Below are 56839 nucleotides of genomic sequence, written 5' to 3'. Positions count from 1 at the left end.
GGCTGGTGTTCATCACCCTGCCGTTCTGGACCAGTTACCTATTGCGGGTTTTCGCTTGGAAGGTGGTGTTGGGGTATGAAGGCGTAATCAATTCCGGATTGATGTCGCTGGGTCTGATCGAGGCACCGCTTGAATTCCTGCTTTACAGCCAGTCGGCGGTGGTCATCACGCTGGCCCACGCTTGGGCGGCGTTTGCCATCCTGCCGCTTTATGTTTCTCTGGAGAAGATCGACAAGTCGCTGCTCGAGGCCGCGACTGATCTGGGCGATGGACCGGTGGCCCGCTTTATGCGCATAACCTTGCCACTCTCGCTGCCAGGTGTGATCTCGGCCAGCCTGCTGATTTTCATTCCCACTACGGGCGATTACATCACGCCGGCGCTGCTCGGTGGGCCCGATGGCGCGATGATCGGCAACCTGATCCAGAAGCAGTTCGGCCCAATCAATAACTGGCCGATGGGGGCCACGCTTGCGATTGTCCTGATGCTCTGCATCGCAGTCGTCAGCGGGATATTCATCCTGCTGACCATGTTGGTCAGAAGGAGGATTTCCTGATGTCCGGTCGCGGATTCAACAAACCCAGTCGCTCGCTGCGGCTGTACTCTCTCATCTTCCTGTTTGTGCTCTATGTACCGGTGCTCTTCCTGCCGCTCTTCAGCTTCAACGACTCGATCTACGTCAAGTTTCCGCTGACTGGTTTTACCTTTGAGTGGTACGGCGAGTTGTTCGAGCGCGAGCCGGTTTGGAACGCACTGATGAACAGCCTGAAGGTGGGTATCAGTGTCTCCGTACTGTCAACTGTGATGGGAATTTTCGCCGCAAAGGCGATCACCCGCTACCGGTTCCCGGGCCGCGGACCGGCGGTTGGCTTCATCATGCTGCCGCTTGTCGTGCCGCTGATCATCTTCGGTGTCGCGCTTCTGGTCCTGTTCAGCCGAATGGGCGTGTCGCTTTCGCTCTATACTGTGGCCATGGGGCATCTGATCGTCTGCCTGCCGTTTTCGGTGGCCACGCTGATCCCACGGTTCGAAGGTTTCGACAAATCCGTCGAAGAGGCCTCTTCCGATCTGGGAGAAAACGCCTTCTGGACGTTCTGGCGCGTCACGCTGCCGATGGTCTTTCCAGGCGTGGTGGCCAGCCTGATCCTGACATTCACGGTGTCATTCGACGAATTCATCATGGCGTTCTTCCTGAGCGGATCCGAACCAACGCTGCCAATGTACATCTGGGGCCAGCTTCGGTTTCCCAAGGAGTTTCCGTCCATCCTGGCGCTCTCCTCTATCATCATCGCCGTGTCGTTCCTGCTGATTTTCATCAGCCAGTGGATCAACCGCGGTGCCCATGTAACTTCAGTGAAAGGCGATTGACGCAATGACGCAAAACGCGTTCATCTCTGTTCGAAACATCGACAAGCACTTCGGAGCTTTTCAGGCGGTTAACGGAGCGTCGATAGATATCGGGCACGGAGAATTCTTTTCGCTTCTGGGCCCATCGGGCTGTGGCAAGACAACGCTTTTGCGCATGCTTGCGGGGTTCGAGGCCCCGTCGTCAGGCGAAATTCTGATCGATGGTCAACCGATGACGGACGTGCCTCCGAACCTGCGCCCGGTCAACATGGTGTTCCAGAACTACGCAATCTTCCCGCATCTCAGCGTGCGCGACAACATCGCCTATGGCTTGCGCAAGCAGAAGTTGTCGCGAGAAAAGCGCTACGAAATGGTCGACGAGATGCTCGACCTGATCAAGCTGCCAGGATACGGTGAGCGGCGCTCGCACGAATTGTCCGGCGGTCAGCGCCAGCGCATCGCGCTGGCCCGCGCGCTGATCCTGAGGCCCAAGGTGCTGTTGCTGGATGAACCCCTTGGTGCCCTGGACAAGCAATTGCGCGAACAGATGCAACTGGAATTGCGCGCCCTGCAACAGACCGTGGGCATCACCTTTGTCTTTGTGACCCACGACCAGGAAGAGGCCCTGACCCTGTCGGATCGGATCGCGGTGATGTCGGGGGGGCACGTTCTTCAGATCGACACGCCCCGCGGGCTGTATGAGGCACCCAACAGCCGCAAGGTCGCATCCTTCATCGGCACGATGAATTTCTTCGATGCGCAGGTACTGGGGGCAGAGGGGGGCCACTTCGTGGTCGAGACGCAGGGCTTGGGCAAGTTGCGCGTGCCCTCGGCGGGGCGGAACCTTGCGCCCGGTGACAAGGTCGAAGTTGCCATACGGCCCGAAAAACTCACGCTGAGCGATCACAAACCCGATCAGTCCGACGGTGCCGTCTCAGGTGAATTGGAAAATGCGGCCTATCTGGGGGAGCGGAGCCATTATTTCGTGCGCCTGCCGGGCGTCGAACAGCCTGTCGCAGTGTCGGCTCAAAACAGCGAGGGGGCAACATCGCAGGTAAATGCGAACACGCACACATGGCTCAACTGGAGCGAGAGCGCCATTGTCTTGATCGGGAAGGAATAGACAATGTCTGCTGCAATCGTGAAAAATCAAGGAGACGGTGTCGGACGGACGGCCTCCAAGGAATTCCGTCGACATCAGCTGATCATGGGCGCGATCGTCTCGATCAGCAAATTCGGGTTGTCCGGCACTACGGTCACGACCATCACCTCGGCGGCGGATCTGTCGGTTGGACTGGTGAATTTCCACTTTGGAAGCAAGCAGAAACTGCTTGAAGAAACGCTGAGGTTTCTGGCGGGCGAACACCGCGAGCAGTGGCGCGAAAGCGTGCGCAATAGCGGCATGGCCCCCGCCGAAAAGCTGTTGGCGATCGTGGATGCGCATTTCGTACCGCATATCTGTAACCGCGACAAGCTGACCGTCTGGTTCGGGTTTTACGGAGAGGCGGGGTACCGGGCGCATTATCGCGACATCATGTCCGAGATCGATGCGGAACGGTGGGACGTGTCGGCCGATCTGTGCCGCCAGATCGTCGAGGAAGGCGGATACGAGAACATCGACCCCGAACACGTCGCGGAATCGCTGGAAGGGTTCTACGATGGCTTCTGGCTGAACATCCTGATCTATCCCGAAGATTTCTCGCGCCAAGACGCCAAGAACCGGATCCGGACCTACCTGGCCACGACATTCCCCCGTCACAGTTCTGAATTCCGAACCGTCGCTCAGGAGGACTGATTTTGCCCCGCGATTCCCGTTACGATATCCTCTTTGAGCCGGTTCAGATTGGCCCGGTCACGGCCCCGAACCGCTTTTATCAAGTGCCCCATTGCAACGGCATGGGCCATCAATACCCCTCCAGCATGGCAGAGATGCGGGGCGTCAAGGCCGAAGGCGGCTGGGGCGTGGTTAACACCGAAGAATGCGAGATCAGCCACACGTCCGAGCTGAGCGGTGTGATCGAGAGCCGGCTTTGGGACGATTCTGACATTCCGGTGCTGGCCAAGATGGTTGACAAGATTCATGCCCACGGCGCGCTGGCAGGAATAGAGCCTGCACATCTGGGGGCCGGTGCGGCCAACCTCTACAGCCGCGAAATTCCGATGGGTCCCTCGGCCCGGCCCATCGATCTGATGGAGCCCGTTCACGCCCGCGCCATGGACAAGGCCGACATCAAAGCCTTCCGCAAGATGCATGTGGATGCGGCATTGCGGTCGAAAAAGGCCGGGTTCGACATCGTCTACCTCTATGCCGGTCACGACATGACCACGCTGATGCATTTCCTGTCGCATACCCGCAACGACCGGACCGACGAATATGGCGGCAACCTGGAAAACCGGGTGCGCCTGCTGCGTGAGGTGCTTGAAGACACCAAAGAGGCCGTGGGCGATACCTGCGCCGTGGCCATTCGGCTGGCGGTGGACGAACTCAAGGGCGAGACCGACGGCATTTCCGCCCGCGGGCAGGGGCGCGAGATCATCGAGATGCTGGCCGAACTGCCTGACCTCTGGGATGTGAATGTCAGTGGCTGGGATAACGACAGCGCGCCGTCGCGGTTCAGCGAAGAGGGCTTCCAGAACGACTATATCCGCTTTGTCAAAAGCGTGACCTCCAAACCAGTCGTGGGCGTCGGTCGATTTACCTCGCCCGACACGATGGTCAGCATGATCAAGGGCGGACTGATGGACCTGATTGGCGCGGCCCGCCCCTCGATCGCGGATCCGTTTCTGCCGAAGAAGATCGAGGAAGGCCGCCCCGAGGACATCCGCGAGTGCATCGGGTGCAACATGTGCGTGACGGGCGATTTTCTGTGCGCGCCGATGCGCTGTACGCAAAATCCGACCATGGGCGAGGAATGGCGCAGGGGCTGGCATCCTGAACGCATCGCCCCCAAAAGCGCCGACGAAAGCGTTCTGATCGTGGGCGCCGGCCCTGCCGGGCTGGAAGCGGCACGCGCGCTTGGCCAGCGCGGTTATGAGGTGACATTGGCCGAAGCGGGCAACAAGGTCGGAGGGCGTGTTGCGATTGAAAGCGAACTGCCGGGGCTGTCGCAATGGAAACGGGTGGCCGATTACCGCGAGTATCAGATCAGCCAGATGGCGAATGTGAACCTGTATCTCAACAGCACCTTGAGCGCCGCCGAGGTGCTGGAATTCCAAGCCGATCACGTGGCCATCGCCACCGGTTCTAGATGGGCGCCCAACGGCATCGGGCGCACCAACCGGCTGGCCATTCAGGCCGATCCCGGCGCGCATGTCCTGACACCCGACGATATCTGCGCCGGAACATCCGCCAAGGGTGCGGTCGTCATCTTTGACGACGATTATTATTACATGGGCGGGCTGATGGCCGAAAAGCTGCGGCTGGACGGGTACGAGGTGACCTATGTCACTCCGGCCGCAGACGTGTCGCACTGGACCCATAACACCATGGAGCAGAGGCGCATCCAGACACGCCTCATGGAACTTGGGGTCACGATCGTGCCCTTGCACAATCTCGTTCAGATTAACGCGGACAGCGTCGAACTGGCCTGTGTATACACAGACCGGCGGCAGACCCTCGGCTGTGGTACGCTGGTTCCGGTCACGATGCGCGATCCAATTTCCCGGCTCCACCGGGATCTTGTTACCGCCCTGGGAAGAGTGGAGGGGGCGGGGCCCCGGTCTGTCTCCCTGATCGGAGATTGCCTCGCCCCCGGCACAATCGCGGCGGCGGTCTACGGCGGCCACCGCTTTGCGCGCGAACTGGGAGAGCCGCCCGCCAAAGGCGTGCCCTTCCGTCGCGAATTGCCCCTACTGGCGACAGATTGAGAGGCCCGATGGCATGTAACCCGCGATACGATGTCCTGTTCGAACCGGTCAAAATCGGCCCGGTTACCGCGCGCAACCGATTCTACCAGGTGCCGCATTGCAATGGCATGGGGCGCGGCTATCCCTCCAGCATGGCCGAGATGCGCCGCGTCAAGGCCGAGGGCGGCTGGGCCGTCGTCTGTACCGAAGAGGTGGAGATTCACCCGTCGGGCGACCATTCGCCCTGGGCGGGGGGGCGGCTGTGGGATGATCACGACATCCCCATTCTGGCCCGCATGTGCGATGGCATTCACGAGTTCGATAGTCTCGCCGGGATAGAGCTGAACCATGCCGGGCGGATGTCGGCCAACCGCTATAGCCGTCAGGCGCCGCTGGCACCTTCACCTATCCCGGTTTCGGCGCACGACCCGGTTCAGGCCCGCGCGATGGACAAATCCGATATCCGCGCCCTGCGCGCTTGGCATCGCGCCGCCGCCTTGCGGGCCAAGCGGGCGGGTTTCGACCTTGTCTACCTATATGCAGGGCACCACTTGTCGACGATCTCGCATTTCCTGTCGCGGCGGCACAACCACCGCAGCGATGAATACGGCGGCAGCCTGGAAAATCGTGTGCGCCTGTTCCGCGAAGTGCTTGAGGACACGATCGACGCCGTGGGCGATACCTGCGCCGTTGCCGTGCGCTTTGCCGTCGACGAGCTGTTGGGCCCCAAGGGCATCACCCGCGATGGTGAGGGCCGCGACGTGATCGAGATGCTTGCCGAATTGCCCGACCTCTGGGATGTGAACATCAGCGGCTGGGAAAATGACAGCGCGACTTCGCGGTTCAAGGCCGAAGGATTCCAGAACGATTACATATCATTCGTCAAAAGTGTGACGACCAAACCGGTGGTGGGCGTAGGGCGGTTCACCTCGCCCGACACGATGGTGTCGCTGGTCAGGAACGGCATTGTGGATTTCATCGGTGCGGCGCGCCCCTCGATTGCCGATCCGTTCCTGCCGAGAAAGATCGAGGAGGGACGCCCCGAGGAAATCCGTGAATGCATCGGCTGCAATGTCTGTGTGTCGGGCGACCAGCATTTCGTGCCGATCCGTTGCACACAAAACCCCACGATGGGCGAAGAATGGCGCCGCGGCTGGCACCCGGACCGCATTGCGCCCAAGGTTGGGGACGACAGCGTTCTTATTGTTGGGGCCGGACCGGCAGGGCTCGAGGCCGCGCGGGCGCTTGGTCAAAGGGGGTATCGGGTGACGATCGCCGATGCCGCGGACCGCGCGGGCGGGCGGGTGGCGCGGGAATCGCGCCTGCCGGGGCTGTCGGAATGGGGCAGGGTGGCTGACCATCGCCTTTATACCATAGGCCAGATGGCCAATGTGGATCTGTTTCTCAACAGCGAGATGACGGCAGCAACCATCCGCGAATTTGGGGCCGATCACGCAGTGCTGGCCACCGGCAGCGTCTGGGTGAACGATGGCCGCGGGCGGGCCAATCCAGAAGGCGTAGCCGGATTGGAAAATGCGCATATCCTGACACCCGATGACTTCATGTCGGGTGCCGAACCGGAGGGCCCTGTCGTCGTGTTTGACGACGATCATTACTACATGGGTGGGCTGATCGCCGAACAGATGCGCCAGGCCGGGCACGCGGTTACACTGGTGACCCCGGCGAACGATGTGTCATCCTGGACGGTGGACACGCTGGAACAACACGCGATCCAGTCGCGCCTGATGAAACTGGGCGTGGCAATTGTGACGGCGCACGATCTGGCCGGGATCGGCGACGGAGCCGCGACGCTTACTTGCGTCTATTCGGGACAGCCCCGCGAGGTGGCCTGTCGTACACTGATCCCGGTGACCATGCGCCTGCCGCGCGATCAGCTTGCGCAGGATTTGCGCGTGATGGACACGCCGCCGCCCTTCACCGTGATCGGCGACGCCTGGGCACCCGGAACCATCGCGGCGGCCGTACACGCGGGCCACCTGTTTGCCCGCGATTTCGGCGCGCCGCCCGGTGACGGCGTGCCCTTCCGGCGTGAATTGATCGAACTGGGGCAGTGGCCCGCAACCTGAGGAACGGCACATGGCACGGGATGCAAGATACGACATACTTTTCGAACCGGTGAAGATCGGTCCCGTGACGGCCAGGAACCGGTTCTATCAGGTGCCCCATTGCACTGGCATGGGCTGGCGGCATCCGCGCATGCTCGCAGAGATGCGAGGCGTCAAGGCCGAGGGTGGCTGGGGCGTGGTCTGCACCGAGTACAACTCGATCCACCCCTCGTCCGACGATCTGCCCCACGTTTCGGCGTCGCTGTGGAATGACAGTGACATCCGCGCCCACAGGCTGATGACCGACAAGGTACATGAACACGGCGGCCTTGCCGGGGCCGAACTGTGGTACGGTGGCGCACGCACCGCGAACATGTTCACCCGCGAAGTGTCTATGGATCTGCACTCGGTTCCGAATACGGCGGGCAATCCTTATCAGACGCGGGCGATGGACAAGGCCGATATTCGCGCGCTGCGCCACTGGCACCGGAAGGCTGCCCTTCGGGCCCGCGATGCCGGCTTTGACATCGTCTATGTCTATGCCACCCATACCTATCTGTTGGCCAATTTCCTTGATCCGCGGATCAACACCCGCAGCGATGAATACGGCGGCAGCCTGGAGAACCGCACCCGGCTGGTGCGCGAGTTGATCGAGGAAACCAAAGAGGCCGTGGGCGATCGCTGCGCCGTCGCCGCGCGCTTTGCTGCGGACGAGACGATCGGAGAGGACGGGGTGCCAATTCACGGTGAACGTCGTGACATGTTCGCGATGATGGCCGAGATGCCGGACCTGTGGGACATCAACATTGCGGATTATTCGCTTGAGATGGGTAATGCCCGTCATACTGCCGAGGGAGCGCTTGAGCCGTACATGGCTTTCGTCAAGAGCCTGACCTCGAAGCCGGTCGTGACGGTGGGACGCTTTACTTCTCCCGATACAATGGTCAGCCAGGTAAAGCGCGGCATCACCGATCTGATTGGGGCTGCCCGTCCCTCGATCGCCGATCCTTTCCTGCCCAGGAAGATAGAGGAAGGCAGGCCCGAGGACATCCGCGAATGCATCGGGTGCAACATCTGCTATTCGGGCGACAGCCTCGGCATCCCGATCCGCTGCACGCAGAACCCGACGATGGGCGAGGAATGGCGTAGGGGCTGGCACCCCGAGATTGTCCCGACCGCCAAGGCGCCGGGTAAGGTCCTGGTGGTGGGCGCGGGGCCTGCCGGGCTTGAGGCGGCGCGGGTTCTGGGCAAGCGCGGCTATCAGGTCATGTTGGCCGAGGGAACGCGCGCCTTGGGCGGGCGAGTTACGCGAGAGGCGACGCTGCCAGGCCTCAGCGAATATGCCCGCGTGCGCGATTACCGGGTGCAGGCGCTTGAGGCGCTGCCCAATGTCGAGATCTTCCGCGAAAGCCGGATGACGGCGGGCGATATTTTCGACCTGGGGGTCGATCACGTGGCCATCGCGACGGGCGCACGCTGGCGGCGCGACCGGTTCGATGGCGAAGTGTTCCGCCCTGTCTCCACGACGCAGGGGGAGGCCCGTCTGTTTACCGTGGATGACATCACGGATGGCTGGGCGCCCGAGGGGCCGACGCTGGTTTACGACGAGGACGGCTATTACCTTGCCGGCGTGATCGCCGAAAAGCTTCGCGCCACCGGGCAAGAGGTCATCTATTGCACACCGCGCGACGTGGTGTCGGACTGGGCGGGCAAGACCTCGGAACGTTGGCGGGTCCGCACCAACCTGATGCGGTTGGGGATCGGCATCGAACTCGCTAAGAGTTTGGCTTCGTTTAATGGCAGTGCGGCCGAGCTTGTCTGCGTCTATTCTGGTGCAGAAACAAAGATGGCAGTTCAAAACGTGGTTATGGTTACCGCGCGAGCCCCTGACGACGGGCTGTATCAGGACATCCTTGACAGGGTTGACGGCGATGTTGGCGCGCTGCCTTTCACACTGCGACGCATCGGCGATTGCGAGGCCCCGGCGATTGTTGCGGCTGCCGTCTATGCCGGCCATCGCTACGGACGCGACATAGACGCACCGCCTGATGCCGATGAGCGATTGATCCATGACCGTGTCGATGTGGGGGCAATGTGATGACAGTTGCCAATGCCAGATATCTCGAGATGCTGACACTCTATTATGAGGAGGAAATCGAGGGCGCAGGCTGGTTCAATGCCATGGCCGAGGGGATGCCCGACGCCGACAAGGCGGCCAAGATGCGGCTTCTGGCCGATGTCGAAAGCTATGCCGCACGCGCGGTCGAACCCCTGCTGACGAAATACGGCCTGACCCCGCGCGATCAAGGTGCGCTTATTGCTGAAGGTGTAGCGCAAGGAAAGGCCGACGCCCGAAAGGGCTGGGACGCGTTGATCCGCGAGATGCATGAAACCTTCCCCTGCTACATGGTCGATTTCGCCCGGCTCGAGGCATTTGCCCCTCACCAGGATCTGCCGGAGTTGAAGGTGCTGACAGCCCACGAGATCGCGGCTATCGATTTCGTAGACCGCGAGATTGCGGGGCAACCGGACAGCACAGAACCGCTCACGCATTATCTGGAAACGGGTGGCGTGACATGAGATGGGCGATGATTTCCGCAGTGGTGATCCTTGCGGCCGGTATGGGCGCATACGGCATGTTACGGACACCTGCCGATGCGGCGGATGCCGTCACGGCCGGTGAAATGGGCTGTTCCAGTTGCGATGCCCGCCACGCAGCGATGCAACGCCTGCAACCCCGGAACGCTGGCTTGCCTGAAGAGGAGAGCGATTGATGATTCACCTGCACTCCATCTTCGACCTCGCGCCAACAGAGGACATCGCGCGGTTTTGCGCCGATCACGACGCATTCGTGGCCGACATGCAGGCGGCGGGATTGGTCGAAGGCGCCGCCCCGCTTGCCCGGCGTGTCGACAACACGCCGATGGATACCGACACGCTCCGCCGACAAAGATGGCTGTCGGTCCTGCATTTCCGCGACCGCGCGCAGATGGATCGCGCCTACGCTCACATAGCAAGGCAAGACAGCCCGGGTCCGGCCAATCACCGATCCATGTACGCAAGAATCGTAAACGGCGTTTTCCAATGCTGGGATTTCAACGACGTCGACTGACCGCTTACCAAGGAAACAGCCATGCCAAACACTGCCAAAATCATTCGGTTCGACCCCAATGGTCCCGCCAATACCGGCCTTGAGGAATGGGACGCGATGGACCCCGCCACGCTGGTTGCGGGCGAGCCGGTCCAGCGGGGTCACATCTATCACGAGGACGCGGGCGCAGGCTATCTCGCCGGAGTGTGGGACTGTACGGCCTTCACGGAACCGATGCAGCCCTATGGGGTCGATGAATACATGTTCCTTCTCGAAGGCACGCTGGTGATGGGGATGCCCGACGGAACGGATGTCACGATCACGGCGGGGCAGGGGTTTGTCATACCCAAGGGGCTGACCTGCCAGTGGAAACAGGAGGGTTATCTGCGCAAGTTCTTCATAATTCTGGACCCCAAGTTACCAGACCACGCCGATAATCCGTCGCGGCACCGGATCACGGTACCGGAGCTGATGATCGCAGGGCAGGGCGGGCAGCCGGTTGAAGCGTCCCGGGTGGATTTCGTCAACGCCTCTGGATCGATGCAGGTCGGACTGCGCGACTGTGCCGCCTGCGACTTCGCCGCGCTGCCGGTCACGCAGAACCTGCTGTTACAGGTCATCGAGGGCGAATTGACCCTGACCGGCACGGAGGATTTACAAACGTTCAAGAAGGGCGAGGCAGCCTATGTCGTGGCCGGGGGAACCCTCCGCTGGCAGACCACCGATGGAACCCGGCTCTTGCAGGCCAGCTATGCGGGATGACAGCCTGTGGCCGATGCAGATCTGCATCTAATCAAAACATATCACCATCACAAAGGGGGCAAAGATGGTGGACAACACTTATAATAATACACGTCAAACTTGCTTGAACATATCTAGGGCGAGGAGTTTCTGTCTTCCGACGGCCCGAAAGAGGTGGATCGGATGCTGGTTGGCGTCACGGCGGAAGAAAAATGCATCCTAAATATCGGCTGTGGTGCGGCTGGGATCGCCTCGCTTCTGGCAAGCCGGTGCCGCGCAGGTGATCGGCATCGATATTGAGGACCATGTCCGCCAAGAGGCCTGGCGCAGGGCCGAGGCCGATGGCGTGGCCCAGGGGATGCAGATCGTCAAGGTGAACCCGGGCCCGTTTCCGTTTCCCCAAAACAGCTTGGAGATCGTCTTTTCCAAAGACGCCATCATCCATGTCCCCGACAAAACCACATTGGCCGTCGAGGTAATTCGCGTGCTGCGCCGGGGGGATGTTTCGCGACCTCGAACTGGCTGATTGCCCACGATGGGAAGCCGTCGCCAGAGATGATGGCATATATCGAAGCCGAAGACTTGGATTTCGCCATGTTTTCGCCCAACAGCTATACCCCAGAGATTGAAAGCGCTGGGGTCGAGGATGTCTGGCTGACCAATTGCAACCCATGGTACCGGGTCGAGGCAGCGAAGGAACGCGACTGGCTTACCGGCCCAGAACGCCCCGCGCTTGAGGCTCGCCATGGCACGGATACCATCGCCGAAATGGCCGAGATATGGCAGCAACTGGTGGGTTTGCTGAATTCGCGCGAGCATTGCCCGCAACATATCCGGGCGTACAAAACGGTGTAGCTCAGCAGTCAGCCGCACTCAGGTAAAGGCGGTTTCGACCTCTTTCAACGCGTCCTCCATAATGTCGAACATCTGGTCGATTTCGGCGGGGGTTATGATCAGAGGCGGGGAAAACACGCACATGTTGATGAGCGGGCGGACGATGAGACCGCGCTTTTCACAGGCGGCATCCAGCATGGCACCCATGTTGCGCTGAGTTTCCAAAGGGGTCTTCCGACCGGCGTCCAGCAGGCCCTCGACACAGCCCAGCAAGCCCATGCCCCGCACATCCCCGATGATCGGAGACTTGCCCAGTTGCGCCAACCGGTCCTGAAACTGCGGTGCGACCGCGAGCACATGATTCAGGACGCCTTCGGACTCGAAAATCTCGATGTTCTTCAGCGCCGCTGCGCAGCACACGGGATGCGCGGAATAGGTGTACCCGTTCGGGAACAGAACCTCGTGATCCGGGCCGGTCATCCGTTCCATCACCCGGTCCGAAATGATGCAGGCACCCAGCGGCAGGTAGCCAGAGGTAAGGCCCTTTGCACAGGTGATGATGTCCGGCTCGATCCCGAACACCTCCTCGGAGGCGAACCAGTGGCCCAGACGACCAAAGCCAGTCACGACTTCATCAGAGATGTACAGGATATCGTGCTTGCGGCAAATCTCGAGCGTGCGGCGGTGATAGCCCTCGGGTGGGATCACCACGCCCCCCGAACACAGGATGGGTTCAGCAATGAAAGCGCCGATACGGTGGGCCCCTACCTCGGCAATTGCGGTTTCCAGATCACCGACCTTGGCGTCGCACCATTGCGCCATCGTCATGCCGTCGGGGCGGATGTAGGGGTTCACATCGGGCAGGAAATGCACCAGCCGCTCTTCGAAATCGAAACAGCTCTTGTCGCGCTCCTTGCCGGTGACACTGGCCGCCAGATAGGTGGACCCGTGATACCCCTTTTCCCGCGCCAGGATGATCTTCTTGTCCGGACGGCCAAGGCGATTGTTGAGGAAATGCATCGTGCGCAACGCGGTGTCGACGGCTGTGGAACCACCGGTCGTGAACATCACGTTGTTCAGCCCCGCAGGGGCAAGGGACGCAATCTTTTCCGAAAGACTCGCGGCGGGCGAAGACGTCGTTGTCCACGGCGAGGCGTAAGGCAGTTCCATGACCTGTTCGGCGATCGCCTGGGCCATGTCCTGCCTGCCATAGCCGATCTGCACGGCCCACATGCCTGCAGGCCCGTCGATCAATCGGCGCCCGTCTGCATCGTTCAGGTAGATCCCCTCACCGTGGGAGACCATGTAGCGGTCGGATTGTCGCCAGTTTAAAAGGTCTTCCCACGGATGCAGATGGTGGACCTTGTCGACTTCGGCCTCGTGGGCGAGGTGCCGATTGTGCCCTGCGGCAGGCCTAGTTTCCATGATTGTCAGTCCTTGCGAACGGGGTCGAGTCCTCGGCTTCTGAATAAACGACGACGATACAACCCTTTTCGGTGTAAGAGGTATGTTCGGTTCCCGGGGCCAGCCAAACAACGTCACCTGTGCGGTAGGCCGTGCCGTCGTTGTCGGACAATTCGCCGTCAACGACTAGGAATTCCTCAGCTCCGCCGTGGCGGTGTGGGGTGGAATGCGATCCCGGGCCCACCCAGTAAATGTAGAAACCGATATCACGTTTGACTTGGGGATTGAGCTGGATAAAAGATGTTCCGGTTTCGCCGGGATAGGGCGTGAACGCGGCCTCGTCGCGGATATTCACGACTGATCTCTCTTGTGTCTGAATGGGTTTCATCGCGGCTTCCACCTTGCATCGTTGCGGGGCCGGACGGCAATTCCGCCGGTGCTGGGGATGATCTTAGCTGATGACTGAATGACTATTCAATATAATTTTCTGTTCATCAATTGAATGTTCATTCAAAGAATGGGTTGATTTTCGAGTTGAGTCAAGTTGTTGATTGTCACTGAGATCTGACCCGGCATTGTCACCGAGACTTGACCCACCCAGTTATTATGTTCTGTGCGTCATGATGGCGTCAATGTTGTTGTCTCCTTCCTCTTCTTTTTCGCAATCTCAGAACTGGCCTTGAACCGATAGCTGTCATTGCCGGTCTCCAGAATGTGGCAACGATGGGTGAGGCGATCGAGCAGCGCGGTGGTCATTTTCGCATCGCCGAACACGCTGGCCCATTCGCTGAAGCTCAAGTTGGTGGTGATGATGACGCTGGTGCGCTCGTAGAGCTTGCTGAGCAGATGGAACAGCAGCGCTCCGCCTGAGGCACTGAACGGCAGGTATCCGAGCTCATCGAGGATCACGAGGTCGGTTTTGACCAGCGTCTCGGCAATCTTTCCAGCCTTTCCCTGTGCTTTTTCCTGCTCCAGCGCATTGACCAGTTCGACCGTCGAGAAGAAACGAACGCGTTTGCGGTGATGCTCGATTGTCTGGATTCCAAGGGCGGTGGCAACATGGGATTTCCCTGTTCCAGGGCCACCGATCAGGACCACGTTCTCGGCGGCGTCCATGAACTCGCAACGATGAAGTTGGCGCACGAGAGCTTCACGGACTTCGCTGGCGGCGAAGTCGAATCCGGAGACGTCTTTGTAGGCCGGGAAACGCGCGGCCTTCATGTGATAGGCAATGGAGCGCACCTCGCGTTCGGCCATTTCGGCCTTGAGCAGCTGGGACAACATCGGCACCGCGGCCTCGAACGCAGGGCACCTTGTTCCATCAGGTCATGCACGGCCTGCGCCATGCCCGGCATTTTTAGGCTGCGCAGCATGATGACAATGGCGGCTCCGGCGGGATCATGACGCATGGCGCGTTCCTTCCTCGCTGCGCAGCCCATCATACCGCGCGACATTGGCCTCGGGTTCCTTGCTCAAGGAGAGGGCTGCAGGCGGGCTCACGTCGGGCTGGTCGGTCGGTGTGCCATCCACCAGCCTGTGAAGCAGGTTCAACACATGCGTCTTGGTTGGCACGCCCGCCTCCAGCGCCATTTCCACGGCGCAAAGCACGGCCTGTTCATCGTGATGCAGGACCAGGGACAGGACCTCGACCACCTCGCGATCGCCGCCGGGCTTGCGCAGCATCTGATCTTGCAACTGGCAGAATGCCTCCGGCATGTCGACAAACGGGGCGCCGTTACGAAGTGCGCCCGGCTTGCGCTGTACCACAGCAAGGTAATGTCGCCAGTCATAGATGACGCGGCCAGGTTGCCGGTGCGACCGTTCAATGATGCGTTCATGTGTGCAGACCACGTGCCCTTCGGCTACGATCACCAATCGTTCGGGGTAAACGTGCAGGCTGATGGGGCGGTTCGCGAAGCTTGCTGGGAGAGTGTCTGATTTTCTGGGTATCTGTGATCTGGTCCATGCTTCCTGAGAGGAGCAAGGACGATGACAATTTCCAAGGAACTGCTGGCTGGCGCAGAGCTGAAAGGCAGGATCTCTGCGACCAAGACAGGATCTCGCCGAAGCTTGAGCCTGTCCGGCCCCCTGAAACGGGCCACACTATTTCCCCGGTCATCGCGGCCGCGTTGTGCCTCGAACCATTGCGATGCCGTCGCGAGGGGATATCCACCCCATCAAGTCTCAGTGTCAATCAACAACCTGAGGCCCGCAAAAGGCTTGCAGGCGTACCTGATCGGGCAATTCGCCGTATTTCTCGACGAACCATTTTTTCATCAGCGTCACGTTGGAAAACCCGCAGGCGACCGCGATTTCATTCATCGCTAAGGCAGTTTGCTGCATCAAGCAGCGGGCCCGGTCCAGCCGCAGGTCGCGGTAGACCCTGAGCGGGGTCTGACGCAATAGGTCGCGAAAGCCGCGTTCCAGTTTGCGCGGGCTGACATCGAGGATCTCAGCGATCTGGCTAACGGTCAGCGTATCCTCCAGATGATCGAGCATGATCTGCAATACGTCGCTGATCACGCTGTCGCCCTGCGCCATGCGCTTGTAGCGCCAATACTCACCGGTGATGGTTTCCGTCTCTGGGTCACTTAGGCCGAGATAGCGTAACAGAGTGGTGCGGGTAAACTCGCCATCGCGGGCCCCGACGAGTTCGACCATCATGCGGATCGCGGCGACGGGACTGATCGCGCTGCTGACCGCCTTGTGGTGGCAGGTAGCGGTTTCGGCCAGATCCACGGAGGGGCAGGTTTCCTCGATTCCGGCGCTAAAATTAGGGTGGACCGACAGTTGCTTGGCCCCCGTCACACCAGCGGCCAGGGGCACAAACACGGCGGACCCCACAAGGCAGAGTCGCGCGGCGTTGCGGATGCTGCTACGCAGGTCGCGCAGATGCGCGTCATCGGGCCGCCAGGCGGTTTCAATGCCCCCGACCAGCACCAGTGTTTGATCGGGGGTGCAGGTGAACCCGCTGGCAAGAGCGTTGGCCCCGCGCAGGTGGGTCCAGCGATAGCTGTCCAGCCCCAGCAGGCGGTTGGCCGAGCGCAGAACGTCGATGCAGGCCTCGGCGGCGAAAGCCATACTGGGATCCTGGCTGAGAAAAACGAAATCTCCTGACAGGCTGCGTTTCATCTGAAAAGGTCCGGGCGCGGCGGGACGGTCAGCGTCAAGGTTTTCAAGAAACATCCGCTTTCTTCCTTTGCTCTTTAACGCAAATAGCCCTGAATTCCGTTTGCTGCTTATGTTTGGTTAACATTTGTCAGCGACACCTCAACCGCGTGCAGGAAGGATTTGGCCGAGGAACTCGCCGACAGGAGCAGGTAGTCATCCTCCCCTGTGCGCAGGATCAAGACGCCCAGGTGTTCCATCACCGTGCGAGCGGCGTGATCCACGGCAAAGACCTGCCTGTGCAGGTCGATCGGGCAAATCCGCTCCAGCGCGCGCCGTGTATTCGGGCCCGACAGGGCCAGTGCCACCCAGACATCGGTCTGATCGGTGGTATAGACCGCGCCGTTCAGCCGGTCCGCCACAACGTGCTCGGCATCAGGCGTCGCATGGGTGAAAAGCGCGAAGGCCAGATCCGCGGACAGCCGGACAAGGCGCGTGCCGTCATCGGCGACAACGGACCGGCCAATCTCGGGCAGTCCCGCACCATAGGCAGCCCTGATCGCCATGAGCGCGGCATCCTCACCGCCCAGCGGCAGGGCCAGCGACACCAGCGCCAGATCGGCTGGTGCCCAGAGTCGCACGCCCGCAATTTCCATCTCCGCGCCCGCCAGCGGCGGCTCTGCCTGCAAGGTATACTCAGCCACGCAACCGCTCCCCGTCCGGGTCGATGAAATGCGCCGAGACCACCTCGACCTCCATCTCCCTGCCATGCACCGGGCTGACCGCGCGCAGGATTTCCCCCATCCGCGCGTCGCCCCGCTTGAGAAAGCCCAGCCCGATGGAATGCTCGAGGCTCGGCGAATAGGCGACTGAGGACATCCAGCCCTGATCGTTCTCCATCGTCGCCGCGTCCCCCTGCCCGATGAAATGCGACCCGGAGATCAGGCCGGTCGCGCGGTCCACGGGCCGGAGCCCCACCAGCTTCACCGCATCGTCGCGCAGCATCTCGGGCCGTTGCGACAGCACGTTGCCGATGCAATCCTTCTTGCGGCTGACCATCCGCCCCATCCCGAGGTTATGGGCCGTGGTCTGACCATTGAGCTCATTGCCCGCCGCATGCCCCTTCTCGATGCGCATCACGCCCAGCGCCTCGGTGCCATAGGGCACGGCGTCGAACTCGCGCCCCGCCTCCATCAGCACGCCCATCATCGCGTTGCCAAACCGCGCGGGGACCGCGACCTCATAGGCCAATTCCCCGGAAAAGGAGATCCGGAACAGCCGCGCGGGCATCCCGCCGCAGACCGTGACCTCACCGCACCCCATGAAGGGAAACGCCTCGTTCGAGAGGTCATGTTCGGTATCCACCACCTTGCGCAACAGCTTGCGCGCATTCGGCCCGGCGACGGCAAATTGCGCCCAGCCATCGGTGGTGGAAATCAGATGCACATCCAGATCGGGCCACAGGCATTGCCGCGCGAATTCCAGCCGCCGGAACACCGTGACGGCATTGGCGGTGGTGGTGGTCATCACGTAGTGATTCTCACCCATCCGCGCGGTGGTGCCATCGTCATAGGCGATCCCGTCCTCGCGCAGCATCAGACCATAGCGAACCTTGCCCACCGCCAGCGTGGCGAACCCGTTGCAATAGACCCGGTTCAGGAACTCCCCCGCGTCGCGCCCCTGAATGTCGATCTTGCCCAGCGTGGTCACGTCGCAGATCCCCACCGACCCACGCGTCATCAGCACCTCGCGATCAACCGAATCGCGCCACCCCTGCTCACCGTCGCGCGCGAACCATTGCGCGCGCAGCCAGTTGCCCACCTCGACGAAGGTCGCGCCATGCGCCTCGGCCCAGCGGTGCGACGGCGTTAGGCGATAGGGCCGAAACGCGCGGCCCCGCGCACGGCCCGCCAGCGCGCCGATGGGCACCGGCGTATAGGGCGGGCGAAAAATCGTTGTTCCGGTCTCGGGGATGGTCCGGCCGGTGCATTCTGCCATGATCGCAAGCGCGGGGATATTTGCCGTCTTACCCTGATCGGTGGCCATGCCTAGCGTGGTGTAGCGCTTGAGATGCTCGACCGCGCGAAAGCCCTCCTGATGTGCCTGCTTCACGTCCTTGACGGTCACGTCGTTCTGCAAGTCGAGCCAGGCGCGCGCCCGGCTTTGGGGCACATGCCACACCGGCGCACAGTCGCGCGGCTCGTCCTCGGCGCGGGGCAGATCGCTCTTGTCAGCATAGCCCAGAGTCTCGGCCACCGCGCACCCCTCGCGCAATGCCGCTGCCAGCGTCATCGCCCCGTTGGCCGCGCCCGCCACTACCATGCCGGGCGGCAGTTCGCGCCCGGGCACGAAGGCCGCCAGATCGTCGCGCCATTCGGGCCGCCCTCGCTGATGGCAGGTCAGGTGCAAATTGGGGTTCCAGCCGCCCGACACGGCGAGGCAATCGGCGTCGATCATCTGCCCGTCGGTGAGCGTGATCTGCCGCAGCCCCTTGCGCCCGCGCGTGTCCATCACCGCAGCCCCCCGGACATGCCGCGCACCGGGCACATCGCAGACGGCGGGCGCGTCGCGCGTGTCGATCACGGCGGGCACCTCGATCCCCTTGGCCACCAGATCGGCGGCGGTGCGCCAGCCGTCGTCATTATTGGTAAAGACCGCCACGCGCCGCCCCGGTGCCACGCCCCAGCGATTGGCATAGGCGCGCACCGCGCCTGCCAGCATCACGCCGGGCCGGTCGTTGTTGCCAAAGGCCACGGGGCGTTCGGTCGCGCCCGCCGCCAGCACCGCGTGCCGCGCATAGACGCGCCACAGCACCTGCCGGGGCTTGCCGCCGCTTGTCGCCAGATGATCGGTGCAGCGTTCCAGCACGCCGTAAACACCGTGATCGTAGGCCCCGTAGACCGTGCTGCGCGGCATCAGGCGCACGTTCGCCATCGCCGCCAGTTCGGCCACGACACCGACGGCCCAATCGGAACCGGGCTTCCCGTCCACCTCCAGCGTCTCGGCGTTGAGCCGCCCGCCCATGACGAAATCCTCGTCCGCGAGGATCACCCGGGCACCCGCGCGCGCCGCCGTGCGCGCCGCCATGAGCCCGGCAGGTCCGGCGCCGATCACCAGCAGATCGCAATGCAGGTAGCCCTTGTCGTAGCGGTCCGGGTCCTCCTCCATCGACAACCGCCCCAGACCGGCAGAGGCGCGGATCGCAGGCTCGTAGAGCTTTTCCCAAAAGGCGCGCGGCCACATGAAGGTCTTGTAATAGAACCCCGCCGACAGGAACGGCGACAGCAGGTCCGTCACCGCCATCAGGTCGAACTCGAGCGAGCCGCGATGGTTCTGGCTGCGCGCCTCCAGCCCGTCGAACAATTCGGTCACCGTGGCGCGGGTGTTGGGCTCTTGCGTGGCCCCCTTGCGCAATTCCACCAGCGCATTGGGCTCTTCCGACCCGGCGGTAAAGATGCCGCGCGGGCGGTGATACTTGAACGATCGCCCCACCAGCCGCTGCCCGTTGGCCAATAGCGCCGAGGCCAGCGTGTCGCCCGGATGGCCCTGCATCGCCTTGCCGTTGAAGGTAAACGTGATCTCTGTCGCGGGGTCGATCAGCCCGCCCTTGATACGGTTGACCTGGCTCATCGGCTGCGCCCCCGTGCGCGGGCCACGTCGCGGGCCAGTTCGACCTGTGTGATCTCGTGGCTCACCGTGTCACGCGTCACCACCAGCCAGGACCGGTCGCCCTGCTCGTGATACCATAGTTCCTGATGCGCGCCCGCCGGATTGTCGCGCAGATAGCCATAGGCGTGAAATGCCTCGGCAGCCTCCGCCGCCTGCCAGTCGGGCCGGTCGATCAGGGCGGCATCGCCCAGGTAGACGAACTCGGCGGCGTCGCGCGGGCCCAGAAGCGGGTGATTGATGATCATGGAGTCGCCTCCGTAGCGTGCGGGGTCATTTGGATATTTTTGGCAAGATGAAGCATGGCGCGCGCCCTCAATGCAGGTTGGGCTGGTTGCCCATGCCCTTTTCGTCGATCAGATGCCCGCGCGCGAAGCGGTCGAGGCGCATTTCCGTGGCCACCGGGTGCGGCGCGTCCTTGGCCAGCAGGTGCGCGTAGCACAGGCCGCTCGCCGGGGTCGCCTTGAAGCCGCCGTAACACCAGCCGCCGTTGAAATAGAGACCGTCGATATGGGTGCGGTCGATGAAGGGAGAGCCGTCCATCGACATGTCCATGATCCCGCCCCAGCTGCGCAACAGCCGCGCGCGCCCGATCATCGGCATGATCGCCATGCCACCTTCGGCCACGTCCTCGACCACCGGCAGGTTGCCGCGCTGCGCGTAGGAATTGTAGCCGTCGATATCGCCGCCAAAGACCAGCCCGCCCTTGTCCGACTGGCTGACATAAAAGTGCCCGGCCCCGAAGGTGATGACGCCCGGCAGCACCGGCTTCAGCCCCTCGGTGACGAAGGCCTGCAGAACGTGGGATTCAATGGGCAGGCGCATCCCCGCCAAGGCCATCACCCGGCCGGAGGAGCCCGCGACGCAGACCGCCACCTTGCGCGCGCGGATGGCCCCGCGTGTCGTCTCGACGCCCCGACATTTGCCGTTTTCGATGTCGAACCCGGTGACCTCGCAATTCTGGATGATGTCGACGCCGCGCGAACCGGCACCGCGCGCATAGCCCCAGGCCACCGCGTCATGCCGCACCGTGCCGCCGCGCCGCTGGAAAAGCCCGCCCTTGATCGGGAAGCGGGCATTGTCGAAATCGAGAAACGGCAGTTCGGCGCGCAGCTGATCGGCATCGGCCAGTTCCGCATCGGCGCCTGCCAGAAACATCGCGTTGGCACGGCGCACGAAGGCATCGCGCTGCGCGTCCGAATGAAACAGGTTCAGGATCGAGCGTTGGCTGACCATCGCGTTGTAATTGAAATCCTGCTCCAGCCCCTCCCACAGCTTGAGCGACATCTCGTAGAACGGCTCGTTCCCCGGCAGCATGTAGTTGGAGCGGATGATCGTGGTGTTGCGTCCAACATTGCCCGACCCGATCCAGCCCTTTTCCAGCACCGCGATATTGCGCAGGCCGAATTCCTTGGCGAGATAATAGGCCGTGGCAAGACCATGCCCGCCGCCACCGATGATGACGATATCATACTCGGGTTTCGGGTCGGGGTCGCGCCAGACGGGTGTCCAACCCTTGTTGCCGGTCAGTCCCTCGCGGAGGATCTTGAAGGCGGAATAGCGCATCGGCTCTGTCCTGTGGCTCACTCTGGTGCGATCATGGCCGATCTTTGGGGGCTATACTTGCCTTGTACAGTCATTTAAATGACAAATATGGACAAACCATCCAGACAAGCCCCCGACCCGCATCGAATCGGCATCCTGCCAATCCCCGGATTCGCGCTGATGTCGCACGCCGCCACGGTCGAGCCGCTGCGCGCCGCCAACCTGCTGGCCGGGCGCACGCTCTACGAGGTGATCCATATCGCCCCGACCTGCGACCCGGTGTGCAGTTCCGGCGCAGCGCAGGTCATGCCCGAGGCTGGGCTCGCTGACGATCTGCATCTCGATCATCTCTTTCTCGTGGCGGGGGGCGATCCGGCGACCTATCCGGCGCGCGCCCTGACCCCGTGGCTGTCGCGTCAGGCGCGGGCGGGCATGGTGCTGGGTGGTGTCTCGGGCGGGCCGATCATCCTGGCGCGCGCCGGGCTGATGGGTGGCAGGCGGATGACCGTGCATTGGGAATATGCCGCCGCCCTGGCCGAGGTCGCGCCGGACCTGCGCATCGAACGCACGCTCTATGTCATCGACCGCGACCGGATGACCTGCGCGGGCGGCACCGCGCCGATGGACATGATGCACGCGCTGATCGCTGCGCATCACGGTCGCGCCTTCGCCCGCGAGGTCAGCGACTGGTTCATGCATACCGAGATCCGTCCGCCGACCGGCCCGCAACGCTCCGGCTTGGTGGAGCGTGTCGGCACGCAAAGCGCGGCGATCCTCGACGCAGTCGAGGCGATGGAAGGCAATATCGCCGATCCGCTCAGCCTGCCGCATTTGGCGCAGATTGCCCGGCTCTCCCCGCGACAACTCAACCGGTTGTTCCGGCAGCATCTGGGCCAGACCACCCATGGCTATTACCGCCGCCTGCGGCTCGACAAGGCGCGCAACCTGTTGCGCAATTCGGCGTTCTCGCTGACCGAGGTCGCGCTCGCCACCGGCTTTGCCAGTTCCTCGCATTTCTCGCGCGCCTACCGCGCGGAATACGGCCAGCCGCCGTCGAAGTATCGCTAAGCCGCGCAGCGCGATAGGTGTTGCCAGTCGTGTGCAAGAGTACCTAGACCGCCGCAAGGAATATCGTAGCAAACCGGTTCAGCACCACCGTCTTGATGACGTCCCAAACAAGATTTTCTATTTCTGATCCGTCATGTCTCGCTGGTGATCTTGCTTGCGTGCGTGGTCCCACCGAGCGCGGCGGATGCGTGCCCCCTTGTAGGCGTCCATAAGCGCGATGGCGTGGATCATGAAGCCGCCAGCATAGCGCCCGAGAAAACTGTGCTCGGGTGTCGTCAGATTGTAGCTCACCCAAGCGAGGGACAAGGCGGTGAACGCGAACATGAGCCCGCGATGCGCCTCGCCGTTCAAGACCTGCCCCATGCCTGTCAGGATGCTGGAAACGGCCAGAACCAGACGGGGATCGTATGGCGGGCGATCGAATTGGGTGGGGTGGTCTGTCATTCTGTGTCCTCAAGGCTCCGGGCGATGCGGTGCCCCAGATCAAGCAGATCCTCAGCCATCACGCGCGGGAGTTCCGTGCAGTTGAAAAAGGGCAGGCGGGTGAGAAGGTAATGACCGCGCTGACCTTCGTCCATCCGATAGACAAGGCGCAGACCCTTGGGGCTGAGAAATATCTCCTTGCCGCGGCTATCCCCGGTGAACTGCGCCAGGTGGGGGGCGAGGGCCGGGATCACCCGTGCCCTGGCCTCGGCCGGGTCGTCGCAGCGCAGCACTGCCTCTTGCGGCCAGTTCGGTGGGGTGGAAACGCGTTCGGGCATGCGGCCATGCGCGGAGTAATATTCGGAATTGTCGGGGCGCATCATCATGTCAAAATGCGAGCGAAGCCGCAGCGGGCGGTGGATTGTTACCAGAAGCCACAGAACCGGCAATTTGCGTAGCTGGATCGTGTCGGCAAGGGCGCGCAATTCCGTGCGATATCCCTCTCGGGTGCCGCGCAACACCGGGTAGTCGCCGCGTGTGGTCATGATTTCGGGAGTTTCGAAGGCATAGCGTGCCACGTCGAAAAAGCCGTCTCGCCGCGCACAGGCCTCGCTGTGGTCGCGGCGATAGAGCCAGCCAAGCGCGGCGGTGCCGGCCACCGCCAGTGCCACCGCCGCGCCCGTTGTCATATGATCGTGACCGGCGGATGCGGGTGTCTGAGCACGTCATCCACCACCGACCCGGTCAGCAACCGCCCGAAGGCGGTGTGCCCGGTCGACCCCATCACGATGTGATCAAAGCCCTGCTCGGTGGCATAGCCAAGAATCGCTTCGGCAATGTCGCGGCCAGCGATGGTGGCGCTGGTGACATTTGCAATCCCGCCTTTCTGAGCTGCGGTCATGGCATCTGACAGCTCCTTGGCGATCAGGGCCTCACCGGCATCAAACAGCCGCGTATCCCAAAACGGGCTATCCGCCGCAGTCGTTGGTGTCACCGTTGTCACGGTGACAAATCGCAGGTCACAGCCGATCTTTGCCGCGAGGGCGACCGCGAAGTCCACGGCGCGCACCGCAGCCTTCGATCCGTCTATGGCACAGAGAATTCTGTCCATCATGATCCGATCCTCCTGATCAATAGCCAACCGGCTTGGGCCAGTTCATGGTGAACTGATCCGCGCGGCGGACATATTTGTAACGATGCTTTACGAACCATATCGACACCACGACGTAGAAGGCCATCATCGCCAGAAGCTGGAGGCCAAAGCCGAGATAGGTCGCGAAGAACGTGGTGATGCACAGGATCATCAGCACGATCGCCGGCATCGGGTGGAACGGATGCACGTAGCCCCGCTTGATCGACCCCAGCGGCCATTTGCGTCGGAACAGGATCATGTTGATCGGCATGAAAGTATACCCCAACAGCCCCGACAGGATCGAGAAGGTGATCACCTGATCCAGAAGCCCGGTAAAGGCGAAGGACACCGCGATCGGGATGAGGAAGATGATCGACCGGAAGGGGGTGCGGTAGCGCGGATGCACTGCCCCGAACCATTGCGGCATATACCGGTCGCGCCCCATCGAGAACCAGGCCCGGCTGGCATCGTTGATGCAGCCATTCGCCGAGGCGGTGGCGGCAAAGAGGGTGCCGACGAAGAGGAAGACCTGCAATACGGTCGACCCGGTCATGCGCGCGGCATCATAAAGCGGCACCGTCGCCTGGCCAAGGTATTCCCACGGGATAAGACCGGTGCAGACATACCATGTCAGCGTCGCCGCGATCAGAAGGGTAATGATCCCCGTCATCGTGCCAAGCGGCAGCGAGCGTGACGGCGAGCGCACCTCTTCTGCGGCCTGACACGTTCCTTCGATCCCGAGGTAATACCAGATCCCGAACTGGAACGATGCGATGACGCCGATCCAGCCATAGGGCAGGTCCGTCAACAGCTCGGAATGTTTCAGGATCGCGCCCGGGTTCCACGGCTGCACCCCGACGAACAGGATCACGATCGAGACGAACGCCGCTGCCGTGATGATGAAGTTGAGCGACAGGGTCATGAACACGCCACGATAATTCAGAAAGGCGAGAAACGAGATCACCAGCACCACGAAGGGTTTCGGATCAAGCGCGTCATAGCCCGTCTGCTCGGCGAGGATCATCAGAAGGTCGCCCACGATCAGCGCGTCGGCGGCCTCGAGCATGGTATAGGCCATCACGAGGTAAAGGCCCACATTGAACGCCATGAGCGGACCCATGATGTGCTTGGCCTGGGCGTACTGCCCGCCCGCCGCCGCGACCGTCGATGTCACCTCCGAATCGATCATGGCGACACAGGTATACAGAAGGCCGATGACCCAGCAGGCGATCAGCGCGCCATAGGCGCCGCCCTTGCCCACGGAAAAGTTCCAGCCCATGAACTCGCCCACAAGGACGATCCCCACGCCGAGCGCCCAGACATGCGCCGGGCCAAGCACGCGCAAGAGGCCGATCCGCTCCTGACCGCTCCCTGCACCGGTTTGACTTGCGGTTTGATCGCTCATGACCGGTCCTCCGCATTTCCGTTCACTGCGCCATGTTCCAGCAATTCGTCCACGCCCTCCTTGGAGGACAGAAGCGTCTCTTCATCGAATTCCCGATTGACGCGGACCGCGTCGGCGACAATCCACAAAAGCATCGCGGCGGAGAGGCCCCAGGCGATGTATTCCAGTAATATCCACATTGTGTCGTTCTCCAGCCCTTAGGTGTCAAATCTCTCGCGGATCACCTCGCGCAGCTCCTTGTCGGAGACTTTCACGAGAAACACGAAATATCCCAGAATGATCACCGCCGTGATGATCAGCATCAGCGGGTCGATGGAGTAATCGAACCGTTGCGTGATCATCTCCGCAGCTGTTTCGGGGGTGTACCCTAACTTTTCCCATTGGGCCTGCATGGTTTCGTTCTGACCGAGGGTTTCCCAGTTTACGGTCTCGGGCATCACGTTGGTGCTGTTTGCACCGGTCAGGCCAAAAATCAGTGGGATGAACAGAACGAAGTAAACGAGCGCGAGAAGAAAAACCGCATCGAAGAACTGTCCGATGCCGCTTTGTTTCGGGGGGTCATAGCGTTTGCTCATCTCTCACCCCTTCCCGTGCTTCGCGGCCTGCATTTCGTCGTAATGCATCAGATCAATGCGATAGATCGCATCCTTGTCATGCGCGTAGTGCCGCACCATGGCGGCGATTGCGGCGGTGTTGAACAACAAGACCATGCCCGCCGCCCCGATCAGAACGGTACGGATCATCCCGCCCCCGACCAGGCCGCCGATACTCCACAAAACGAACAAGATCACGAGCCAAAGGACCGCGACGAACATCGAGGCGAACAGCACATCGCCCCGATACGTCTTTTCGATCCGGCTCTCCATATCCTGAGCCATTTTCTCCTCCCTGATTTTGTTCCGCTTCTGGGAACGTGATTCGCAGGGTACCAATAAATTCTTTTCAGGCAATATTTTTTATTTTTATGAAATTTTGATTGGCAGTGCTCGCGCCTTCCGCAGCCCCTGAGCGAGCTTTTTCTTAACGGTTTGGGAACAGCACAGGCGTTCGACTTTTGCGACCGCAAGCAAAGTTTCGCGCCCCAAAAGGGGCGCGGGGAAAAGAGCTTAAATGTCGAGCGTGTTGTCACGCTCCCACCGTGAGAAATGCGAGACGAACGAGTCCCACTCCCGGCGTTTGAGCTTTACGAAGGCGGCGGAAAATTCCTCGCCCAGGGCCGATTTCAGCACCTTGTCCTTGTCGAAGTACCGCAAGGCGTCCAACAGGTTGAGCGGCAGCCGCGGCGCGTTCTTGACAGTATGGCCATCCTGATACATGTCGATATCGAGCCGCTTGCCGGGCGTGGCCTTGGAGGAGATGCCGGACACGCCCGCAGCGATGATCACTGCCTGCATCAGATAAGGGTTCGCCGCGCCGTCGGGCAAACGCAATTCAAAGCGCCCCGCCCCCGGCACCCGGATCATGTGGGTCCGGTTGTTGCCGGTCCATGTCACCGTGTTTGGGGCCCATGTGGCACCCGAGGTGGTGCGCGGTGCATTGATGCGCTTGTAACTGTTGACTGTCGGATTCGTGATCGCGGCCAGCGCCGAGGCGTGTTTCATCATACCGCCGATGAAATGCCAGCCTATATCGGACATGCCAAGATCATGGGTGCCGTCGGTGAAGAGGTTTTTCTTGCCGTCCTTGTCCCAGACCGAGATATGGGCGTGACAGCCATTGCCGGTCAGCCCCTTGATCGGCTTGGGCATGAAGGTGGCGCGCAACCCGTGCTTTTCGGCGACGGATTTCACCATGAATTTGAAGAAGGAATGCTTGTCCGCCGTGGCCAGCGCGTCGTCAAAGCCCCAGTTCATCTCAAACTGGCCATTCGCGTCCTCATGGTCGCTTTGATACGGGCCCCAGCCCAGTTCGATCATGTAATCGCTGATTTCCGCGATCACGTCATAGCGTCGCATGATCGCCTGTTGATCGTAGCAAGGCTTCTCTGCCGTATCCAGATTGTCGGCAATCTCAAGCCCGTTGGGATCGAGCAGGAAGAATTCCGCCTCGACCCCGGTCTTGACCGACAGCCCCTGTTCGGCCGCCGCCTCGATCTGGCGCAACAGCACATTGCGCGGTGCCTGTTCAAGGGGCGCGTCGTTCATCATGCAATTGGCCGGGACCCATGCCACCTCTGGCTTCCACGGAAGACGGATCACCGCCTCGGGATCGGGCAGGGCCAGCATGTCGGGATGCGCCGGGGTCACGTCGAGCCATGTCGCGAACCCGGCAAAGCCCGCCCCGTCCTGTTGCATGTCGGCGATCGCCTGCGCCGGAACCATCTTGGCGCGCTGCGCGCCAAAGAGGTCCGTATAGGAGACCATGAAATACTTGATCCCCTGATCGGCGGCATATTTTTCGAGATCTTTTGTCATCGTGTCGCATTTCCCTATTGTCAGTCTTTGTCGGTTTCCGGCTCAGAGGCCCCCTTGCCCGGGGATCCAGGTGGTGCCTGCCAGCGGCACGCGTGCCATGGCCGCAGCCTCCATCGTCAGGGCACAGAGATCCTCGGGCTCCAGATTGTGCAGGCTGTTATGGCCACAGGCCCGCGCGATGGTCTGCGCCTCGAGCGTGAGCACGGTGAGATAGTTGCGCAGCCGCCGTCCCGCCGCCACCGGATCGAGCCGCGCGGACAGGTCCGGGTCCTGCGTGGTGATCCCGGCCGGGTCGCGCCCCTCGTGCCAATCGTCATAGGCCCCGGCTGTTGTGCCCAGCTTCTGATACTCTGCCTCCCATCGGGGGTCGTTGTCGCCGATGGCGACCATCGCCGCGGTGCCGATGGCCACGGCATCGGCACCCAGCGCCATCGCCTTGGCCACATCCGCCCCAGTGCGGATGCCGCCCGAGATCACCAGTTGCACCTCGCGGTGCAGGCCCATGTCCTGAAGCGCCTGAACGGCCGGGCGGATACAGGCCAGCGTCGGCAGGCCGACATGTTCGATGAACACATCCTGCGTCGCCGCCGTGCCGCCCTGCATCCCGTCGAGCACGACCACATCCGCCCCCGCCTTGACCGCAAGCGTGGTGTCGTAATAGGGCCGCGTGCCTCCAATCTTGACATAGATCGGCTTTTCCCAACCGGTGATCTCACGCAACTCAAGGATCTTGATCTCAAGATCGTCAGGCCCGGTCCAATCGGGATGCCGACAGGACGAGCGCTGATCGATTCCCTTGGGTAATGTGCGCATTTCTGCAACACGATCTGTGATCTTTTGCCCCAAGAGCATGCCGCCGCCGCCCGGCTTGGCGCCTTGACCGATCACGACCTCGATCGCGTCGGCCCGGCGCAAATCATCGGGGTTCATGCCATACCGCGATGGAAGAACCTGATAAACGAGCGTTTTAGAGTGGCCGCGCTCTTCCTCGGTCATGCCGCCATCGCCGGTGGTGGTCGAGGTTCCGGCCAGCGTGGCACCCCGCCCCAGCGCTTCTTTCGCGGGGCCGGATAGCGCTCCAAAGGACATGCCCGCAATGGTCACCGGAATATCCAGCTCAATCGGCTTTTTCGCGAACCGGGTGCCAAGCGTGACAGTGGTGGTGCATTTCTCGCGATAGCCTTCGAGCGGATAGCGGCTGATCGATGCGCCGAGAAACAGCAGATCGTCGAAATGCGGCACCCGGCGCTTGGCCCCGCCACCGCGAATGTCGTAAATCCCCGTCGCTGCCGCGCGGCGGATTTCGGAGTTGATCTCGTTGGTAAAGGTGGCCGACTGGCGCGGCAGGGTTTGTGGTATCTTGGGTGATTGGTCGTTCATATCTGACATGCCTCAATAGGCCGACGCATTGTCGACGTTGAAGTTATAGAGCTTTCTGGCAGAGCCGTAGCGCTTGAATTCGGACGGGTCGGCATCGCATTCACCCCGCACCAGAAGATCGCGCAGCAACTCGATATGTTCGCGGCGCATCTCTTTCTCGACGCAATCTGCCCCGAGGCTCTTGACCGAGCCGCGCACGAAGAGTCGCGCCTCATAGAGACTGTCACCCAGTGAGTCGCCGGCATCGCCACAGACAACCAGATTGCCGGATTGTCCCATGAAGGCCGACATATGTCCGATATTGCCGTGCACGATGATATCGATTCCCTTCATCGAAATTCCGCAGCGTGACGCGGCATTGCCCTTGATCACAAGGGTTCCGCCCCGCCCGGTGGCCCCGGCATACTGACTGGCATCGCCTTCGATCATGACGGTACCCGACATCATGTTCTCGGCGACGCCCGGGCCGGCATTGCCGGCGACAACCACGGTCGCCTGCTTGTTCATTCCAGCGGTGTAATACCCGGTCGAGCCGCGCACGATCACGTCGATCGGCGCATCGAGCCCCACGGCGAGCGCGTGGCTTCCCTTGGGGTTGAGGATTTCCCAATCGCGTTCATTCGTCTTTTCGGACTGGGCGTGCAGCCGCGCGTTGAGGTCGCGCAAGCTCTCAGCTTGCAGATCAAGGCTTTGCATGTGTCAATGTTTCCAGAAATAGGCGGTTGAGGGTTCCGGCTCCCAGACCCGGGCGGTTTCGATGCCGGGCAGGTTAACCATGGCGCGGTATTCCGAGCCGAAGGCGACATATTGGTCGGTTTCGGCCATAACCGCAGGCTTGCATGCGATCGGATCGCGGATCACGCCAAAGCCGTCCTTGGTGCCGACAACAAAGGTATAGAACCCGTCGAGATCATCTAGAGATGCCTTGAGTGCGGCACCCAGATCGCTGCCTTGCGCCATCTTCCACGACAGATAGGCTGCGGCCACCTCGGTATCGTTCTGCGTCTCGAAGCTCAACCCTTCGCGGATCAAGCGTCGTCGCAGACTGTTGTGGTTGGACAGCGACCCGTTATGCACGAGGCATTGATCGGCCCCGGTGGAAAACGGATGCGCGCCCAGCGTGGTGATCGCCGATTCTGTGGCCATGCGTGTGTGTCCGATCCCATGGCTGCCAGACATCGACGCGACGTTGAAGCGCTCGGCCACATCGGCGGGCAGGCCTACCTCCTTGAAGATCTCGATGCTTTCTCCCGAGCTCATGATACGCAAATCGGCATTGATCCGCTCCAGTGCCGCGCGAGCCTCTTTCGCCTTCTCAGACGGTAGGACCAGCACCGCATGGGTATCCTTGATCTCGATTTGGACCTTGGCGCCGATCTCTTTAGAGAGATCCGCGCCGAGCGTAGCGAAATCACGCACCGGCGCCGCGGATTGCACGCAATACAGCCATTCGCCCGCCTGTGCCCCACGATAGATCGCGATTCCGGCGCTGTCCGGGCCACGATCGGTCATGGTAACAAGCATGTCGGTCAGGAGCGCGCCGAGCTGCGGCTCAAGCCCCTTGTCCTTTAAAAACAAGCCCACAATGCCACACATGAATCGGTCTCCTCTGTCATGATCTGAAAGACCATAGCATAGAACCAATCACGTTCAACTATCAGGAAACAATTTTTCCCTATAGTGTATGCGAGTCTCTCTCTAACTTCCTTGCGGGTAGCAGATGATCGACAGATAGCGTGCCGGAAGCTCGATCAGGATCTCCGGACCATGCGGCGTGTCCGCATCGAAAAACAGGCTGTCACCGGGTTCCAGCCGGTAGAGCTTGTCGCCATGTCGGTAATCGACAGTTCCTTCGAGGAAATAGAGAAATTCCAGTCCATCATGCTGAAAGGTGGGAAAGACGTCCGACCGCTCGCTGAGTGTGATCAGATAGGGCTCGACGGTGACGCCGGATGCATTCGCACCGATATGGCCCAAAAGGTTGTATTGGTGGCCCGCGCGTGTCCCAGCCCGGGTAATCTCGACGGCTTCGCCGGCCTTGACGCGCATCGCCTCGCGACGTTCCTCGAACCGGCGGAAAAAGGTGGTCAGCGGCGTAGAAAGCGAATGCGCAAGAATTTGCAGCGTGGTCAATGACGGCGAGGTGACACCATTCTCGATCTTAGACAGCATCCCCAGTGATACGCCGGTCACCTGCGCGAGATCAGCCACTGTCATGCCCTTTTGCTGGCGCAACGCGCGCACTTCGCGGCCAATCGCGGTTTCAAGGTTGCGCTCCTTGAGGTCACGAACGCGATGCGGATCCTGCGCGAGCGTGGGGCGCTTTGTGGCAGCACGCTTTTGTTTGGTCATATATAATCTTTCTCTTTTTTCCTGTTTAGTATATGCCTGCCATGAACTTCATTCCAGTCTATGGTTAGGTGTTCAATCCCACGTTTTGATGGTGTGATCCTCTCGCAGGAATGGAAGGAAGCACTATGGGACAAGTTCGTCACGGGAGCGCCACTGACCTGCCACTGAACTTTCATCCACCCGGAACCAGACCCCTTTTGGTTGATACGCCGATTGGCGCAGGTGGAGCAACGGACATCCGCGCGTAGCTTTCAGATGGCGCAGCGCGGCTGTCGGTTGCGGTGATGAAGTGTTTGGCGAATGCCTTGGGTGTCTGATAGCCAAGCGCCGAATGCGGTCCTGTTTCGTTGAAGTCAGTTGCCCAGTCTCGGATCACGGCACGGGCATGTGCCATGTTCCGGAACATGGTCTCGTTCAAAAGCTCATCGCGCATCCGCCCGTTGAAACTCTCGACAAAGCCGTTCTGCATTGGCTTGCCGGGGGCGATGTAATGCCATTCAAGCTTACGCTCCGTGGCAAACGTTAAGATCGCGTTACTGGTCAGTTCGGTGCCGTTGCCGCTGACAATCATGGCGGGCTTTCCACGCCGCTCGATCAGGGCCGTCAGCTCCCGCGCGACACGGCGCCCGGAGATCGACGTGTCCGGGATCGCTGCGATGCATTCCCGGGTGACATCGTCGACCACGTTCAGGATGCGGAACCGTCGGCCACAGGCGAGCTGGTCATGCACGAAATCCAGCGACCATCGCGCATTTGGCCACGCCTCGACCAGGATCGGCGCCCGAGTTCCCACGGCTTTGCGCCGGGTGCGGCGTTTGCGCACCGTGAGCCCTTCTTCTCGATACAGCCGATAGATGCGGTTGATCCCTGACGGTTCGCCATCGCGGCGCAACAGCACGAACAGACGCCGATAGCCAAACCGGCGGCGTTCATTCGCCAGATCCCGCAGCCGTTGGCGCAGCTCCGTCTCGGGCGGTCGTTTGGACCGGTAGCGGATCATCTTGCGATCCGCCCCGACAAGGCGGCAGGCCCGCCGCTCCGACAGACCCAGCTTGGCCTGCAGATGCGCAACGGCTTCGCGCTTCACGGCGGGCCTTACCATTTTTTTGAGAGCAGTTCCTTCATCGCCGCCACATCCAGCATCTGCTCGGCCAGAAGCTTCTTCAGTTTTGCATTCTCATCCTCGAGCGCCTTCAGCCGTTTGGCGTCGGAAACCGTCATCCCGCCAAACTTCGCCTTCCACGCATAAAAGGTGCCTTCCGACATCCCGTGCTTGCGGCACAGGTCCGCGCACTTCGCGCCGGCCTCGTGCTCGGCCAGGATGCCGATGATCTGTTCTTCGCTGTATCTCGTTCGCTTCATGGTCCGTCCCTTCGGTGGGTCGGACTCTAATTCCAAATGGAGGAAAAATCCCGTGGCAGGTCACGGGGCCTCCTCGCTCTTTGCCGTGACCGGAACAGCACACATGTTCCTTCTCCTGTTTGCCCTTGTCAGGCTTCGGATCGCGCCTGCCGTGGCTGCTGTGGACAAGGTCGCCTTCCAGTCAAAGCCGCTCGCGCGATCCTCGACGCCCGAGACTGCCGCGCTCGCCGCAGGCGAAACAGAGACTGACGCGCATCCGCCTCAAACGCCGAAATCTGATCATGGCTCGATCGGCAGTCGCAAAGGGTAGCTCGGATCCTGACATGCTTCGCTCCATCGCCTGGGAGTTGCCCAGAGGGCCTGCTATCGGCCACGCTTACCTGTCGGCGCGGCATCCGATCTCATCTCAGGATCAAACCAGATCGTCAGCGAGCCACGGCGCTTGAGCGCTTCATTGTAGGTGGGCCAGATCCTCGTCTTGTGGGTCGGGGATGTGGGTCTGCTCATGCAGCCCAGCTACCACGCTGGATTCACAAGATGAATCCCTCACTGGATTTGTGCAACAGAGCCTCATCGGATGCTGCTTTCCAACTTTGCCACTCTGCGACCGGCGTCATGCGGTCCCGCTCGGTCGGCATGAGAAGTCTCAGTGTCACACCACATGGCTAGTCCCGCCCGCCTTCGGTACCGCCCCAAGGCACCACGCGAGAACAGCGTCCTCGTCCGCCGGCAGCGCGACGGCCATGCCGCCCGCAAACCGGTTAAAGGCCTCCCGGTGCACATCGGACACGCCGAGCAGAACCGGCAGGTCGCGCCCGAGCGCCTCGGCGATCATCGTCCGGAATCCACGCCCCTCCGCCTCGCTGAGTCCAAACTTGTTGAGCACCACGAGATCGGCCCCTTGCATCATCAGCTGCTCGGTGGCGACCGCCACCGCCGTCTCCAGCGCACCGGTATCCATCCGGCACGCCGCTGATCCCGTGCCCAGGTTCTGCGTGATGTCGATGACGGGACCATCCGGCAAAAGCCGCAACGCGCTGTTGCAATGGCCCGCCCCGGCCCCCGGCCCAACCGCGCGCAACGCACCGGCAAGCCGGAACCCTTCACTGCCCAAACGCTCCACGATCGCCGCCAACAAGTGATCCGTGGCATCGCGCCCCTCCGCACTCACGCAAGCAAGCCTCATCGTTTGCACCTCATTTTGGAGAGACATCTGCGCACGATGACCAAGTCTCACCTGTCATGATCTCGATCCTCATCGTCGTTTCCTCCATCCTGCACGAATTGACATCCGAGTTGCAGACCAGGCGGACGCAATGCGTATCACCCTCGGCAAATCTGCTTCGCGACCCCGCGCCTCATTGCTCCTGCCACGTCCGGGTCGTTTGGCAACTAGGATCAGTAAAAGCGTCAGGAATGGTTCGGTCCTTGACCGTTGTCAAATTCGTAATTCAAATGCCGATACAGAGTAGCTGCAACTATGGTGTCGCAAAGACAAATGGATTAGCCCTCTGTAAGCTCCGATGGTCGCGCGTCCACGCGAGCATCTTATTACCATGGCCGCGCCATGACTCAGGCAACGGCGGAACAACGAAAAAGGCGAAAGTTCATGAGGTTCTGGCGCATGGTGCGGCTTCTTCCCCCTCTTGCCATCGGGATCGCAGCCGCGGTTTGGCTTGTCTCGACAGCCGCGCCGCCCGCGCAGACCGACCAGCGGGAGCGAGAGGCCGTGGCTCGCACGGTCCGCGCCGAAGCCAGACCAATTGCCCCCGTGGTGCGCGGCTATGGCACCGTGCACGCGGCGCAAAGCTGGCAGGCGGTGGCCGAGGTCGCGGGCGCGGTGACCTATCGCCATCCCGAGCTTGAGAGCGGCAACATGATACCCGAGGGTACCCGCGTGCTCGAGATCGACCCGACCCGTTACGAGACGACCCTGACGGAGGTGCACGCGGACCTGACGGCGCTGGAGGCCGAAGGGCGGCAGATCGCGCAGGAGGCCGAGAACACCCGCCTGATCCTCGGGATCGAGCAGGACCGCCTCGCGCTCGCCGAATCCGATCTGGCGCGCGTGCAGACACTGGCTGAACAGGGCACGGTCCCGCAGGCACGGCTGGACGAGCAGACACGCGCCACGCTGGCGCTGCGCCGCACGGTGCAGGAGCTTGAGAACACCTTGGCACTGATCCCGGTGCGCCGCGCGCGCCTCGACGCGCAGATCGCACGCGCCCGCGCATCCCGGGCCCGCGCCGAACGGGATCTGCGCATGACCCGGATCGAGACCCCCTTCGACCTGCGGGTGGGCGATGTGCATGTCGAGCAGCACCAGTTCGTGACCGCCGGCCTGCCACTGATCACCGCCGATGGCGTCGCGCAGGCGGAGATCGTGGCGCAGATGTCGCTCGACAGCTTTCCGCGCCTCATGGGGGCCGCCGCGACCGATGGCGTGCGCTTCGGCGCGCGCGAACGCGACGCGATACTCGACCGGATCACCGCCGAGGTGCGGCTCGTCTCTGATCCAGACCAGGTCTGGCGCGGGCGGCTCATCCGTGTCGAGAACGGCCTCGACCCGCAGGCCCGCTCGGTGCCCGCCGTGATCGCAGTGGACGCGCCATACGATGGTGCGAACCCGCCTGCGCGCCTTCCGCTGGTCCCCAACATGTATGTCGAGGTGACGTTGACCGGGCCGGAGGGCGCGCCGATGATCGTCCTGCCGGCGCAGGCGGTGCATGGTGGCGATACTGTCTATCTGCGCGACGCGGAGGGACGGCTTGAGATGCGCGACGTGATCGTGGCCTGGACACAGGCGGGCGAGAGCGTGATCTCCGAAGGACTCGACGCCGGTGACGAAGTCATCCTCGACGATATTGTGCCCGCGCTGCCGGGACTGCGCGTGCGCGCGGCGGAGCCAGCCGAATGATCGCCTGGTTCGTCCGCCATCCGACCGCAGCCAATCTCCTTCTGGTGCTGATCGCGGCGGCGGGGATCATGGCCGCCCCGACCCTCAAGCGCGAGACCTTTCCCGATTTCCGCGATACCGAGGCCGAGATTTCCGTGGTCTATCGCGGGGCCACGGCCAGCGAGGTGGAAGACGCGATCTGCCGCCGGATATGGGACGCGGTGGACGCTGTTGAACACCTGCAAGAGCTGACCTGCACCGCGCAGGAAAACGTGGCGCGCGCCGTGGCCACCATGGCACCGATCGGAGACGCGGGTCGTTTCGTCACCGATCTGCGCACAGAGATTTCCGCCGTTGACGATTTCCCGGCCGAGGCCGATCCGGCCACAGTGCGGCAATTGCACCGCTCCGACGCGGTGGCCTCGGTTGCCGTGGCCGGAGACATGCCGCCCGCGCAGCTCGAACTCTATGCTGCAGACCTGCAGGACCGGCTCGGCGCCCTGCCTGACGTGGCAGAGGTAACGATGACCGGTTTTGGCGAGCGTCAATACCGGATCACGGTGGCCCGCGCCGTGCTGCTGCAGCACGGGCTGACCGTATCCGAGCTCGCCGACCGGATCAGCGCGCAAAGCCTCGACCGCCCATTGGGCAGTCTTGAAACCGGCGCACAGGACATTGCCCTGAGACTTGCTGAAGAACGCCGCAGCCCCGAGGCGCTGGCGCGCATCGTGGTCCTGTCGCGGCCCAACGGGGCCGAACTGACCCTCGGCCAGATCGCCTCGATCGAGGAAACCTACAGCCCCGAGGAAGAGCGCGCCTTTCTCGACGGGCAGCGCGCCGTGTTCCTGCAGGTCGAGAAGTCGCTCGGCGCGGATGCCTTGCGGGTCTTTGACGCGGTGCAGGCGGTTGTTGCTGGAGAACGCGACCACCTGCCACCGACGATCCGGATCGAGGTTGTGCAGGATATGACCAGCATCGTGCGTGACCGTCTGGTGATGCTGGTTCAGAACGGGGTGATCGGCCTGATCCTCGTTGTGGGCGTGATGAGCCTGTTCTTTCGCCCCGGCTACGCGATCTGGGCGGCGCTCGGGCTGCCGGTCGCCTTTCTGGGGGCCTTTGTCGTGATGGCCCTGACGGGGCTTTCGCTCAACATGATCACGCTTGTGGCGCTGCTTATGGCCATCGGGATCGTGATGGACGATTCCATCGTGATCTCGGATGCCATCTCGGACGAGTCCGCGAAGGGAGCCTCGCGGATCGAGGCTGCCATCGCGGGCACGAAACGTGTCCTGCCGGGGGTGCTGTCGTCCTTCGCGACGACCGTGGCGATCTTCGCGCCGCTGTCATTCCTGTCCGGAGACCTCGGAGCCGTGCTCGAGGTGCTGCCCGTGGTCCTTATCGCTGCCCTCGCCGCGAGCCTGATCGAGGCCTTCTGGGTCCTGCCGCATCACCTCTCGCACGGGCTGAAATCGACCGACACCCCGCCATCGCGGTTGCGCGCGGGGTTCGAGCGCGGCTTCGGGCGGGTGCGCGACCGGGGGCTTGGCGCGCTCGTCGACGGGGCGGTGACGTGGCGCTATCTCGTGACCGGCCTGACGCTTGCCGCGATGATCGTGACGATCGGGCTGCTGCGCGGCGGGCATGTCCAGCGCGAAGCGCTGCCCGATATTGACGGCGACGTGCTTGAGGCCCGCATCCTGATGCCGCAGGGCACACCGCTTCAAAGAACCGAAGAGATCGCGGACCACGTCATGGCGGCTCTGGCGCGGGTCAACCAGCATCTCGCCCCGCTGCAGCCCGACGGCGCAGCGCTGGTGCAGACCGTGCAAACCATCTTCAACAGGAACGTTACCGCAGGCGAGGCCGGTCCGCATGTCGCCACCATATCCGCCGACCTGCTGGGAGCCGAGCGTCGCGTGACCACCCTCGACGAGTTGATCGCCGCCTGGCGCGCGGAAATCGGCGCAGTGCCCGGCGCGATCGCGATCACCCTGACCGAGCCGGGCATCGGCCCGCAGGGCCGCGCCGTCGAAATCCGGCTCTCGGGGCCGGACCTTTCGGCGCTCGAACAGGCAGGAAACCGGCTGGTGGCCGAGCTTGAGACCTATGCCGGTGTCTACAACGCCATGCACAACCTGCGTCCCGGACGCCCCGAGTTGCGGCTGACACTGGCCGAAGGGGCCACCGGCCTGGGGCTAACTGGGCGCGACATCGCCGACCAAGTCGGTGCGGCGTTTCTGGGCCGGATCGTCATGACCGTCCAGGACGGCGACATCGCGCATGAGATCGAGATCGAACAGGCGCTGCGCGACCGCAGCACGCTTGAGGACTTGACCGCCTTCGAGATCCGCCTGCCCGACGGCTCACGCACGCCGCTTGCCACCGTGGCCCGGATCGAGGCGGCGCGCGGCTGGGGCAGCATCGCCCATGTCGATGGCAGGCGGACCGTGACGGTCGCCGCGGATGTGGACGGGCGCATCGGCAATGCCGACGCCATCGTGAGCGACGTGACCGCCGGGTTCCTGCCCGAGCTGACCGGCAATTTCCCCGGTGTCTCTGTTACCATCGAGGGTCAGAACGCCAATTCCGCCCAGACCATGGGTTCGATTCTACGCGGTTTCCTGATCGGGCTGGTGGGCATCTACGTGGTTCTGTCCTTCCAGTTCCGCAGTTATGTCGAGCCGGTCATCGTCATGCTGACAATCCCGCTCGCGCTCGTGGGCGTGGTTCTGGGCCACATGCTGATGGGCTACAACATCTCGATGCCGTCGATCATGGGGGCGGCGTCGCTGGCCGGGATCGTGGTCAACAACGCCATTCTGTTGGTGCAGGTGATCAAGCGCCGCATGGGCGAGGGAGCCCCGGCGACCGAGGCCGCCGGGCTGGCCAGCCGCGACCGCTTTCGGCCCATCGTGGTGTCGGTCTCGACCACGCTCATGGGGCTCGCGCCGCTGCTGCTGGAAACCAGCACGCAGGCGCAGACGGTCAAGCCACTGGTGATCTCGGTAGTATTCGGCCTTTTCAGCGCGACCGTGCTGGTGCTGCTGGTCCTGCCCGCCTTCTACGCCATCCTGGATGATCTCAGACCGCGCCACCGATCACAGGGGACGTGAAAGCGCGGTGGCACGAGCGCTGTAGAAGCGGGTCGCTGACGTTTCCTGTGCGGCTCGATCACCAATCTTCCATCTCCGCAGTGAAGGTTTGCCGGGTTTTACTCGACGTGACAGGCTGGGACAGGAAGGCAGGGCGCGGGGTCGACAGCTGCTTTCGGGTGTGCGGCATGCAAATTCCGTCGCAGGTGCGCGCCGGTGCATTTCGTGGGGGCGTTTTGGGCGGAAAGCCCGCCAAGCGCACTCTGCGGGCGATTCTCGGGCTCTGTAAGCCCTTGGCGCATGGGTACGCGTCATCGTGCGTTAGACTTACGGCTATACCCAGAGGCAGATCCAGGCCGAGCGTGCGCATCTTGTTCACCCGGCGCAGCACGGTCCCGAACAGCTTGATCTCCTTGTTGGCGGTCCCGGGTTCCTTGACGGCGCCGAGAAAGGCGCGTCCCTTGCGGTCGTCGATATTGCCATGCGCGTTCAGGGACGCCTCAAACCGCTCCATGATCTCGGCGAGGGGCAGTTCGGCAACCTTCTTGGCGGGCAGAAACTCGTAGCCCCGGGCCTGCGCCAGATCGCGCACCGCAGCATATCGCTCCCGCGCGAGGTCGGTGTCACCACGGAGCAAGGCTTCCCATTGCGCCACCAGGTTGTTCCAGACCTCTTCTTCCTAGCGGCGGGCCTCGGTCAGGCTGTCGGTCTTGAGAGAAAGTTAGACGATTTCCCGGTCCTCGACCGATGCGTAGCGCTTCGACACGCAGCGGCGAAGATAGCAGGTGGACCCGCGGTGATGAATCGGTATGACGTCACGGTGCCGCAAAGGGATGCCGCGCGCAAGCGCTTGGGTATCGGATTGTGCATCAAAAAGCGATCAGTCGATGATGATTTGGCCTAGGGTGACGCATAACACCCCTTCAAAACAAGGGCTTAATCAATGTTGTCGAAGGGGGGTGGCAGCCCGTAGGGGAATCGAACCCCTCTTTCCAGGTTGAAAACCTGGCGTCCTAACCGATAGACGAACGGGCCGTGCTTGGCGTGACGGGTGAGTATGAAAAACCATCGGCCTGCGCAAGAGGCATTTTGTAGAAAACCAGCGGCAGCTGTGGAAAAAAACGTCACCTCATCCCGCGTGGGCCGCATCCTCGAGCCGCAGCTGCACGGTCTGCCGCCCGCCCCAGTGGTTGATTTCGAGCCGTCCGGCAAAGTGGAACCGTGCGCCGCCATGGGCCAACAGGGCAGGGCCCAGGGGGCCGTCAAGCGCGCCGAAGGAGATGGCGTCGAGCCGCCCGCCGAGCCCATCGTTGAGCCGCAGCTTCAGGTGCGTCTCGCCTACCGCGCGGGCATAGCCGATGGCGCAGTCGGGAAAGACGTATCGCGGCCCCGGCGCGCCCGCACCGAACGGCCCCGCCGCTTCCAGCCGCTCGACGAGTTCGGGCGTCGCAGCCCCGGGCATGAGCACGCCGTCGAGCCGCAGATCGGCCGGACCGACCGTACCCGCTCCCTGTCGGGCCAGCAGTTCCGACAGCCGCGCCATCGCCGGCTCCAGCCGGTCGCGCGCTACGGTCAACCCCGCGGCCATCCGGTGCCCGCCACCCTTGAGCAAGAGGTTCTCGCGCGCCAGGCGCTGCACCGCCGCACCGAGATCAACACCCGACACCGACCGGCCCGATCCCTTGCCCTCGTCGCCCTCCAGCCCGATCACCACGGCGGGGCGGTTGGTCATCTCCTTGAGGCGGCTCGCGACGATACCCACCACGCCCGGGTGCCAGCCCTCGCCCGCGGCCCAGACCAGCGGTGCATCCACCCCGCGCGCCTCGGCCTGCGCGAGCGCCGCGGCGCGCACCGCCGCCTCGATCTCGCGGCGTTCCTCGTTGAGCCTCTCGAGCTGCTCCGCCAGTGCGCGCGCCTCGCCGACATCCTCGGTGGCAAGCAGCCGCGCGCCCAGATCGGCCTGCCCGACGCGGCCGCCCGCGTTGATCCGCGGCCCCAGCACGAAACCCAGATGATAGGCGGCGGGTGGTCGGTCGAGCCGTGCGGCATCGCCAAGCGCCACCAGCCCGGGGCGCGCGCGCCGCCCCATCACCTTTAGCCCCTGCCGCACGAAGGCACGATTGACACCTGTCAGTGGTGCGACATCGGCCACCGTCGCCAGCGCCACGAGGTCGAGCAGCGCCATCAGGTCCGGTTCCGCGCCGCCCGAGACGCGCAGCTGACGCCCCGCCTCCACCAGTACCAGAAACACCACCGCCGCGGCGCACAGATGCGCCAGGTCACCGCTCTCGTCCTGCCGGTTGGGGTTGACCACCGCCAGCGCGGGCGGCAGCGTCTCTGCGCCCAGGTGATGGTCGAGCACCACGACGTCCGCCCCTGCAGCCGCCGCCAGCGCGTCGTGACTCAGGGTGCCGCAATCCACGCAGATGACCAGGTCGTGCCGGGCCGCGAGCGCCGTCATTGCGGGGGCGTTCGGGCCATAGCCCTCGTCGATGCGATCGGGGACGTAGAGCGTGGGCGCGGGGGCGTGCATCCGCCGCAACCAGTCGATCACCAGCGCCGCCGAGGCCCCGCCATCGACATCGTAATCGGCAAAGATGGCGATCCGCTCGCGTGCCTGCGCCGCCGCCAGAAGCCGCGTCGCCGCCGCCTCCATGTCGCGCAACGAGCGCGGATCGGGCAGCAGGTCTCGCAGGGTGGGGCTCAGGTAGCCCTCGGCCTCCGCCGCGGGCACGCCCAGCCGCGCCAGCGTCTGACAGAGCGCGCTGGGAAGGCCGGTTGCCTGTGCCATCGCCTCGGCCTGCCGCTCGACCTCGATGCCCGGCCCGGTCCAGCGCCGCCCGGTCAATGAGCGTTCCACGCCGAGATAGGCGCTCACCGCGTTCCCCTTTTCATCTTGCCCCAAATACTAAAGGGGGCGCGTTCAGTCGCGCCTGCTGCGATAGACCATGCGCCGCACCGATCCGGTGCGCGAGCGCATCAGCACGGTCTCGGTCTCGACAAAGCCGGGCCGCCGGTGCACCCCCTTGAGGATCGAGCCATCGGTGACCCCTGTGGCGGCAAAGATGACCTGGTCGGTCACCATCTCGTCGCGGGCATAGACCCGGTCGAAATCGGTGATCCCGGCAGCTTCCGCGCGCCCGCGTTCGTCGTCGTTGCGGAACACCAACTGCCCCCACATCTGCCCGCCCATGCACTTGAGCGCCGCCGCCGCCAGTACCCCCTCGGGCGCACCACCCACGCCCATGTACATGTCGATACCGGTGCGCTCGGATTCCGCGCAGTGGATCACGCCGGCCACGTCGCCATCGGTGATAAGGTGCACCGCGGCACCGGTGCCGCGCAACTCGGCGATCATGTCCTCGTGGCGCGGGCGTTCGAGCACGCAGACGGTGATCTCGGAGGGGCGACAGCCCCGCGCCTTTGCCAATGCCTCGACCCGTTCACGCGGGGTCATGGTGAGCGACACTACGTTCTCGGGATATCCTGGTCCGATCGCCAGCTTGTCCATGTAGGTGTCGGGCGCGTGCAGCAGCGTGCCGCGTGGCGCCATCGCGATCACGGTGAGCGCGTTGGGCATGGCCTTGGCGGTGAGCGTCGTGCCCTCGAGCGGATCGAGCGCGATATCCACGCCGGGGCCGTCGCCACTGCCCACTTCCTCGCCGATGTACAACATCGGCGCCTCGTCGCGTTCGCCCTCGCCGATGACCACCACGCCTTTCATGGCGAGCATGTTGAGCTGTTCGCGCATGGCGTTGACGGCGGCCTGGTCGGCGGCCTTTTCGTCGCCGCGCCCGATGAGGTCGGCGCAGGCCAGCGCCGCCTGCTCGGCCACGCGCGCCAGCCCGAGCGAGAGCATACGGTCATTGAAAGCGATTTCGGAATTCATGGAGCGGTCCTTGTGAATGAGCTTCGGCAACACTAGCCACGGCGATCTGTGCGCACAAGCCGCGGCTCAGACCGCCTCGATCCGCAGCGCGACAGGGTCGGCTGCCAGAACGTCGAGTCGGCGGATGCCGGCCAGCGCCGTGTCGAGCGCGTCGCGGTTGGTCTTGTGGGTCACGATCAGCACCGGGGCGGTGGTGTCCTCATGGCGATACTGGCGCATGCGGTCGATCGAGACGCCCGCCTCGCCGAGGCACGTCGCCACCTTGGCCAGCGCGCCCGGCTTGTCGCGCAACGCCATGCGCAGGTAGTAGGGCGCGGGCGTTGCGGTGCCTGCGTGCGCGCAGGTATCGAGGCGCGCGGCGGGCTGGCCGAAGGTGGAGATACGGGCCCCGCGCGCGATATCCATCACGTCGGCCATCACAGCGCTCGCCGTGGGGCCCATGCCCGCGCCAGGGCCGCGCAGCACGATCTGCTCGACCTGGTCGCCCTCGAGCACCACCATGTTGGTGCCGCCCTCGAGTTGTCCCAAGGGGCTTGCCGCCGGGACGAGGCAGGGCGACATACGCTGCTCGAGCCCCCGCCCTGTCATCTGCGCCACACCCAGGAGCTTGATCCGGTAGCCCATATCGGCGGCGCGGTGGATATCGTCGAGCGTGATGTCCTGGATGCCCTCCAGCGTCACCCCCTCGAAATCCACCTGACAGCCGAAGGCGATGGCGGCCAGCAGTGCCAGCTTGTGCCCCGCGTCGACCCCGCCCACGTCGAGATTGGGATCGGCCTCCAGATAGCCCAGCTTGTCAGCCTCTTCGAACAGCGCGTTATAGCCTTGGCCCGTGGCCTCCATCCGCGTCAGGATATAGTTGCATGTGCCGTTCATCACGCCCATCACGCGGATGATCTCGTTGGCGGCCAACCCTTCGGTCAGCGCCTTGACGACAGGGATCCCCCCCGCTACCGCCGCCTCGAAACGGATCACGCGCCCCGCCTCCTCGGCGGCCAGTGCCAGCGCTTGCCCGTGATGGGCGAGCATCGCCTTGTTGGCGGTGACCACGTCCTTGCCAGTGGCGATGGCCGCTTCGGTCGCGGCCTTGGCCGGGCCGTCCGAGCCGCCCATCAGCTCGACGAACACATCGACGTCGTCGCGCCGCGCCAGCGCCACCGGGTCGTCCTCCCATGCGTAGCCCGAGAGGCTCACGCCGCGATCGCGGTCGCGGGTGCGCGCCGAGACGGCAGAGATCGTGACCGGGCGTCCTGCGCGGCGGGCGAGGATCTCGGCCTTCTGGCGGACGATGCGCACCACGCCGGTGCCGACGGTGCCAAGCCCGGCAATGCCGAGGCGCAGGGGGGTGCTCATGGATGTCTCCGATACTCAAAGTCGCGTGGGTTGCGGCGCGATGTAACCGGTTCGCCGCGGCCTTGCAACGCACGTCAGCCGTCCACGCCCTCGCGCATCCGGGTTTTGGTGTCGGGGTCGATGACCGGGTCGCGCAGGCGATCTGCGCGGGCGCGCAGGCGGGCGGCGCGGGCGTCGATCGCTTCGGTGCGGGCGAGGATGGTGCGATTGTCGGTGGCGGGCGGCACCTGTGCCGTGATCCACTCGACCGGGACCAGCTCGGGGTAGGGTGCGTCGGCACCCGAAGCGGCGAGCTCGGGGGCCAAGGGGTAGGGCTCGGTGCAGGCGGCAAGCGCGATCAACGCGGCAAGACAGGCGGGCAGGGGGTGCATCAAAGCCTCGTGGCAAAACCGACACCCTTTCTTGCCATCCCAGGGGGGCGGGGGCAAGCCGGGCCTTGATTTGAACGGATGTTCAGATAAACCATGTCTCATGGCACGCACGCAAGGATCGCATTCCGACATCACTGGCCCGCGGGTGCGCGAGGCGGCGCTGCACCTGTTCGCGCGGCACGGCTATGCCGCTGTTTCCATGCGGAAAATCGCGGCCGAGGTTGGGGTGCAGGCGGGCGCGCTCTATAACTACACCCCGGACAAGCAGACACTGCTGTTCGAGCTGATGCGCGCGCATATGGAGGAATTGCTGGCGGCGTGGGATGCCGCCACCCCGCCGCCCGAGGCGGGGGTGCGGGCCGCGCTCGAGGCGTTCACGCGGTTCCACATCCGGTTCAACACGCGGCGTGCCGACGCGGTCTTTGTCTCGTACATGGAGCTGCGCAATCTCGATCCTGAAAACTTCAATGTTATCGAGGGGTTGCGCCGCGATTACGAGACCCGTCTGGAGGCGATCCTGCGCCGCGGCGTGGCCGAGGGCCGCTTTGCCGTGGCCGAACCGCGGATCGGGGCGATGGCACTCATCGCCATGCTGACGGGCGTCAACACCTGGTTCCGCGAACGCGGGCGGCTGAGCCTGGCAGAGGTCGAGGCGCTTTATTGGGACATGGTGCGCCGCGCGGTGGCGAATCAGGGTTAACGCACGGAAATAACAGGAAAAACATGTTCGGTATCGCGTCGGTATCCTGTCGGTATTGCGTCGGTGCCGGGATCGGTCCGCGGCGGGGTTAACGGGGCGGGCAGCATGGGTTTTCCCTTCCGTTGCCGCGACGACCTCAGCGCGCTGCGCGAGAGTATCACGGACGGATCGGCGGATCAGGGGCGTCTGGCAGCCTGCCGAGCGGCGTTGTCGGTTTCACGGCGCCGAAAGCACCGGTCCGGGACCGCCCGAGGGCAAGGCGAGAATAACGTAAGCCCAGCGCGGGCGGTGGGCGTGCGGGCTGGTTGGTTGAATGCGGCGACGGATAGATCGGCAACTTCCAGCCTGTTCCGGGGTAAGCACCATCGTTGTGGGGAATACGCCGGGGGCTGGGATTCCTGGTTGGGAGTTTATTTATAAAAAATCAGAATATTACAGGTAATTTATGGCGGAAGAGGTGTCTGCTGCCTTCCTGACAGAGGTCTTGTAAGCAATTGATAATAAATGGGTTATAATTACTAAGGTAAAGCGTTTTGTATAGCAAAATGTATAGCAGGAATTATCGAAAACCTCGGTGTCTTGGAATGACACAAGACCCAACTCTGCGCAATTGCCCGGCTGAGGTGCACGGGTGAAACATGCAAACCTCTGGCTCGATAGAGTGCGAGCAGATATGTGACGATGAATGACGAACCGACTCCCACCAGATAATCACGGGCAATCCCAGGCGCAGGGGGCTGGGGCCCCGGCTTTCCTCTTGATCCTCGTCGGCGTCATGGCCGTCATCGAGTTCGCTCTCAACCTCTCCGAGGCCGGTTACCTGGGGTCGTTCAACTGGAGGCGGCAGGCATTTGCGGTAGGTGCCTTTTGGCAGCCAATCTTCGCAGGAGCGATGACGCCTCTGTATCCAGGCCAGAAGCTGTTCATGCTTGTCACATACGCGTTCCTGCACGGCGGCATCCTGCATCTCGCGATCAACAGCGTCATTCTGCTTTCATTAGGCAAGTTCGCCGCCAGCCGTATTGGGGCAGCCAGAACACTACTACTGTTGTTCCTATCGGCCGTTGGTGGCGGGCTTGCTTTTGGGCTTCTCTCTCACAGCAGCGGGCCGATGATCGGAGCGTCGGGAGCTGTGTTCGGGCTGCTCGGACTCTGGCAGGCTTGGGATTATCGAATGCGAAAAGACGCAGGTCTGCCGGTGCGTCCGGTTATTACAGGAATTCTGGGGCTCGCCGCTGCGAATCTTGTCTTCTTCGTGATCCTCAGTGGCGGCTTGGCATGGGAAGCGCACCTTGGTGGATGGCTGGTCGGATGGTTTTCAGTGCGACTTCTCGCTATTCGCAATAATTACATCTGACCAGCTGCTTATCCCAGTTTCACGCTAATTATCATCCAGTGCCAGAGCAACATCGAAGAAGGGATACCATTTTTAGATCTCGCGACCGATCAACATCCAGAGGCTACGGTTTGTTCGCGCAGTGCGTTCCTTTGTCCCTTAAGCGAGGCGATTTCATCAGCGTGGTCTGGTCCAGCGGCCGCAACAGCCATCACAGGGAAGAACAGTAATGCACCACCTGTTACCCATGCCGTATCTGCGTTCGCAGCTGACGTCTGCGCGGCACTCAGTTCTACGGCCTCATAGCGTTTCGGCACTCCTCTGTAGAGGGAAAGGCCCTTACCTCGTTTCTTGATCGCCACGATGTGCCCCTCACTTTACCAAGATAGTGTAAAGCATTTTGTATAGCGAATTGTAGAGCAAGAACGTAGGCCAGAATGTCGAGAGGTGGAGTATAGTTAAATTTATCCTATATATATCAATAATTTGCCTCTGATATATGGTGAGTTGGGTGGCGGAAGGGGTGGGATTCGAACCCACGGATGCTTGCACATCGCCGGTTTTCAAGACCGGTGCAATCGACCACTCTGCCACCCTTCCGGTCGCGCGCGGGCGCGGTGAGTGAGACGTCAGTAGCGGGGCGCGCGCGATTCTGAAAGTACCTCGCTGTCCCGGACCCGCCAGCAGGGAAATCCGCGCAGTGTCCGGCTGCGCGCTTTTCACGCTGAGGCGGACAGGGTAGACTGGTGCGCGAAGAGGCGGAAGATGACAAGTCCGCGCGCAGCACAGGCGAGAGGCATATCATGAAGCGAGTGACACGAGGCGGATCCCTGGGCCGCGGCCCGGTCCTGTTGGCGGGGCTCTGGGTGGCGTTGCTTGCGGGATGCGACGAGAGCGGAAACTTTACCCTGCTGCAGCCTGGCGCGGGCGAACAGGGCGAGGCGGTCGATGGCAACACGCGCTCGACCCGGCTGGTGGAGCGCGATGTCGAGGTTCCCGAGGTATTCCAGGCGACGGACATGGGGCTTTGGGACGGGCGGCCATCGCTCGGCGGGGTCTGGGTGGCGCATCCCGATGTCAAGGATCCCGAGCGTGTCATCATCCGCAACACGGACGATGGCAAGTTCGTCATCGGGGCGCTGTTCCGGCGTCAGCGCGACGTGCCCGGCCCGGCCTTCCAGGTGTCCTCGGATGCGGCGGCGGCGCTCGGTCTGCTGGCGGGTTCGCCCCAACAGCTCAACGTCACGGCCCTGCGCCGCGAGGAAGCCCCCGTCGAGGACGACGCGGCGGCATCCGAGGACACCGGGGCTGCGCAGGAGGTCGCCCCCGCGCCCGAGATTGCGGCGAGCGATCTCGACCCGGTGGCCGGGGCCGCCGCCGCGATCGAGGCCGCCGAGGTGGAGGAGGCTGCCGCCGCACCGCAAGCGTCCGAGGCCGCGCCTGAGCCGGAGCCTGAGCCTGAGCAAGATCCGGGGCGCGCCGCCTCGGCGCTTGCCAAGCCTTATGTTCAGGTGGGTATCTTCAGCATCGAGCAGAACGCCCGCAACACCGCCACCGCCCTGCGGCAGGCGGGCATGGTGCCCACGGTGTTCGATCAGACCTCGCAGGGCAAGCGCTTCTGGCGGGTCGTGGTCGGGCCCATGCGCACGGCCACCGAACGCGCCGCGATCCTGGAGAAGGTCAAGGGAATCGGCTTTGGCGATGCCTACGCGGTCACCAACTGAACGGGGGATGCCGTTATGAGATTTGTGAATGTCTGTTTGTCGGCCCTGCTGGTGGTTGTCCTGGCGGTGCCGGCGCGCGCATTCGAGACGAGCGCGCGCGCGGCCTTTGTGATGGATGTGGCCACCGGTACGGTGCTTCTGAACAAGAACGGTGACACGCCGCTGCCGCCTGCGTCGATGTCCAAGCTGATGACGCTCTACGTGGCGTTCGACGCGATCCGGGAGGGGCGGCTCTCGCTCGACGAGCGGCTTCCGGTCTCGCGGCACGCGATGAGCTATGGCGGATCGACCATGTTCCTCGATACCACAGACCGGGTGCGCGTCGAGGACCTGTTGCGCGGGATTGTCGTGCTGTCGGGCAATGACGCTTGCGCGGTGATCGCCGAGGCGCTGAGCCCCGACGGCACGGAGGCCGGATTCGCCCGCCACATGACGCAGCGCGCGCAAGCCCTTGGCATGACCAACTCCGTCTTCAAGAATTCCAACGGCTGGCCCGCCGAGGGACATGTGATGTCGATGCGCGACCTGGCGCTCCTGTCGCGCCACATCATCGAGGATTTCCCGGAGTTCTACCAGATGTTCGCCGAGCGGGAGTTCAGCTTCGACGGGCGCGCGCCCGCCAATATCCACAACCGCAACCCGCTGCTCGGGCTCGGGATCGGCGCGGACGGGCTCAAGACCGGGCACACGCAGGCGGCGGGCTACGGGCTTGTCGGCTCGGCCGTGCAGGATGGTCAGCGGATCATCTTCGCGATCAGCGGGCTCGACAGCGCGGCGCAGCGCGCCCGGGAATCCGAGGCGATCGTCAACTGGGCGTTCCGGCAATTCACCCGCAAGACCGTGCTGCGCGAAGGCGAGGTGGTGGCCCGCGCGCCGGTCTGGATGGGCGAGGCGGGGGAGGTGGGGCTCGCTCCGGCGCAGGATATCGAGACGCTGCTGCCGGTGCTCGACAGCAAGCGGCTGGCGGCTGAGGTGGTCTATACCGGGCCGATCCGCGCGCCCGTGGCCAAGGGCAATCCGCTGGCCGAACTCGTGCTGACCCCCGAGGGTCTGCCCGAGACGCGCGTTCAACTGGTTGCAACCGAGGCGGTGGCGCAGGGCGGGTTCGTGACCCGGCTGCGCATGGTGGCGGGGCAGCTTCTTGGGCGGTTGCGAGAGGTTCCAGAGGGTGCGTCTTGAGCGGGCGCGGGCTGTTCGTCAGCTTCGAGGGGATCGACGGGTCGGGCAAGTCCACACAGGCGCGGCTTCTGGCAGATCGGCTGCGCGGGGCGGGGCGCGAGGTGGTGCTCACGCGTGAGCCGGGCGGCAGCCCCGGGGCCGAGGAGATCCGCAAGCTGCTGCTGACGGGTGACGGAGATCGCTGGTCGCCCGAGACCGAGTTGTTGCTGTTTACCGCCGCGCGGCGCGACCATCTCGAGCGGGTGATCGCGCCCGCGATCGAGCGCGGGGCGGTGGTGATCTCGGACCGTTTCGCCGACAGCACCCGCGTCTATCAGGGGGTGGGCCGCGCCGACCTGCGCCCGGTGGTGGACGAGTTGCACGCGCTGATGATCGCGCGCGAGCCCGATCTGACGCTGCTCATCGATATCGGCCCGCGCGAGGGCCTCGCGCGGGCCGCCGAGCGAGGGGGCGGCGAGGCGCGGTTCGAGGATTTCGGCGAGGGGTTGCAGAAGCGGCTGCGGGCGGGGTTTCTCGCGCTGGCCGAGGAATTTCCCGACCGCGTCGCGGTGATCGACGGCGCCCGTCCCCCCGAGGCGGTGGCGGTGGACGTGGCGCGCGCGGTGGAGGCGCGGCTGGCATGAACGAGGATGTTTTGCCAGAGCCCGATCGCGCCGAGGGCGCGCCGCACCCGCGCGAGACAATGTGCCTGATGGGGCAGGGGGTGGCCGAGGCGGCGTTTCTCGACGCCCATGCCACGGGTCGTCTCCACCACGCCTGGATGCTGACCGGTCCAAACGGCGTGGGAAAGGCCACGCTCGCCTGGCGCATCGCGCGGTTCCTGCTGACTCACCAGGAAGCGCAGGAAGACGCGTTATTCGGCGCGCCACCGCCGCCCGAGACGCTGGACGTGGACCCCGGGCATCCGGTCGCGCGGCGAATTCTGGCACTGTCGGAGCCGGGGCTGTTCCTGCTGCGGCGCGGCCCCAACGACAAGGGCGACCGGCTGGCGCAGGACATCCGCGTGGCCGAAGTGCGCAAGATGGGCAATTTCTTTTCGCTTTCCGCTGCCGATGGCGGGCGGCGGGTGGTGATCGTCGATGCCGCTGACGAGCTTAACCCGCAGGCTGCCAACGCGCTCCTCAAGATGCTTGAGGAGCCGCCCGCGCGGACGGTGATGCTGCTCATCGCGCATCAGCCATCGAGCCTATTGCCGACGATCCGCTCGCGCTGCCGGATGCTGCGGCTGGTGCCGCTGGGGCCCGAGGACATGGCCCGTGCGCTGGATCAGGCGGGGATCGACCCCGGTGGCGACGCGGCGGTACTGGCCGAACTGGCCGCGGGGTCGGTGGGCGCGGCGGTGCGGTTGGTCACGCTCGACGGCGTGGCGCTCTACGCCGAGATCGTGGCGCTGATGGAGAGCTTGCCGCGGTTTGATCGGGCGCGCGCGCTGCGCCTTGCCGAGGCGGTGGCGCAGCGCGGGGCCGAGGCGCGGCGCAGCCTGCTGTTCTCGCTCATCGACCTGTTTCTCGCGCGGCTGGCGCGGACCGGGGCCACCGGCGCGCCGCCCGCCGTCGAGGCGGCCCCCGGCGAGGCGGAACTCCTGGCACGGCTTGCCCCCGACGCGAGGCGTGCGCGGCTCTGGGCGCAGGTCTCGGAGGAGGTCGGTTCGCGTGCGCGTCACGGGCTGGCGGTCAACCTTGACCCTGTCAGCCTTGTCCTAGATACCGTGCTCAGGATTAAGCAGACCGCCGGGGGTTAGCCCTGGCCTCGCAGGGGACGCATGAGCACCGACATCCGTATCACCGACAGCCACTGCCATCTCGATTTTCCCGATTTCGACGGGGAGCGCGACGAGATCATCGCGCGGGCACGCGAGGCGGGCGTGCACCGCATGGTGACGATCTGCACGCGGCTGCGGCAGGAGCCGCAGGTTCGCGCCATCGCCGAGGCGTACCGCCATGTGTTCTATGCTGCCGGAACTCACCCGATGAGCGCGAGCGAGGAGCCGATGGCCACCGTAGAGGACCTGGTCGCGCTGGCTGCGCATCCCAAGTTCGTCGGCATCGGCGAGTCGGGGCTCGACTACCACTACACCGCCGAGAGTGCGGAGGTGCAGCAGCAGAGCCTGCGCGTGCATATCGCGGCCGCGCGGGAAACCGGCCTGCCGCTTATCATTCATGCCCGCGCGGCGGATGAGGACATGGCGCGTATCCTAGCCGAGGAATACCGCAACGGGCCCTATGATTGCGTGATGCATTGCTTTTCGTCCGGTGCGGGATTGGCGCGGGCGGCGCTTGACCTGGGGTTCTACCTGTCGATGTCCGGAATTGCCGCCTTTCCCAAGAGCCAGGAGCTGCGCGATATCTTTGCGTCCGCCCCGGTGGATCGCATCCTTGTCGAGACCGACGCACCCTATCTCGCGCCGCCGCCTTATCGCGGCAAGCGCAACGAGCCGGCCTATACCGCGCATACCGCGCGGAAGGGGGCGGAGGTGTTCGGTATGGATTGGCCCGAGTTCGCCGCGCAGACCGAGGCAAATTTCGAGCGGCTGTTCTCGCGGGCGGTGCTCTGATGGGGGAGTTGCGGTTTACCATCCTCGGCTGCGGGTCGTCGGGCGGCGTGCCACGGCTCGGCGGGCATTGGGGGGACTGTGATCCGGGCGAGCCGCGCAATTCCCGCCGCCGCTGTTCGATGCTGGTGGAGCACGAGACCGGGGCGGGCGTGACCCGGGTGCTGATCGACACCTCGCCGGATCTTCGTGCGCAGCTATTGGATGCCGGTGTCGGCGCGCTCGACGCGGTTGTTTATACACATTCCCATGCCGATCACGTCCACGGCATCGACGATCTGCGGATGATCGTCTTCAACATGCGCCAGCGACTGCCGGTCTACGCCGATGGCGACACGCAGAACGCGCTCTATTCGCGGTTCGGCTATGCCTTCGTGCAGCCCGAGGACAGCCCGTATCCGCCGATCCTCGACATGCACACGATCGACGGCTCCTTCACCATCGAAGGGCAGGGCGGAGCGATCACGCTGACCCCGTTCACCGTGCGGCATGGCAGCATTGACGCGCTGGGGTTTCGCATTGGTGATCTGGCCTATCTGCCGGACGTGTTGGATATCCCGGAGCCGGTCTGGCCCGCGCTCGAAGGGCTCGATTGCTGGGTGCTCGACGCGCTCAGGCGCACGCCGCACCCGACGCACGCGCATCTCGACCTTGCGCTGGAGTGGATCGCACGCGCCGCCCCGCGCCGGGCGGTGCTGACCAACATGCATATCGATATGGACTACGCGACCGTCGCCGACGAGACGCCCGCGCATGTCACCCCCGCCTTTGACGGGATGGTGATCCGCTACGCGGTCTGAGCCGGTGCAGGCGCTTCTCGAGGTCATACTTCCGGTCTTTATGGTGATCGGGTTCGGCTATCTCGCGGTCTGGCGAGGCTGGTTCAGCGCGGCGGGCGTGGATGGTCTCATGACCTTCACCCAGAAATTCGCCATCCCCTGCCTGCTCTTCGCGGCGCTGGCGCGGCTCGATCTGGCGCAGAGCTTCGACTGGCGGCTGCTCTTGAGCTTTTATACCGGGGCGCTGTCGGGGTTCCTGTTGGGGCTTTTCGGCGCGCGGCTGATCTTTGGCCGGTCGTGGGAAGATGCGGTGGCCATCGGCTTTTGCGGTCTCTTCTCCAACTCGGTCCTGCTGGGCCTGCCGATCATGGAGCGCGCCTACGGGGTGGGCGCGCTCTCGGCCAATTTCGCGATCATCGCGGTGCATTCCCCGTTTTGCTACGGCATCGGCATCACCGCGATGGAGGTGGTGCGCGCGCGCGGACAGAGCGGGGTGACGGTCGCGGCCAAGGTGGGGCGCGCGATGTTCTCCAACACGCTCATCATGGGTATCGCCGCGGGCTTTGCGGTCAACCTGTCGGGGCTGCCGATCCCGGGGCCGGTGAACGACGCGCTCGACCTGATGGTGCGCGCGGCGCTTCCGGCGGCGCTGTTCGGGCTGGGGGGTGTGCTGGTGCAGTACCGCCCCGAGGGCGACATGCGCGCGATCCTCTATGTCTGTGCGGTCTCGCTGGTGGCGCACCCGGCGATCACCTACGGGCTGGGCCGGGCGCTGTCGCTGCCGGTGGAGGGCTTGCGCGCGGCGGTGGTGACGGCGGCGATGGCGCCGGGGGTCAATGCCTATATCTTCGCCAACATGTATGGTCATGCCAAGCGGGTGGCGGCGTCAAGCGTGCTGATCGCCACGGGGCTGACGGTGGTGACGGCATGGCTGTGGCTGCAAGTATTGCCGTGATTGGCATGGAGCGGACCTTCACAGCTTGGTGCCAATGCGCGGAATAAAGGCGCGTTCACGCGCCGCCGCGCAGCGCCCGACCGCCCCCCGGGCGGGCGCTTTTGTGACGTCTAACTCCGCACAATTGTTGCAGTATTTGGCACCATAAAGTGACGACCACAACCGGTTGGTCGCCCACCCGCGGTCGGGCGCCGGCGTCTCCTCACCCGGTGCGTTGAATGGCAGCTCAAGGCCAAACGCGCCCTCACTCCGTCTTGAGCGGCGCGCCCCCGGCGAAGCTGTTACCGTTGACGTAGTCGCAGGGCGCGTCCTGCATCTCGAGGTGGAGGCCGTCGCCCTCAAAAGGGTGGGCGCGGGCGAGGGCCTCGTCAATCTCGATGCCAAGCCCCGGTGTCTGGGGTGGCGTGATGAAGCCGTCCTCGACCGTGATGCCGCCCTTGATGAGCGCCGCGTGATAGGGGGTCTCGATGGTCTCTGCCATCAAGATGTTGGGGATCGAGGCGGAAAGAGCCACATTCGCTGCCCATTCGACAGGACCGGCGTAGAGGTGGGGGGCCATTTGCGCGTTGTGGGCCTCGGCGATGGCGGCGACCTTCTTCATCTCCCAGATGCCGCCCGCGCGGCCAAGGGCCGGTTGCAGGATTTCGGCGGCCCCCGCGCGCAGCACTGCGGCGAACTCGGCCTTTGTGGTGAGCCGCTCGCCGGTGGCGACGGGAATGCGCACGGCGCGGGCGACGCGGGCCATTTCGTCAATGTTATCAGGGGGTACAGGCTCTTCGAACCAGAGCGGCGAATAGGGTTCGAGCGCCTGGCCGAGGCGGATGGCACCGGCGGTGGTGAACTGTCCGTGGGTGCCGAAAAGAAGGTCGGCGCGGTCGCCCACGGCCTCTCGGATGGCGCGGCAGAAGGCCACCGAGAGCGAGATGTCGGACATCGCGGGCATGTGCCCGCCGCGCATGGTGTAGGGGCCGGCGGGGTCGAATTTTATCGCGGTATATCCGCGACTTACACAGTCTAGCGCGCTATCGGCGGCCATCTCGGGGGAGGTCCAGAAGGCGGTCAGGTCATGATGGGGCAGGGGGTAGAGGTAGGTATAGGCGCGGATACGGTCGTTCATCCGGCCCCCGAGTAGCGCCCAGACGGGCCGCCCGCGCGCCTTGCCGAGGATGTCCCAGCAGGCGATTTCCAGCCCCGAGAACGCGCCCATGACCGTCAGGTCGGGCCGCTGCGTGAAGCCCGAGGAATAGGCGCGGCGGAACATAAGTTCAATGTTTTCAGGGCTTTCACCCGCCATATGGCGCGCGAACACATCCTCGATCACGGTGCGCATGGCCTCTGGTCCGACGCTTGCGGCATAGCATTCGCCCCAGCCGGTGATCCCGTCATCGGTGGTGAGCTTGACGAGAATCCAATAGCACCCGCCCCAGCCCGGCGCGGGCGGGGAGGTCACGATGATGTCGAGATCGGCGAGTTTCATGGGGGTCTCCGGGGGCTGGTTTTGCCTGTCGGTATCGTGTCGGTATTTCGTCGGTATCGCGTCGGTGCCCGTGCGGTCAGCCGAACACGATCACGTTGCGCCGCGCAGACCCGGATTTGGTGTCGGCGATGGCCTCGTTGATCCGGTCGAGCGGCCAGCGGTTCGAGATCAGTTCGTCGAGTTTCAGCCGCCCCTGCGCGTAGAGATCGACCATCCAGGGGATGTCGCGGCGGATCACCGTTTCGCCCATCTTGGAGCCGATCATCGCCTGCCCGGCGGCGGCAAAATTGGCGGCTTCATAGCGGCTCTCGTCGCCGGAATGGGGCATGCCGACCATTACCATCCGGCCACCCCCGGAGAGATAGCGGGGCGCCGCGTCATAGGCGCGCGCCGCGCCCACGGTGACGAAGACCGCGTCCGCGCCGCGCCCCATCGCCTGTTTCGCCGCGCGCCACGGTTTTGCGTTGGTGGCGAGCACCCCGTCGGTGGCGCCGAATTCGCGGGCGGTGGCGAGCTTTTCCTCGGTCATGTCCACGGCCACGATGCGCCGCGCGCCCGCGATGCGCGCGCCCTGGATGGCGTTCAACCCGACGCCGCCCGCGCCGATCACCACCACATCCTCGCCCGCGCGCAGATGGGCCGCGTTCACCACGGCGCCCACGCCGGTGATGACGCCGCAGGCCAGAAGCGAGGCGGCGGCCATGTCGATCCCCTCGGGCAGTTTCACGACCTGGCTGTGATGCACGACGACCGCCTCGGCAAAGGCACCGCAGGCCATCGCCTGATGCAGCGTGCTGCCATCCGGCAGGCTGAGCGGCCCGCGATCGCCGTCATAGGGGGTCTCGCATCCGGTGGGGCGGCCCCCAGCGCAGGAGGGGCATTGCCCGCAGGCGCGAATGAGCGTGACCACCACCGGGTCGCCCGGCGCGATGCCGGTGACGCCCGCGCCCGTGGCGCGCACCCGGCCCGCCGCCTCGTGGCCGTAGACCGCCGGTAGCGTGCCGCCCCAGCCGCCATCGGCATAGGTGATGTCGGAATGGCAGATCGCCACGGCGTCGAGCGCGACCTCGATCTCGCCGGCCCCTGGCGCGCGCAGGTGGACGTTCTCGATGCTGAGCGGGGCGCCGAATCGGTGGCAGACGGCGGCCTTGATAATGCCCATGAATTTCTCCCTCGGTTTTTCACAGGTGACCGGGATTCGAGTTTGGGTGCAAGGGCAATTATGCGGCGGCGCGTGCGGGTGAAAGGGGCATCGGGAAAGACGGGGTGGGGCGGGTTGCGGCCTGGAGTAGACGTTCAGGTCTTGGTGCCAATGCGCGGAGTAAAGGCGCGTTTACGCGCCGCCGCGCATCGAC

55 protein-coding genes, 2 tRNA genes and 3 pseudogenes (1 of these 60 cut by a window edge) are annotated in these 56839 nt (G+C 63.6%); 26 read left to right on the top strand and 34 right to left on the bottom strand.

Annotated features, from left to right (window positions below):
- The 13 genes from CRJ03_RS08060 to CRJ03_RS20280 form a co-directional block, all read left to right on the top strand.
- Positions 1 to 554 carry the 3' portion of an ABC transporter permease gene (locus CRJ03_RS08060; protein WP_104018390.1) on the top strand. The gene continues 379 nt to the left of window position 1, outside the view, so 554 of the gene's 933 nt are visible here — the last part of the coding sequence; its start codon lies off the left edge, out of view; its stop codon occupies positions 552 to 554.
- Positions 554 to 1366 carry an ABC transporter permease gene (locus CRJ03_RS08055; protein ID WP_104018389.1) on the top strand — a complete coding sequence of 271 codons (813 nt, stop codon included), beginning with the start codon at positions 554 to 556 and terminating at the stop codon, positions 1364 to 1366. The genes CRJ03_RS08060 and CRJ03_RS08055 overlap by 1 nt, the downstream gene beginning before the upstream one ends.
- Positions 1367 to 1370: 4 nt before the next feature.
- Entirely contained in the window at positions 1371 to 2468 is a 1098-nt protein-coding gene (locus CRJ03_RS08050; protein ID WP_104018388.1) for an ABC transporter ATP-binding protein, read from the top strand.
- Positions 2469 to 2471: 3 nt separating this feature from the next.
- Complete coding sequence (locus CRJ03_RS08045) at positions 2472 to 3140, top strand: TetR/AcrR family transcriptional regulator (RefSeq protein WP_104018387.1); 669 nt, start codon at positions 2472 to 2474, stop codon at positions 3138 to 3140.
- 2 nt (positions 3141 to 3142) lie between these two features.
- Positions 3143 to 5212: an oxidoreductase gene (locus CRJ03_RS08040; protein WP_104018386.1), complete on the top strand. Its 2070-nt coding sequence runs from the start codon at positions 3143 to 3145 to the stop codon at positions 5210 to 5212.
- 8 nt (positions 5213 to 5220) lie between these two features.
- Entirely contained in the window at positions 5221 to 7278 is a 2058-nt protein-coding gene (locus tag CRJ03_RS08035) for an oxidoreductase (RefSeq protein WP_104018385.1), read from the top strand.
- Positions 7279 to 7288: 10 nt separating this feature from the next.
- A complete protein-coding gene (locus CRJ03_RS08030; RefSeq protein WP_104018384.1) occupies positions 7289 to 9355 on the top strand; it encodes an oxidoreductase in 2067 nt (688 codons plus the stop codon).
- On the top strand, positions 9355 to 9837 hold the full coding sequence (locus tag CRJ03_RS08025; RefSeq protein ID WP_104018383.1) for a hypothetical protein: 483 nt from the start codon (positions 9355 to 9357) through the stop codon (positions 9835 to 9837). Before CRJ03_RS08030 ends, CRJ03_RS08025 begins: the two co-directional genes overlap by 1 nt.
- Entirely contained in the window at positions 9834 to 10031 is a 198-nt protein-coding gene (locus tag CRJ03_RS08020) for a hypothetical protein (protein ID WP_129590259.1), read from the top strand. Before CRJ03_RS08025 ends, CRJ03_RS08020 begins: the two co-directional genes overlap by 4 nt.
- A complete protein-coding gene (locus CRJ03_RS08015; protein WP_104018381.1) occupies positions 10031 to 10369 on the top strand; it encodes a DUF6614 family protein in 339 nt (112 codons plus the stop codon). Before CRJ03_RS08020 ends, CRJ03_RS08015 begins: the two co-directional genes overlap by 1 nt.
- A gap of 21 nt (positions 10370 to 10390) precedes the next feature.
- Positions 10391 to 11110 carry a cupin domain-containing protein gene (locus CRJ03_RS08010; protein ID WP_104018380.1) on the top strand — a complete coding sequence of 240 codons (720 nt, stop codon included), beginning with the start codon at positions 10391 to 10393 and terminating at the stop codon, positions 11108 to 11110.
- A gap of 259 nt (positions 11111 to 11369) precedes the next feature.
- Complete coding sequence (locus CRJ03_RS20285) at positions 11370 to 11615, top strand: methyltransferase domain-containing protein (RefSeq protein WP_240611609.1); 246 nt, start codon at positions 11370 to 11372, stop codon at positions 11613 to 11615.
- 29 nt (positions 11616 to 11644) lie between these two features.
- Complete coding sequence (locus CRJ03_RS20280) at positions 11645 to 11944, top strand: hypothetical protein (protein ID WP_240611608.1); 300 nt, start codon at positions 11645 to 11647, stop codon at positions 11942 to 11944.
- An 18-nt stretch (positions 11945 to 11962) separates the two neighbouring features.
- Here the strand turns inward: CRJ03_RS20280 and CRJ03_RS08000 are convergent, their stop codons facing one another.
- The 9 genes and pseudogenes from CRJ03_RS08000 to CRJ03_RS07960 form a co-directional block, all read right to left on the bottom strand.
- A complete protein-coding gene (locus tag CRJ03_RS08000; protein ID WP_104018379.1) occupies positions 11963 to 13348 on the bottom strand; it encodes an aminotransferase in 1386 nt (461 codons plus the stop codon).
- Entirely contained in the window at positions 13338 to 13715 is a 378-nt protein-coding gene (locus CRJ03_RS07995) for a cupin domain-containing protein (protein WP_104018378.1), read from the bottom strand. Before CRJ03_RS07995 ends, CRJ03_RS08000 begins: the two co-directional genes overlap by 11 nt.
- A 230-nt stretch (positions 13716 to 13945) precedes the next feature.
- Positions 13946 to 14736, bottom strand: a pseudogene (gene istB / locus CRJ03_RS07990) (IS21-like element helper ATPase IstB).
- Positions 14726 to 15271 (bottom strand): annotated as a pseudogene (locus tag CRJ03_RS07985) (IS21 family transposase); the annotation flags it as partial. The pseudogenes istB and CRJ03_RS07985, both read right to left, overlap by 11 nt.
- 246 nt (positions 15272 to 15517) lie before the next feature.
- Positions 15518 to 16513 (bottom strand): helix-turn-helix domain-containing protein, encoded by a 996-nt coding sequence (locus CRJ03_RS07980; protein ID WP_104018377.1) that lies wholly within the window; start codon positions 16511 to 16513, stop codon positions 15518 to 15520.
- A 53-nt stretch (positions 16514 to 16566) separates the two neighbouring features.
- Positions 16567 to 17139: a sarcosine oxidase subunit gamma gene (locus CRJ03_RS07975; protein ID WP_240611607.1), complete on the bottom strand. Its 573-nt coding sequence runs from the start codon at positions 17137 to 17139 to the stop codon at positions 16567 to 16569.
- Positions 17132 to 20065 (bottom strand): sarcosine oxidase subunit alpha family protein, encoded by a 2934-nt coding sequence (locus CRJ03_RS07970; protein ID WP_104018375.1) that lies wholly within the window; start codon positions 20063 to 20065, stop codon positions 17132 to 17134. Before CRJ03_RS07970 ends, CRJ03_RS07975 begins: the two co-directional genes overlap by 8 nt.
- Positions 20062 to 20349, bottom strand: a complete 288-nt coding sequence (locus tag CRJ03_RS07965) for a sarcosine oxidase subunit delta (RefSeq protein ID WP_104018374.1) — start codon at positions 20347 to 20349, stop codon at positions 20062 to 20064. Before CRJ03_RS07965 ends, CRJ03_RS07970 begins: the two co-directional genes overlap by 4 nt.
- A 67-nt stretch (positions 20350 to 20416) precedes the next feature.
- On the bottom strand, positions 20417 to 21667 hold the full coding sequence (locus CRJ03_RS07960) for a sarcosine oxidase subunit beta family protein (protein ID WP_104018373.1): 1251 nt from the start codon (positions 21665 to 21667) through the stop codon (positions 20417 to 20419).
- A gap of 87 nt (positions 21668 to 21754) precedes the next feature.
- Between CRJ03_RS07960 and CRJ03_RS07955 the strand changes: the two genes are divergently transcribed.
- Positions 21755 to 22714: a GlxA family transcriptional regulator gene (locus tag CRJ03_RS07955; protein ID WP_240611606.1), complete on the top strand. Its 960-nt coding sequence runs from the start codon at positions 21755 to 21757 to the stop codon at positions 22712 to 22714.
- Between the two features lie 117 nt (positions 22715 to 22831).
- Here the strand turns inward: CRJ03_RS07955 and CRJ03_RS07950 are convergent, their stop codons facing one another.
- The 13 genes from CRJ03_RS07950 to CRJ03_RS07890 all read right to left on the bottom strand — a co-directional run bounded on the left by CRJ03_RS07950 (position 22832) and on the right by CRJ03_RS07890 (position 33182).
- Positions 22832 to 23158 (bottom strand): hypothetical protein, encoded by a 327-nt coding sequence (locus CRJ03_RS07950; RefSeq protein ID WP_104018371.1) that lies wholly within the window; start codon positions 23156 to 23158, stop codon positions 22832 to 22834.
- On the bottom strand, positions 23155 to 23826 hold the full coding sequence (locus CRJ03_RS07945) for a hypothetical protein (RefSeq protein ID WP_104018370.1): 672 nt from the start codon (positions 23824 to 23826) through the stop codon (positions 23155 to 23157). The genes CRJ03_RS07950 and CRJ03_RS07945 overlap by 4 nt, the downstream gene beginning before the upstream one ends.
- Positions 23823 to 24197, bottom strand: a complete 375-nt coding sequence (locus CRJ03_RS07940) for a universal stress protein (protein ID WP_240611605.1) — start codon at positions 24195 to 24197, stop codon at positions 23823 to 23825. Before CRJ03_RS07940 ends, CRJ03_RS07945 begins: the two co-directional genes overlap by 4 nt.
- A gap of 70 nt (positions 24198 to 24267) precedes the next feature.
- A complete protein-coding gene (locus CRJ03_RS07935; protein ID WP_104018368.1) occupies positions 24268 to 25674 on the bottom strand; it encodes an APC family permease in 1407 nt (468 codons plus the stop codon).
- Complete coding sequence (locus CRJ03_RS07930) at positions 25671 to 25853, bottom strand: hypothetical protein (RefSeq protein ID WP_104018367.1); 183 nt, start codon at positions 25851 to 25853, stop codon at positions 25671 to 25673. The genes CRJ03_RS07935 and CRJ03_RS07930 overlap by 4 nt, the downstream gene beginning before the upstream one ends.
- 18 nt (positions 25854 to 25871) lie before the next feature.
- Positions 25872 to 26249, bottom strand: coding sequence for a hypothetical protein (locus CRJ03_RS07925; RefSeq protein ID WP_104018366.1), 378 nt, complete (start codon positions 26247 to 26249; stop codon positions 25872 to 25874).
- Between the two features lie 3 nt (positions 26250 to 26252).
- The gene (locus tag CRJ03_RS07920) at positions 26253 to 26552 is read right to left on the bottom strand and encodes a hypothetical protein (RefSeq protein WP_240611604.1); all 300 of its coding nucleotides are present in this window, start codon (positions 26550 to 26552) and stop codon (positions 26253 to 26255) included.
- 228 nt (positions 26553 to 26780) lie between these two features.
- The gene (gene glnT, locus CRJ03_RS07915) at positions 26781 to 28088 is read right to left on the bottom strand and encodes a type III glutamate--ammonia ligase (RefSeq protein ID WP_104018364.1); all 1308 of its coding nucleotides are present in this window, start codon (positions 28086 to 28088) and stop codon (positions 26781 to 26783) included.
- Positions 28089 to 28130: 42 nt separating this feature from the next.
- Complete coding sequence (locus tag CRJ03_RS07910; RefSeq protein WP_104018363.1) at positions 28131 to 29468, bottom strand: FMN-binding glutamate synthase family protein; 1338 nt, start codon at positions 29466 to 29468, stop codon at positions 28131 to 28133.
- Positions 29469 to 29480: 12 nt separating this feature from the next.
- Positions 29481 to 30164 (bottom strand): GXGXG domain-containing protein, encoded by a 684-nt coding sequence (locus tag CRJ03_RS07905; RefSeq protein WP_104018362.1) that lies wholly within the window; start codon positions 30162 to 30164, stop codon positions 29481 to 29483.
- 3 nt (positions 30165 to 30167) lie between these two features.
- Positions 30168 to 31064 (bottom strand): class II glutamine amidotransferase, encoded by an 897-nt coding sequence (locus CRJ03_RS07900; protein WP_104018361.1) that lies wholly within the window; start codon positions 31062 to 31064, stop codon positions 30168 to 30170.
- 102 nt (positions 31065 to 31166) lie between these two features.
- Positions 31167 to 31820, bottom strand: coding sequence for a helix-turn-helix domain-containing protein (locus CRJ03_RS07895; protein WP_104018360.1), 654 nt, complete (start codon positions 31818 to 31820; stop codon positions 31167 to 31169).
- Positions 31821 to 31992: 172 nt separating this feature from the next.
- Positions 31993 to 33182 (bottom strand): IS3 family transposase gene (locus CRJ03_RS07890; protein ID WP_104018359.1). Its coding sequence is split into 2 segments (ribosomal slippage): positions 31993 to 32921 and positions 32921 to 33182, totalling 1191 coding nucleotides; the frame shifts between segments, so codons are not numbered across the junction.
- 103 nt (positions 33183 to 33285) lie between these two features.
- Between CRJ03_RS07890 and CRJ03_RS07885 the strand changes: the two genes are divergently transcribed.
- Positions 33286 to 33492: a hypothetical protein gene (locus tag CRJ03_RS07885; protein ID WP_206018333.1), complete on the top strand. Its 207-nt coding sequence runs from the start codon at positions 33286 to 33288 to the stop codon at positions 33490 to 33492.
- A gap of 56 nt (positions 33493 to 33548) precedes the next feature.
- Here the strand turns inward: CRJ03_RS07885 and CRJ03_RS07880 are convergent.
- Together CRJ03_RS07880 and CRJ03_RS07875 are read right to left on the bottom strand one after the other, a co-directional pair.
- Positions 33549 to 33689, bottom strand: a pseudogene (locus tag CRJ03_RS07880) (IS5/IS1182 family transposase); the annotation flags it as partial.
- 145 nt (positions 33690 to 33834) lie between these two features.
- Positions 33835 to 34368: a DUF2478 domain-containing protein gene (locus CRJ03_RS07875; RefSeq protein ID WP_104018358.1), complete on the bottom strand. Its 534-nt coding sequence runs from the start codon at positions 34366 to 34368 to the stop codon at positions 33835 to 33837.
- A 423-nt stretch (positions 34369 to 34791) separates the two neighbouring features.
- Here CRJ03_RS07875 and CRJ03_RS07870 point away from each other — a divergent pair, with 423 nt between their 5' ends.
- Both CRJ03_RS07870 and CRJ03_RS07865 read left to right on the top strand, forming a co-directional pair.
- Positions 34792 to 36099: an efflux RND transporter periplasmic adaptor subunit gene (locus tag CRJ03_RS07870; RefSeq protein ID WP_104018357.1), complete on the top strand. Its 1308-nt coding sequence runs from the start codon at positions 34792 to 34794 to the stop codon at positions 36097 to 36099.
- Positions 36096 to 39191: an efflux RND transporter permease subunit gene (locus tag CRJ03_RS07865; RefSeq protein WP_104018356.1), complete on the top strand. Its 3096-nt coding sequence runs from the start codon at positions 36096 to 36098 to the stop codon at positions 39189 to 39191. The genes CRJ03_RS07870 and CRJ03_RS07865 overlap by 4 nt, the downstream gene beginning before the upstream one ends.
- A gap of 58 nt (positions 39192 to 39249) precedes the next feature.
- Here CRJ03_RS07865 and CRJ03_RS07860 read toward each other — a convergent pair whose 3' ends face one another.
- The 6 genes from CRJ03_RS07860 to CRJ03_RS07835 all read right to left on the bottom strand — a co-directional run bounded on the left by CRJ03_RS07860 (position 39250) and on the right by CRJ03_RS07835 (position 44783).
- Positions 39250 to 39825, bottom strand: coding sequence for a hypothetical protein (locus CRJ03_RS07860; RefSeq protein ID WP_104018355.1), 576 nt, complete (start codon positions 39823 to 39825; stop codon positions 39250 to 39252).
- Between the two features lie 305 nt (positions 39826 to 40130).
- Positions 40131 to 40205, bottom strand: a tRNA-Glu gene (locus CRJ03_RS07855).
- Positions 40206 to 40299: 94 nt separating this feature from the next.
- Positions 40300 to 42048 carry a single-stranded-DNA-specific exonuclease RecJ gene (recJ, locus tag CRJ03_RS07850; protein ID WP_104018354.1) on the bottom strand — a complete coding sequence of 583 codons (1749 nt, stop codon included), beginning with the start codon at positions 42046 to 42048 and terminating at the stop codon, positions 40300 to 40302.
- 45 nt (positions 42049 to 42093) lie between these two features.
- The gene (gene glpX, locus CRJ03_RS07845) at positions 42094 to 43059 is read right to left on the bottom strand and encodes a class II fructose-bisphosphatase (protein ID WP_104018353.1); all 966 of its coding nucleotides are present in this window, start codon (positions 43057 to 43059) and stop codon (positions 42094 to 42096) included.
- Positions 43060 to 43125: 66 nt separating this feature from the next.
- On the bottom strand, positions 43126 to 44412 hold the full coding sequence (locus tag CRJ03_RS07840) for a homoserine dehydrogenase (protein WP_104018352.1): 1287 nt from the start codon (positions 44410 to 44412) through the stop codon (positions 43126 to 43128).
- Positions 44413 to 44486: 74 nt separating this feature from the next.
- Entirely contained in the window at positions 44487 to 44783 is a 297-nt protein-coding gene (locus tag CRJ03_RS07835; protein ID WP_104018351.1) for a hypothetical protein, read from the bottom strand.
- A gap of 100 nt (positions 44784 to 44883) precedes the next feature.
- On the opposite strand from CRJ03_RS07835, the gene CRJ03_RS07830 reads away from it, so the two are divergent.
- The gene (locus tag CRJ03_RS07830) at positions 44884 to 45483 is read left to right on the top strand and encodes a TetR/AcrR family transcriptional regulator (protein ID WP_104018350.1); all 600 of its coding nucleotides are present in this window, start codon (positions 44884 to 44886) and stop codon (positions 45481 to 45483) included.
- A 775-nt stretch (positions 45484 to 46258) separates the two neighbouring features.
- Positions 46259 to 46840, top strand: a complete 582-nt coding sequence (locus tag CRJ03_RS07825) for a rhomboid family intramembrane serine protease (RefSeq protein ID WP_240611603.1) — start codon at positions 46259 to 46261, stop codon at positions 46838 to 46840.
- A gap of 89 nt (positions 46841 to 46929) precedes the next feature.
- Here the strand turns inward: CRJ03_RS07825 and CRJ03_RS19665 are convergent, their stop codons facing one another.
- Together CRJ03_RS19665 and CRJ03_RS07820 are read right to left on the bottom strand one after the other, a co-directional pair.
- Positions 46930 to 47181 (bottom strand): hypothetical protein, encoded by a 252-nt coding sequence (locus CRJ03_RS19665; protein ID WP_129590258.1) that lies wholly within the window; start codon positions 47179 to 47181, stop codon positions 46930 to 46932.
- A 150-nt stretch (positions 47182 to 47331) separates the two neighbouring features.
- A tRNA-Ser gene (locus CRJ03_RS07820) sits at positions 47332 to 47419 on the bottom strand.
- 203 nt (positions 47420 to 47622) lie between these two features.
- Between CRJ03_RS07820 and CRJ03_RS07815 the strand changes: the two genes are divergently transcribed.
- From CRJ03_RS07815 to CRJ03_RS07785, 7 genes are read left to right on the top strand one after another with little or no spacing between them, the layout of a single operon-like run.
- On the top strand, positions 47623 to 48543 hold the full coding sequence (locus CRJ03_RS07815) for an SPOR domain-containing protein (protein WP_104018394.1): 921 nt from the start codon (positions 47623 to 47625) through the stop codon (positions 48541 to 48543).
- Positions 48544 to 48558: 15 nt separating this feature from the next.
- A complete protein-coding gene (locus CRJ03_RS07810) occupies positions 48559 to 49722 on the top strand; it encodes a D-alanyl-D-alanine carboxypeptidase family protein (RefSeq protein ID WP_104018348.1) in 1164 nt (387 codons plus the stop codon).
- Positions 49719 to 50345, top strand: coding sequence for a dTMP kinase (tmk, locus tag CRJ03_RS07805; RefSeq protein WP_104018347.1), 627 nt, complete (start codon positions 49719 to 49721; stop codon positions 50343 to 50345). The genes CRJ03_RS07810 and tmk overlap by 4 nt, the downstream gene beginning before the upstream one ends.
- The gene (locus CRJ03_RS07800) at positions 50342 to 51463 is read left to right on the top strand and encodes a DNA polymerase III subunit delta' (protein WP_104018346.1); all 1122 of its coding nucleotides are present in this window, start codon (positions 50342 to 50344) and stop codon (positions 51461 to 51463) included. The genes tmk and CRJ03_RS07800 overlap by 4 nt, the downstream gene beginning before the upstream one ends.
- A gap of 21 nt (positions 51464 to 51484) precedes the next feature.
- On the top strand, positions 51485 to 52276 hold the full coding sequence (locus CRJ03_RS07795) for a TatD family hydrolase (RefSeq protein WP_104018345.1): 792 nt from the start codon (positions 51485 to 51487) through the stop codon (positions 52274 to 52276).
- Entirely contained in the window at positions 52276 to 53073 is a 798-nt protein-coding gene (locus CRJ03_RS07790) for an MBL fold metallo-hydrolase (RefSeq protein WP_104018344.1), read from the top strand. Before CRJ03_RS07795 ends, CRJ03_RS07790 begins: the two co-directional genes overlap by 1 nt.
- 4 nt (positions 53074 to 53077) lie before the next feature.
- Positions 53078 to 54007, top strand: a complete 930-nt coding sequence (locus CRJ03_RS07785) for an AEC family transporter (protein ID WP_104018343.1) — start codon at positions 53078 to 53080, stop codon at positions 54005 to 54007.
- 244 nt (positions 54008 to 54251) lie between these two features.
- Here the strand turns inward: CRJ03_RS07785 and CRJ03_RS07780 are convergent, their stop codons facing one another.
- Both CRJ03_RS07780 and CRJ03_RS07775 read right to left on the bottom strand, forming a co-directional pair.
- Entirely contained in the window at positions 54252 to 55484 is a 1233-nt protein-coding gene (locus tag CRJ03_RS07780; RefSeq protein WP_104018342.1) for a mandelate racemase/muconate lactonizing enzyme family protein, read from the bottom strand.
- 76 nt (positions 55485 to 55560) lie between these two features.
- On the bottom strand, positions 55561 to 56646 hold the full coding sequence (locus CRJ03_RS07775; RefSeq protein ID WP_104018341.1) for a zinc-binding dehydrogenase: 1086 nt from the start codon (positions 56644 to 56646) through the stop codon (positions 55561 to 55563).
- Between the last annotated feature and the right edge of the window lie 193 nt (positions 56647 to 56839).

Source organism: Roseovarius nitratireducens, from assembly GCF_002925845.1.
Classification (GTDB): domain Bacteria; phylum Pseudomonadota; class Alphaproteobacteria; order Rhodobacterales; family Rhodobacteraceae; genus Roseovarius; species Roseovarius nitratireducens.
The sequence above is the reverse complement of the archived record's forward strand: the minus strand, read 5'-3'. Positions and strand labels throughout refer to the sequence as shown.

Coding starts and splice junctions, on each gene's coding strand:
- CRJ03_RS07840 (WP_104018352.1), bottom strand. CDS start 44,412: ATGAGCACCCCCCTGCGCCTCGGCATTGCCGGGCTTGGCACCGTCGGC.
- CRJ03_RS07825 (WP_240611603.1), top strand. CDS start 46,259: ATGGCCGTCATCGAGTTCGCTCTCAACCTCTCCGAGGCCGGTTACCTG.
- CRJ03_RS20280 (WP_240611608.1), top strand. CDS start 11,645: ATGATGGCATATATCGAAGCCGAAGACTTGGATTTCGCCATGTTTTCG.
- glpX (WP_104018353.1), bottom strand. CDS start 43,059: ATGAATTCCGAAATCGCTTTCAATGACCGTATGCTCTCGCTCGGGCTG.
- CRJ03_RS07900 (WP_104018361.1), bottom strand. CDS start 31,064: ATGTGTGGCATTGTGGGCTTGTTTTTAAAGGACAAGGGGCTTGAGCCG.
- CRJ03_RS07925 (WP_104018366.1), bottom strand. CDS start 26,249: ATGAGCAAACGCTATGACCCCCCGAAACAAAGCGGCATCGGACAGTTC.
- CRJ03_RS07950 (WP_104018371.1), bottom strand. CDS start 23,158: ATGACAGACCACCCCACCCAATTCGATCGCCCGCCATACGATCCCCGT.
- CRJ03_RS07980 (WP_104018377.1), bottom strand. CDS start 16,513: ATGTTTCTTGAAAACCTTGACGCTGACCGTCCCGCCGCGCCCGGACCT.
- CRJ03_RS07935 (WP_104018368.1), bottom strand. CDS start 25,674: ATGAGCGATCAAACCGCAAGTCAAACCGGTGCAGGGAGCGGTCAGGAG.
- CRJ03_RS07920 (WP_240611604.1), bottom strand. CDS start 26,552: ATGGCTCAGGATATGGAGAGCCGGATCGAAAAGACGTATCGGGGCGAT.
- CRJ03_RS07815 (WP_104018394.1), top strand. CDS start 47,623: ATGAAGCGAGTGACACGAGGCGGATCCCTGGGCCGCGGCCCGGTCCTG.
- CRJ03_RS07970 (WP_104018375.1), bottom strand. CDS start 20,065: ATGAGCCAGGTCAACCGTATCAAGGGCGGGCTGATCGACCCCGCGACA.
- CRJ03_RS07995 (WP_104018378.1), bottom strand. CDS start 13,715: ATGAAACCCATTCAGACACAAGAGAGATCAGTCGTGAATATCCGCGAC.
- CRJ03_RS07875 (WP_104018358.1), bottom strand. CDS start 34,368: ATGAGGCTTGCTTGCGTGAGTGCGGAGGGGCGCGATGCCACGGATCAC.
- CRJ03_RS07780 (WP_104018342.1), bottom strand. CDS start 55,484: ATGAAACTCGCCGATCTCGACATCATCGTGACCTCCCCGCCCGCGCCG.
- CRJ03_RS07800 (WP_104018346.1), top strand. CDS start 50,342: ATGAACGAGGATGTTTTGCCAGAGCCCGATCGCGCCGAGGGCGCGCCG.
- CRJ03_RS08030 (WP_104018384.1), top strand. CDS start 7,289: ATGGCACGGGATGCAAGATACGACATACTTTTCGAACCGGTGAAGATC.
- CRJ03_RS08045 (WP_104018387.1), top strand. CDS start 2,472: ATGTCTGCTGCAATCGTGAAAAATCAAGGAGACGGTGTCGGACGGACG.
- CRJ03_RS07910 (WP_104018363.1), bottom strand. CDS start 29,468: ATGAACGACCAATCACCCAAGATACCACAAACCCTGCCGCGCCAGTCG.
- CRJ03_RS07955 (WP_240611606.1), top strand. CDS start 21,755: ATGGACAAACCATCCAGACAAGCCCCCGACCCGCATCGAATCGGCATC.
- CRJ03_RS08055 (WP_104018389.1), top strand. CDS start 554: ATGTCCGGTCGCGGATTCAACAAACCCAGTCGCTCGCTGCGGCTGTAC.
- CRJ03_RS08020 (WP_129590259.1), top strand. CDS start 9,834: ATGAGATGGGCGATGATTTCCGCAGTGGTGATCCTTGCGGCCGGTATG.
- CRJ03_RS08025 (WP_104018383.1), top strand. CDS start 9,355: ATGACAGTTGCCAATGCCAGATATCTCGAGATGCTGACACTCTATTAT.
- CRJ03_RS07870 (WP_104018357.1), top strand. CDS start 34,792: ATGAGGTTCTGGCGCATGGTGCGGCTTCTTCCCCCTCTTGCCATCGGG.
- CRJ03_RS07795 (WP_104018345.1), top strand. CDS start 51,485: ATGAGCACCGACATCCGTATCACCGACAGCCACTGCCATCTCGATTTT.
- CRJ03_RS07905 (WP_104018362.1), bottom strand. CDS start 30,164: ATGCAAAGCCTTGATCTGCAAGCTGAGAGCTTGCGCGACCTCAACGCG.
- CRJ03_RS08000 (WP_104018379.1), bottom strand. CDS start 13,348: ATGGAAACTAGGCCTGCCGCAGGGCACAATCGGCACCTCGCCCACGAG.
- CRJ03_RS08050 (WP_104018388.1), top strand. CDS start 1,371: ATGACGCAAAACGCGTTCATCTCTGTTCGAAACATCGACAAGCACTTC.
- CRJ03_RS07775 (WP_104018341.1), bottom strand. CDS start 56,646: ATGGGCATTATCAAGGCCGCCGTCTGCCACCGATTCGGCGCCCCGCTC.
- CRJ03_RS07930 (WP_104018367.1), bottom strand. CDS start 25,853: ATGTGGATATTACTGGAATACATCGCCTGGGGCCTCTCCGCCGCGATG.
- glnT (WP_104018364.1), bottom strand. CDS start 28,088: ATGACAAAAGATCTCGAAAAATATGCCGCCGATCAGGGGATCAAGTAT.
- CRJ03_RS07895 (WP_104018360.1), bottom strand. CDS start 31,820: ATGACCAAACAAAAGCGTGCTGCCACAAAGCGCCCCACGCTCGCGCAG.
- CRJ03_RS07945 (WP_104018370.1), bottom strand. CDS start 23,826: ATGACAACGGGCGCGGCGGTGGCACTGGCGGTGGCCGGCACCGCCGCG.
- CRJ03_RS07960 (WP_104018373.1), bottom strand. CDS start 21,667: ATGCGCTATTCCGCCTTCAAGATCCTCCGCGAGGGACTGACCGGCAAC.
- CRJ03_RS07965 (WP_104018374.1), bottom strand. CDS start 20,349: ATGATCATCAATCACCCGCTTCTGGGCCCGCGCGACGCCGCCGAGTTC.
- CRJ03_RS08010 (WP_104018380.1), top strand. CDS start 10,391: ATGCCAAACACTGCCAAAATCATTCGGTTCGACCCCAATGGTCCCGCC.
- CRJ03_RS07885 (WP_206018333.1), top strand. CDS start 33,286: ATGTTCCTTCTCCTGTTTGCCCTTGTCAGGCTTCGGATCGCGCCTGCC.
- CRJ03_RS08035 (WP_104018385.1), top strand. CDS start 5,221: ATGGCATGTAACCCGCGATACGATGTCCTGTTCGAACCGGTCAAAATC.
- CRJ03_RS07830 (WP_104018350.1), top strand. CDS start 44,884: ATGGCACGCACGCAAGGATCGCATTCCGACATCACTGGCCCGCGGGTG.
- CRJ03_RS07865 (WP_104018356.1), top strand. CDS start 36,096: ATGATCGCCTGGTTCGTCCGCCATCCGACCGCAGCCAATCTCCTTCTG.
- CRJ03_RS07835 (WP_104018351.1), bottom strand. CDS start 44,783: ATGCACCCCCTGCCCGCCTGTCTTGCCGCGTTGATCGCGCTTGCCGCC.
- CRJ03_RS07810 (WP_104018348.1), top strand. CDS start 48,559: ATGAGATTTGTGAATGTCTGTTTGTCGGCCCTGCTGGTGGTTGTCCTG.
- CRJ03_RS07790 (WP_104018344.1), top strand. CDS start 52,276: ATGGGGGAGTTGCGGTTTACCATCCTCGGCTGCGGGTCGTCGGGCGGC.
- CRJ03_RS08015 (WP_104018381.1), top strand. CDS start 10,031: ATGATTCACCTGCACTCCATCTTCGACCTCGCGCCAACAGAGGACATC.